Raw genomic sequence first — 56,268 nt, forward strand, 5'->3', positions numbered from 1 at the left:
TCCTTCTCGACGTGCTGCTCGGCTGGACGGTCGCGCTGTTCGAGCGCCGTTATGCGCGCTGGTACTACTACCCGTTCGCTCACTGGTATGACGTGCTCGGCTGCATTCCACTGGCGGGGTTACGCTGGCTGCGGGTACTGCGGGTTGGCAGCCTGCTCATTCGCCTGCAGCGTCTGGGCCTGATCGACATGCGCCGGTGGGCCGTCTATGGGCTGTTCAGCCGTTATTACTACCTGCTGATCGAAGAGCTTTCCGACCGGGTGATGGTGCGCCTGTTCGGCCGTCTGCAGCAGGAGATCGGCGCCAGCGACGACCTCTCGCGGCGTCTTCTGCAGGAGGTGGTGCGACCGCGCAAGCAGCGCGTGCTCAACGACCTGTCGCGGCGCCTGCAAGGCATGCTGGAAACCGGCTACCGCGACAATCGCGGCGCCATCGAAGGCTACGTCAGCCAGCTGATCCACCAGGCGCTGCAGGACAATCCGGAAATGCACAGCCTGCGCCGCCTGCCGCTGGGCAATCGCCTGGCCAGCACCCTCGACGATGCCCTCGGCGATATCGCCGCACGGCTGATGCAGGGCGCCGTGGAGGGCATGCGCGGCCCGCAGTTCCAGGCGTTGGCGGCCAATCTCGCCGACGAGTTCTTCGATGCCTGGGTCTATCAGGACGAGCACACCGATCTGGCATTGGAGGAGCTGCTGGTGGATGTGATCGAGGTGCTCAAGCAACAGGTTCTCGACCGCCGCTGGAGCCGCTTCGTCGGCCCGACACCGCCCGCCACGCCGCCGGGTTGAAGCGGACAACCGTCGCTCAGCCGCCCGCCTCGCCCTCTTCGACCGGCTTGAAGCCGATCGGTGACTTCTCGTCGAGGCGCGCGCCGACGATCATTTCGGTCGCCCAGTTCACCAGGATGGACGTATAGGCCTCCTGGCAGCGCTCACTGCTCAGCGCGTGGTCGGCGCCATCGATGATCCGATGGGTCAGTGAATGAGTGGAATGAAAGGCGGCGCGATAGCTCATGATCGTTTCGTGAGGCACGAAGGTATCGTGCTCGGACTCGACGATCAGCACGTCGCCGCGGAATGCCGCGCAGGCCGCCAGTGCACGGTTTTCCTCGGGCCGCACGCGGCGGCTGCGCAGCTGGTTGAGTACCTCGCGGTCCAGCTGGCGCTTGGGCACCTGCCATTCCTCGTCGCGGTACAGCGCAGGCACGCGCAGCGCCAGCCACTTCACTGGGCGCAAGGAGGTGAGGATTGCTGCCAGGTAACCGCCATAGCTGGTACCCACCACAGCGATCGCCGAAGGGTCGATATGCGGGTGCTGGGCGAGCAGGTCGTAAGCGGCCAGCAGATCGTCGAGGTTCTGCTCGCGGGTCACGGTTTCCTGCTGTGCCCGGGTCTGCGCATGGCCACGCAGGTCGAACGACAGGCAGACGCAACCGAGCCCGGCGATGCCCCGCGCGCGCGTCAGATCGCGCTGCTGACTACCGCCCCAGCCATGCACGAACAGTACGCCGGGCATCTTTTCCGGCGGTGACAGAAAGGTCCCGGCGATGTGCTCGTCGCCCACCAGGATGTTCACCATCTCGCTATGCGTCGCCATAGTCCTCCACCATTACGCATTTGGTGATGAAGCCCACTTCGGCGTCCTCGTCCCGATACAGCACCTGGGCACCGGCCGGCACCTGCTGCTGTTCACCATAGAGTTCGATCGAAGAGGCCTTTACCGCACGCACCCCACTGCCCCGCCTGAATGCTTCGAGCGCGGCGATCTCGGCGCTGCTGGCACCGCCGATGCGCCAGGACTGCTCGAGTACGCCGGAACGTGGTTGGCCACGCCCGTCGATGCCCTGGGCGATGTCGTAATTGCGCCGCGAGGCGAAAAAGTGCCGGTAGCAGCTCGAAGCTGCCTCGTCGTAGACCTGTGCCTGGCTGACTGCCAGGCGCGTGGTTTCCGGAAGGTCCAGTGCCAGCAGCGCCTCGAAATCACCATCGACGACCACGAGATCCGAGCCGCCATAGACCTCGTTGCCGGCATTGTCGCGGGTCAGTCGCTGGGTACCGTAGTAACTGGCCAGACGCCCGCCGACACGTACCTGACCAACGCTGAAGGTGGTGACGCGCTCCAGATGAGCTTCGAGCACGACGCCGTACTGACCCAGCTCCTTCTCGTCGAGGGCGAACAACGCCTGGTCGAGGGCATCGCTGTCGTCAACGCGCAGCTGGCCGCGCCCGCCCGTCGCGCGGACCGGTTTGATCCGCACCGCCCCCTCATGCAACAGCCGTCGCCCCGCGTCCCTGGCATCCTCCAGGCTGAACGCGCTGTAGCCGGCCAGCACGCTGCCTTTGACCTGGGTACCGAAATCGCGCGACCAGCCGACCGGCGCCACGGCGTCCGGACGCACCAGCGGATGGGTGATGGCCTTGGTCTCGACGAAGGGCTGCGGCACGACGCCGCCGAACAGGTCGCCCTCTTCGTTCAGCCCCAGCTCGTGGGCCTCGTGCAGACCGACAACGGTTCCCGACGGCACCAGGTAAGGATGGGCGTCGTAGCGGCGAGTCGGATCGTATTCGCCGCCGTAACTCAGGCCCAGCAACACGGCCAGGCGTTCGGCCAACGCGGCGTGGACAATCTTCTCGTGCTGCGGCTCGCGCGGGCGATTGGGATAGGTCAGCACGACCCTGCGAGACCCCTGCAGCGTTTGCGCATTCATCATCTTCGTGGACAGCTCCATGGACTGCTCGACATGCACGCCAGTGGCAAAGCCGTGGCGTTCGCTTCCACCTGAGCGGTAGCACGGTGTACCGGAGTAGACCGCAGCCAGCACGCAATGATCCTCAGCCGGGACGGGCACTCGCCCTGCCCCCTGTCACCCACGAAGAATCGCCCACGAAAAAGGGGAGCAACCTCAAGGTTGCTCCCCTTTTGTTTGCCGAGCCCCGATCAGGCCGGCGCGGAGGTGCGGATCAGGTGATCGAAGGCACTCAGCGAGGCCTTGGCGCCTTCGCCGACGGCGATCACGATCTGCTTGTACGGCACCGTGGTCACGTCACCGGCGGCGAACACACCGGGGATGCTGGTCTGGCCCTTGGCGTCGACGATGATCTCGCCGAAACGCGACAGCTCCAGGGTGCCCTTGAGCCATTCGCTGTTGGGCAGCAGGCCGATCTGCACGAAGATGCCTTCCAGCTCGACGTTGTGCACCTCGTCGTTGGTGCGGTCCTTGTAGACCAGGCCGGTGACCTTCTGGCCGTCGCCCTTGACCTCGGTGGTCTGCGCCATCTTCAGCACGCGGACGTTGGGCAGGCTGTTGAGCTTGCGCTGCAGCACGGCGTCGGCACGCAGGTCTTCGCCGAATTCCAGCAGGGTCACGTGGGCGACGATGCCGGCCAGGTCGATGGCCGCTTCCACGCCGGAGTTGCCACCGCCGATCACCGCCACGCGCTTGCCCTTGAACAGCGGGCCGTCGCAGTGCGGGCAGTAGGCGACGCCACGGCCGCGGTATTCCTGCTCGCCGGGCACGTTCATCTCGCGCCAGCGCGCGCCAGTGGCGAGGATCAGGGTCTTGGCCTTGAGCTCGCCGCCATTGTCGAACCGGACGCGATGCAAGCCGTCTTCGCCGGCCGGGATCAGCTGGCTGGCGCGCTGCAGGTTCATGATGTCGACCTCGTACTCGCGCACGTGCTCTTCCAGCGCGCGGGCCAGTTTCGGGCCTTCGGTTTCCTTCACCGAGATGAAGTTCTCGATGGCCATGGTGTCCAGCACCTGACCGCCGAAGCGCTCGGCCGCGACGCCGGTGCGGATGCCCTTGCGCGCGGCGTAGATGGCCGCTGCGGCGCCGGCCGGGCCGCCGCCGACCACCAGCACGTCGAAGGCGTCCTTGGCCTTGAGCTTCTCGGCATCACGGGCGCTGGAACCGGTGTCGAGCTTGGCGAGGATCTCTTCCTCGCTCATGCGGCCCTGGGTGAACAGCTCGCCGTTGAGGTAGATGCTCGGCACCGACATGATCTGCCGCGCTTCGACTTCGTCCTGGAACAACGCGCCGTCGATGGCCACGTGCTTGACGTTCGGGTTGAGCACGGCCATCAGGTTCAGCGCCTGGACCACGTCCGGGCAGTTCTGGCAGGACAGCGAGAAGTAGGTTTCGAAGCGGTAGTCGCCGTCGAGCGCCTTGATCTGCTCAATGACTTCCGGTGCGGTCTTCGACGGGTGGCCACCGACCTGCAGCAGGGCCAGCACCAGCGAGGTGAACTCGTGGCCCATGGGGATGCCGGCAAAACGCAGGCTGATGTTGCCGCCGATGCGGTTGAGCGAGAACGACGGCTTGCGCGCATCGTCGCCGTCGGTCTTCAAGGTGATCTTGTCGCTGAGGCCGGCGATGTCCTGCAGCAGGCTCAGCAGCTCCTGGGATTTCTCGCCGTCATCGAGGGACGCGACGATCTCGAAGGGCTGGGTGACCTTCTCCAGGTAGGCTTTCAACTGGGTCTTGAGATTGGTGTCCAACATGAGCAGCGGTACCCCGTACGGAATTCAGGAAATAAAACGCCCGGACGGTTCGCGTCCAGGCGTTGGGTTGCCAGAGGGCTTTGACCAGCCCCCCAGCACGCAGGGCAGATAGGCGAAGCCTTAGATCTTGCCGACCAGGTCCAGCGACGGAGCCAGGGTCTTCTCGCCTTCTTTCCACTTGGCCGGGCAGACTTCGCCCGGGTGAGCGGCGGTGTACTGAGCGGCTTTCAGCTTGCGCAGGGTCTCGGACACGTCACGAGCGATCTCGTTGGAGTGGATCTCGACGGTCTTGATCACGCCTTCCGGGTTGATCAGGAAGGTGCCGCGCAGAGCCAGGCCTTCTTCTTCGATGTGCACACCGAAAGCGCGGGTCAGCTGGTGAGTCGGGTCACCGATCAGCGGGAACTGCGCCTTGCCAACGGCAGGGGAAGTTTCGTGCCAGACCTTGTGCGAGAAGTGGGTATCGGTGGTGACGATGTACACCTCGGTACCGGCCTTCTGGAACTCGGCGTAGCTGTTGGCAGCGTCTTCGATCTCGGTCGGGCAGTTGAAGGTGAAGGCAGCCGGCATGAAGATCAGCACGGACCACTTGCCCTTGAGGGACTCTTCGGTGACTTCGATGAATTTGCCGTTGTGGAAGGCGTTGACTTTGAAAGGCTGGACCTGAGTGTTGATCAAGGACATCTACTAACTCCTTAGCGGGTTAAGAATTTGACGGGGCCTACGATAGCGCAACCAGACGCATAACGTTATTGATTAAGGGAATAGCACCGATTACATATATCTATCAGTGAAACATCCGATCGCGCGTGTATGCGGCGACAGCTACGCCAGTGACCAGCCACGCCGGCCATGGTTCAATCTGGCCAGAAGGATCGGATTGCAGCGACACCCTGAGCACCAACACGCACCGTGTGATCGAGGTCCGCTTCGCCCAGTCCCCCAAGCAGATAAACCGGCTGATTGAACCCTGCCAACAGCGCCGCGACACGCGTCCAACCTAAGGGTGAGCTATCCGGATGGCTGGCAGTGGCTTGCACCGGCGACAACGTGACGAAATCTACTCCCAATGCCGTGGCCAGTTCCAGCTCTCTTGCATCATGGCACGAGGCTGCAAGCCAGCGCTCACCCGCTACAGGGCGAGCAGCGCCATCGAACAGTCGGAGCTGCTCCGCCGTCAGGTGCCAACCGGCATCCGGAAAGTCGCTCGCCCAGTCCAGAGGTCCCTTGAGCATGACCCGCGCACGACCTGCGCATAGGGCAAGCACCCGCTCGGCGAGCGATCGATAGTCGAGCGATGAGAGCGAAGGTGCACGCAGCTGAATCAGCTCGAAACCTGCGTCGAGCGCCTGTGCTAGCCCGTCGAGCAGCCGCTCGGCGGACAGGCCATCCGGTGTGATCAGGTAACGCTGGGGCAGGCGGGCGGCAGCGACGATCGGCCGATTGGCCGCAGGAAAGCGATAAGCAGCGAGTTCATCGGCCGGCACCCACTTCAACGGCTGCCCTTCGACACCATGCGGCTCGCCGATGAATGCAGTAACCTCCCAGACGTCCAGGAGGACATGCTTGTCCGGGTAGTCATGACGCACCTGGATCAGCGGGCGAGCCGCCGTGACCTGAATCGCCAGCTCCTCCAGCAGCTCGCGCGCCAGCGCCGCCTCGACCTGCTCACCTGCCTCGACCTTGCCGCCCGGGAATTCCCAGAGGCCACCCTGATGCTTGTCGAGTGGTCGCTTGGCGATCAGCACCGCGCCTTCAACGCCGCGAATGACCGCTGCAGCGACATGAACTCGCTTCATTCCCGCATCTCCTGTCGGCTAGCTTGCGCCCTGGGCCGGGAGAGCCGGCCACACCTGGCTCATCCTGTCGTCGCACTTTGGCCAATCACCGGCCATCCGCTGCGAGACGCTCGCGCAACGGAGGCTACCAGTCGCCGTCAGGTGCGGTACTCGGCGTTGATCTTCACGTACTCGTGGGACAGGTCGGTGGTCCAGATGGTCTCGCTGCAGCTGCCGCGGCCCAGTTCGATACGGATGGTGATCTCTTCTCGCGCCATCACCGCGGCGCCCTGCTCTTCGGTATAGCTGGGCGAGCGTCCGCCTTGGCTGGCGATGCAGACCTCGCCGAGGAACACGTCGATCTTGCTCACATCCAGTTCCGGCACACCGGCGTAGCCGACGGCGGCGAGGATGCGACCCCAGTTCGGGTCGGAGGCGAACAGTGCGGTCTTGATCAGTGGCGAATGGGCCACGGCGTAGGCGACATCCAGGCATTCCTGATGATTGCCACCCCCGTTGACCTGCACGGTGACGAACTTGGTTGCGCCCTCACCGTCGCGGACGATGGCCTGGGCCACTTCCATGAACACTTCGAGCACCGCCTGCTTGAGCTTGCCGAACAGCTCGCCGGAGGCGGAGGCGATCTCCGGCAGCGCCGCCTGGCCGGTGGCAATCAGCATGCAGCAGTCGTTGGTGGACGTGTCGCCGTCGATGGTGATGCGGTTGAAGGACTTGTTCGCCGCATCGCGCACCAGATCCTGCAGCACGTTGCCGGCGACCTTGGCGTCGGTGGCGATGTAACCGAGCATGGTCGCCATGTTCGGCCGGATCATCCCGGCGCCCTTGCTGATACCGGTGATGGTGACAGTGACGCCGTCGTGCTGGAACTGTCGGCTGGCGCCCTTGGGCAGGGTGTCGGTGGTCATGATGCCGGTCGCGGCCTCGGCCCAATGATCGGGCGAGAGGTCGTCGAGCGCGGCCTGCAGTGCCGACTCGATTTTCTGCACCGGCAGCGGTTCGCCGATCACGCCGGTGGAAAACGGCAGCACGGCAGTCTCGTCGACACCGGTCATTGCCGCCAGCGCGGCGCAGGTGTGACGGGCATCGGCCAGGCCCTGCGGCCCGGTGCCGGCGTTGGCGTTACCGGTGTTGGTCAGCAGGTAGCGCACCGGACCGTGCATGCGTTCGCGGGTGATCAGTACCGGCGCGGCACAGAAGGCGTTGGTGGTGGTCACTCCAGCCACTCGCGAGCCTTCGGCACAGCGCATCACCACCACGTCCTTGCGGCCGGGGCGCTTGATGCCGGCGGAGGCGATGCCCAGCTCGAAGCCGGGAACCGGGTGCAGCGTAGGTAAAGGACCAAGACCGACAGCCATGGGACGCTCCTTCAGACAGTGGTGGCCAACAGGCCAGGTGACGGGGAGAAAAACGCCGCGAGCGGCACAGGCCGGTCGCGGCGCGGATCAACGGGACGAGGTCGCGCTTACTGGACCTGACCGTGGCAATGCTTGTACTTCTTGCCCGAGCCGCACGGGCAGGGCTCGTTGCGTCCGATCTTCGGCTCGGTACTTACCGGAACGGCAGCGACGTCGGGTTGCCCTTCGACTTCCGCGTCCTCCTCCGGCTGGTCCAGAGCCGACACCTCGGCGTGCTGGAACTGCATGCGCTTGGCCAGCTCCTCGGCCTCGCGGCGCAGACGGGCCTCTTCTTCGGCCGGGTCTTCGCGGCGAACCTGCACGTGGGAAAGCACGCGGATGCTGTCGCGCTTGATGGATTCCAGCAGGTCCTGGAACAGTGCGAAGGACTCGCGCTTGTATTCCTGCTTCGGGTTCTTCTGCGCATAGCCACGCAGGTGAATGCCGTGGCGCAGATGGTCCATGGTCGACAGATGTTCTTTCCACAGGTCGTCCAGCACGCGCAGCACGATCTGCTTCTCGAAGGTGCGCAGCGCCTCGGGGCCGGCCAGCTCTTCCTTCTCCTGGTAGTCCGCCAGCAGCGCCTGCATGATTTTCTCGCGCAGGGTCTCTTCGTAGAGCTTCTCGTCCTCGTCGAGCCACTGCTGGACCGGCAGGCGCGTACCGAAGTCGCTGTACAGCACCGCCTCCAGACCGGGGATGTCCCACTGCTCGGGCAGCGACTGCGGCGGGATATGCGCGCTGATGGAGGCGTCCAGCACCTCCTGGCGGAACTCGGCGATGGTCTGGCCGATTTCGTCTGCCGCCAGCAGGCTGTTGCGCATGTGGTAGATCACCTTGCGCTGCTCGTTGGCCACGTCGTCGTATTCGAGCAGCTGCTTGCGCATGTCGAAGTTGCGCCCTTCTACCTTGCGCTGCGCCTTCTCGATGGCATTGGTGACCATGCGGTGCTCGATGGCCTCGCCGGACTCCATACCCAGCGCCTTCATGAAGTTCTTCACCCGGTCGGAGGCGAAGATGCGCATCAGGCTGTCTTCCAGCGACAGGTAGAAACGGCTGGAGCCTGGGTCCCCCTGGCGACCGGCCCGGCCACGCAGCTGGTTGTCGATACGCCGCGACTCGTGACGCTCGGATGCGATCACGTGCAGACCGCCGGCCTCCAGCACCTGCTGGTGGCGCTTCTGCCAGTCGGCCTTGATCTGCGCGACCTGCTCTTCGGTCGGATTCTCCAGTGCCGCGACTTCCACTTCCCAGTTGCCACCGAGCAGGATGTCGGTACCACGACCCGCCATGTTGGTGGCGATGGTCACCGCACCCGGGCGACCGGCCTGGGCGATGATTTCGGCTTCCTTGTCATGGTGCTTGGCGTTGAGCACCTTGTGTTCGATGCCTTCCTTCTCCAGCAGACGCGACACGTACTCGGACGTCTCGATGGTCGCGGTGCCGACCAGCACGGGGCGGCCCTGTTCGCGGCATTCCTTGATATCGGCGATGATCGCGGCGAACTTCTCTTCCTGGGTCAGGTAGACCAAGTCATTGAAGTCCTTGCGCGCCAGCGGCTTGTTGGTCGGGATGACCACCACGGGCAGGTTGTAGATCTGCTGGAATTCGAAGGCTTCGGTATCGGCCGTGCCGGTCATGCCGGCGAGTTTCTTGTAAAGGCGGAAGTAGTTCTGGAAGGTGGTGGAAGCGAGGGTCTGGCTTTCCGGCTGAATCTGCAGCCCTTCCTTGGCTTCGATGGCCTGGTGCAGCCCTTCCGAGAGCCGGCGCCCTGGCATGGTCCGGCCGGTGTGCTCGTCGATCAGCAGCACCTGGTTGTTCTGCACGATGTATTCGACGTTGCGGTGGAACAGCTTGTGGGCACGTAGCCCGGCGTACACGTGGGTCAGCAGGCCGAGATTGTGCGCCGAGTAGAGGCTCTCGCCTTCGGCCAGCAGGCCGGCTGCGGTGAGCAGCTCTTCGATGTACTGATGGCCTTGCTCGTTCAGTTCGACCTGACGGGTCTTCTCGTCGATGCTGAAGTGCCCTTCCTGGGTAACGACGCCTTCTTCTTCCTCGATGTGCTGCTTGAGGCGAGGAATCAGCTGGTTGATCTGCTGATAGAGCTTGGAGCTGTCTTCGGCCTGGCCAGAGATGATCAGCGGGGTACGTGCTTCGTCGATCAGGATGGAGTCGACTTCGTCGATGACCGCGAAGTTGAGTTCGCGCTGGTTCTTTTCCTGGAGGCTGAACGCCATGTTGTCGCGCAGGTAGTCGAAGCCGAACTCGTTGTTGGTGCCGTAAGTGATATCGGCGGCATAGGCGGCGCGCTTTTCTTCCGGCGGCTGGAACGGCGTGACGATACCGACGGTGAGGCCGAGAAACTCATACAGCGGGCGCATCCAGTTGGCGTCGCGGCGGGCCAGGTAGTCGTTGACGGTGACCACGTGTACACCCTTGCCGGCCAGTGCGTTGAGGTACACCGCCAGGGTTGCCACCAGCGTCTTGCCTTCACCGGTGCGCATTTCGGCGATACGCCCTTCGTGCAGGGTCATGCCGCCGATCAGCTGCACGTCGAAGTGGCGCATGCCCATGACGCGCTTGCCGGCTTCACGGCAGACGGCGAATGCTTCGGGGAGGATCTGGTCGAGGGTTTCGCCTTTCTCGAGACGGGCCTTGAACTCTTCGGTCTTGCTGCGCAGTTGCTCGTCGGAGAGCGACAGCATCTGCTCTTCGAGTGCATTGACGGCTTGCACCGCCTTGAGCATGCGTTTGACTTCACGCTCATTCTTGCTTCCAAAGAGTTTCTTCAATAAAGGCGCAAACATATCGACAAAGACGTCCATGCTGGGGATGGAGGCACGTCCGTGAGGTCACGGCAACGTGCAAAGGGGCCATTCTACTCGGAAACGGCACTGAGGAAAGGTGCCTGACTGCGCAGCACGGCGACCCGCCAATGGCGCTGGCAGGCGACCGTTCGCCGCTCAACATGGGGCTCGTGACGCCTCATTTCAACCACACGCCTCCCGTACTGGCCGGCTTCGGCCGTGCGGCCTTCTGTTACCATGAATGCCGTCATCACGGATCTTCCGACCATCATGGCCTTTCGCCCATCACCGGCCCGCGCACCCGCCTCACTGTTGCGCGAAGCAAAGCCGCTCCGAGCCTTGTTTGGGGAGGCCCTGCGACTCGAGCGTCTGCAGCGGTTGCTGGAGAGCCAGCTGCAGCCTGCTGCGCGTGAGCATTGCCGCGTGGCCTCCTGGCGTGAGGGCTGTCTGTTGCTGATCGTCACCGATGGCCACTGGGCCACACGCTTGCGTTACCAGCAGCGCCGCCTGCAACGCCAGCTGGAAGCCATGGAAGAGTTCGCCGGACTGCTTCGTATCCAGTTCAAGGTACAGCCACCGCCGCCACCGAGGCACCAGCCTGCCGCTACACCGCCGCTGTCGAGCAACGCCGCTGACAGCATTCAGGCGGCCGCCCAGGGCATTCGTGATCCGGCGCTACGAGCCGCACTCGAGCGCCTGGCCAGCCGAGGCAAAACCAGCGACTGACATCCTGCTACAAATGCGCGCCCCATCGTTGCGCAGCCTCGCCCGGCACGGGTTAGCATGAGTCGGTCAATGCGGAGGTCTTCCATGTCGCTTAGCCGTTTGTCCGCAGGGGCGCGCTCATGCTGATCGGCGCCCTGCTCATCCTCACCTGGCTGGTACTGCTGGTCCGCTACCCGCTGAGAGCGGTGCCGATCTCGCTGGGGGCCGTGCTCGGTCTGGCACTTGTCGCCGGCTGGGTGCTCTGGCAGGAACATCGCGAGGAGCAGCTGCTGTCGCGCCTCGAGATCCGGCTAACCCACGATCCGCAGCGCTGCCCGGGCGCTCAGCCACTGCATGTGCAACTGGTCAACCACACGGACAGGAAGCTGCAGAGTCTGCAATGGGAGGTGGCCGCCTATTCCCCGGGCTCACGCACCAACCTTGCGCGCCGTGCCTATGACGCTCCCGCCTACCAAGGGCCCGGCGATCTGCAACCGGGCGTGCGCTGGGAGTCCTGCCTGCCGCTGCCGCTGCTGCGTAGCGGATATCGCGCCGCGACTCTGGAGTTTCACGCCGAGCGGCTGCAAGGGCATTTCGCTCACTGACGCAACGGCACGCTACCAATCTTCGCCGCGCCCGCTTATCCTGTACAAATAAACAGTATCAATCTGCCAATGACCGAGGTGGTAAATGGCCGTCGAAGTGGTGTACCGCAGCAGTCGGGACCTGGAGCGTTTGTTCATGGATAAAGCCGAAGCCGATCGTCACGACAAAATGCTTGAGCTGGCCGAGGCGCTAGCGGCCGTACTGCAACAGGCATCGCCCTCGTTGAGTGAGCAGCAGGCCGAAGATATCGGGATCTTCATGGCGCGGCACCGTGAGTTGTTCGCCAAGGCCTTCAAGAGCAGCCCGGAAGCGCTGGCCGAGCTGAGCAGCCAGGCGTAACGCCAAGGAGCATTGCGGCGTTTTGCAGCAGTCAGGACACGCTGCGCCCGGGAAACTTGTCATTGCCTTACCGGGTCCATTGCTGGCAACCCCCTATACAGGTACTTAGGCATGACGAGTCCATTCCAGAAGATCAGTGATGTGTTTCGTCCCCGCTACAACGTCAACTTCAGCATCGAGAAGCCGGACGGCAGCATCCTGCTGACCCTGACCGGCGCCGAAGGCGTCGCGGTGAAGCGCTTCATCAGTGCGGAGCAGTGGCGCGATCAGCAACAGCTGCAACGCCTGATCACCAGCCTGCAGGTCAGCCTCGCCATCGAACGCGGCGAGCAGATGCCGCCACGCGCACTTCACGGAAGTTTGCAGCCCGCCCCGCTGTAGCGGCTTCAGCCTGACTGCCTGCAGGTTGCCGCGTTTCCCCTGATCGTCCTCAAAACAACAACAAGAACTCTCTTCCCGCTGCCGATCAACGTATCCGCAGCGTATCGTTGCGCCTGGCGTCTGACCCAGGCGCAACGGTGTTCCCCGGCATCAGAGCCAGGCAAGCGCCTTGGCCTTGGCCACCGCCTGAGTCCTGCGCGCGACCCCCAGCTTGGTGTTGATCCGCCGCGCATGGGTCTTGACCGTATGCAGCGAGATGAATAACTGCTCAGCTATCTCCTGGTTCGAACAGCCCTGAGCGATCAGGCGCAAGACAGTGAGCTCGCGATTGCTGAGAACGGTTTCCTCCGTCGCGGCCTGAGTAGTCTCCGGTTCGCGCTCGTATCTCAACAGACGCTGCCGCAGCGATTCCCCCTTCACCGCAGGCAGCACCCGCGCCAGCCACTGAGGTTGGCGGTGCGCCAGTTCGTACAGCGGCTTGACCAGATGCTGCCGAGCCGCCTCTCCCAGCGCCAGACGCACCTCGGCCTCCGCTTCCACCGCCTGGCCATCGACGTGCAAGGCCTCAGCCAGGCTGAAACGGCACTCGCACGCAAGTCCGAGGCGCTGCGCAGCGAGGTTCTGCTCGATCTGTTCACGTAACGCGGCAATCGCTTTCGCCGGCTGCCCGTCCAGGATGTCGATCACAGCCAGATAGCGGCGCACCCTCGGCAGCAATTCGTAGAAGCCGGACGGCGACAGATAACCGCGACCTTCGTAGAGTTCCAACACCTGGCAGAGTGCACTGCGAGCCTTGCGCAATTCCCCCTGATGTAGCCAGGCCACTCCGTTTATCAGCGGCAGGATGCCGCGGAAACGTGCCTCAGGGACATGGCGCCACTGTGACAGCCGCTCGGCGTCGCGCAGCCAGTGATAAGCGCAGGCGAACTCCTGATTGCGCGCCGCCAGCTCGGCAAGCCCGACGTAGCCGAAGAAACAGTAGGAGTCGCCGCAGGTTTCGGTCTCGGCCTTGCCCAGCTGGTAGGCCTCCTGAGCAGGGTGGTCGAGCCCCTGATAGGCCAATAGGTGACCCTGCAACAGCTGCAGCCGCCCGATCAACGGGCTGTGTCGAACCGACTCGCGCAGGGCCTGCAGTGCCTCGTTCAGCACCCCGACCGCCCGCTCGAACTCGCCGGTCAGCTCCAGCAACTGGATTCGGTCGACGCTGAGCATTACCTCATAGAGCACACTGCCCTTGAGCCGTGCGAGCTTCATGCCCTCGCTGTTGTAGTGCTGGGCAAGCTCCAGCTCGCCTTCGGCCATGGCTTGCTGCGTCAGAACCTGCAAACAGAGGACGCGTTGCGCCCAGGCGTGGTCGGAGAGCACTTCCAGCGCCTGCAGGCAGTGCTGTCGCGCCTCGGGCTCGCCGCGCAGACGCGCCAGAAAGCCCCGCAGCGCCTGCCACTGCGCCAGCAGCTGCGCCTGCCGGCGCGCGTCGGGCTGAGGGAAGAACTTGGCGAGCTCGGCCAGGCAGTCATCCACCTCGTCGAGTCGTGCCGAGATGATCAACGCCCAGCCCTGTAACACGATCAATCGCGTAGTACTGGCGAACAGGTCTTGGGGTAGCTCGCTTCGCCATTTGAGGAAGCGCGACACGTTGTCGCCGATCAGCAACTGTTCCTGGCCGTACCGCTGTAGGTAATTGGCCGCCACTTCCGGCTGCCCGGCCCACAATGCATGCTCCACTGCTTCGCGCATCTCGCCGCGACTGGCGAACCACTGACAGGCACGCAGATGCGCCTGAGTCGGCGCCGCATTTTCCGCGGAGCGCTGCAGCATCAGGGCCAGGGGCTTCCACAACCTGAACCACTCTCCACAGTTGTCGATCTGCCTGATGAAGAGCTGGCGTGTCTTGAGAACATCGAGGATCTCGCGACCCACACCGTCGAGGACGTGATCGCACAGTTCTGCGGAGAAACGCGGCATGCGCGCCAGGGCCAACAGCGCGCGCCGCACCTCGTCGCTCAGCCCCGCCATCACTTCCCGCTGCACGTAATCCCTGAGCAGCGGCGTGCCGGCCAGCAGCCGCTCGCGCAGGGCCTGTTCGTCGGCATTCAGCAGCATCAGGCAGACGCCGGCTGGCCAGCCCTCCAGGACGCGTTGCAGCTGCTGGAAACTCTCTGGGGAAAGGGCCAAACGATGGACCTTGAGCACCTGTTCAAGCTCATCGGCCGTGAATGCCAGCGCTTCGGCCTCAAGTTCGAACAGGTGCCCCTGCAAGAGCAACCGGGGCAGCTTCCACGCCGGCTGACGCCGACTGGTGACCCACCAGCTGACCGTGGACGGCCCCATGTCCAGCAGAAGATCGAGGCAATCATCGAGTTCGGGACTGGAGTCCCGCGGGTAGTCGTCGAGCATGATCCAGACGGGCTGGCGGATACGACGCAGCAAAGCCAGCAAGTCGTTTTCAGAACCGCCGCCTGAGGGCTCCGCCAAGGCAGCACCGAGCTGCTCATGCAGCGCTTCCACCGTGCAGGCTCGTCCACCAAGGTCCAGCCAGACCAAGCGCGTGTCCGCCGGCACCTGCCGAGCGCACTCGCTCATCAGCACGGTCTTGCCGAATCCTGCCGGAGCGCAGATCAAGCGCAGCCGGCAGTCGCTGTCGAGCAGCGCCTGCGTCAATCGAGGCCGTCGGACGTGCAGAGGAGGCAGACGGGGAATGGACGGGAATTGCCCTGCGGGACTTGCCTCTGCACTGAGCGCATCAGGAATGAAGCGTACGGACATGGCAACGGTTCTCTTGTTCTGATCAATCCATTGAAACACAGCGCAGTGCGTGCCAGGCGTTACGCTCGGTTATCACGGCCGTCAGTCGAAACGCCATCCCTGTCATTGCATGCGGCCGCAACGTTGGCTAGCAGGTCCAGCCGGCGCGATAGCGTTCTGACACTGGAACTCTTTAATCGGAAATTATCATCCGCTGGTTGGAAGCAAAAAAAAGGCGGCCAATCCGGCCGCCTTATTCACAAGCCAAATATCAGACGATCAACGTACCCCGGCATTACGCAGGGCGGCCGGTGTGAAGTCACGGGCAGAGGCACGATAGCCATACTCGTGAGGCTTCTCCTCGTTGCTCATGCCGATCGCGATATAGCGGCCGGAAATGATGTCGTACAGCGCCTCGAATGCGTAGGCCGGAACCTTGTGCTGGTAGTACTGCAGCGAATGGGCTTCACCTACGCGCCAGAGCTGTCCACGGCCGTCGTAGAGCTCAGACTGAACGATGGTCCAGCTGTCCTCGTCGACGAAGAAGCGACGCTTGGCATAGATGTTCCGCTCGCCGCTCTTGAGAGTCGCCTCGATTTCCCAGACACGGTGAAGCTCGTAGCGCGCCAGATCCTGATTGACGTGACCGGCCTTGATGATGTCCTTGTACTTCAGGTCACTGGAGGCGATCTCGTAACTGTTGTAGGGGATGTACAGCTCCTTCTTGCCGATCAGCTTCCAGTCGTAGCGATCCGGTGCGCCACTGAACATGTCGAAGTTGTCGGTGGTGCGCATACCGTCGGATGCGGTACCCGGGCCGTCGTAAGCAACCTGCGGAGCGCGGCGAACCCGACGCTGCCCGGCGTTGTAGATCCAGGCCTGACGCGGCTCCTTCACCTGATCCAGCGAGTCGTGCACCAGCAGCACGTTACCAGCCAGTCGAGAAGGCGCTGTCACACGCTGCTTGAAGAACAGCAAGGCGTTCTTGGCGCGCTCCGGGTCCAGATCCGTCATGCCCAGTGGGAAAGCCACCTCGTCCTCGAAGTGAACCATTGTGTAGCTGCCGTTGGTTTGCGGAGTCGCCTGAACGATGTTGCGTCGCACATTGCCGCCGTGATAGCGGGTGATGTGGTTCCAAATCACCTCCAAGCCGTTCTTCGGAATCGGGAAGGCGTAATAGCGGCTGTCGGTGAAGTTGGCGAGGCCGTTGCCACCCTCGACGAGCTCGGTATTGACTGCGCTTTTCTTCGCGGCCTCGTAGATCTCATCCGGCACAGCGACGGTACGGTGCGTGGGGAACACGCGAATCTTGTAGGTTTCCGGGTAACGCTTGAACATGGCCAGCTGGCCGGCGGTCAGCTTGTCCTTGTGCTGCTCGGCGTTCTGCGCGGTGATCACGAACTTCGGTTGTTCGTCCTTGAACGGGTTGGTCAGGTGACCGTTCTTGAGCGGCGCGGCGTCGGTCTTCAGGCCGCCGGCCCACTCGGGGATGGTGCCGCCTGCGTTACCGGCCTTCTCCGCACCCAGCGGCGTGAGGGACGTTCCGAGTTTGGCCGCTTCTTCGGGGGAAACCGCGGCCATCACACTGCTGGCGAGCAGGGAGAAGGCCAAGACACTCAATAGCTTTCCTGTTTTTTTCATACGATTCCAGTTCCTCTTGATCTTGTTATAGGCCGGAGGCCCATGCCTGTCGCTGATGTCCGGCCGATCATCCTCATCGGCCGGACACTCGGCTGGTCTCCTTAGAAGTTCACGCCCACGCTGAACGCGAGGAAGTCGCGGTCAACCAGCGTGTTGTAGTCGCCGCCGAAGAAATCGGTGTAGGACAGGCTGGCGGTGTACATATTCTGGTACTCGGCATCCAGACCAATGCTGACCGCCTTGGAGCCTTCGTTGAACAGACCGTTGGGGCCGTAGCCGTCGACGTCGTGGGAGAAGGACAGGTTGGGCTTGAGGTTGATGCCGGCGAAGACGTTGTCGTAGTCCGCGATGCCACGCAGGCGGTAGCCCCAGGAGTTGGCGGTGACGAAACCGTGGCGGCCGTAGCGGGCCAAAGCGGCTGGATCATCCGGGGTGCCGTAGATAGGATCACGCCCATAGCGCAGTTCGCTGGTGCTCTCGAGACCGCCGACATGCGTGTAGCCGACCTCGCCCACCACGGTCACCCTACCAGCGCCCAGTACTTGATCGAAGAAGTGAGTGAATGTGGTCTGCAACTGGGTGATTTCCTTGCGGTTGTAGCCGCGATTTTCTGCACCGAAAGTACTTTCAATGGGAGAGGTTCCCGGCGCAAGGGGATTAAGCAAAGCCCGAGTGAGGTCTTGAGTATTCAGCTGAACCGGTGCATTGGGTCGATAGCTGATCTCACCAGACCACGCGGTGCCAGTGGGCAATGTCGTAGAGAAGCTAAGGCCGTAAAGCTGGATATCTTCGGGGTACTCAAGGTAATAGCGGCCGTTGCCAAGCATGACGCTCTGCGCCAAACCAGAGCCAGCACCAGGCACGAGCCCATTAGCTGTACCGATAATGCCAGGCAGCTGCGCTGCGGTAGCCAAGCCAGCAGATCGCGTACTGACGTTTGGCGTCCGACTGTGGTAATTCATGAAATACGCACCATACTCGGTGGCATCACCCAACCAGCGCAATGCAAGACCGAACTGCCCCGAATCACGTGCATCCCGGTCGCCAGCTCGCGGCAAAACCACACCCTCAGGAGTGACTTCGAACCCCTGCCCGAACGCAGCAGCGACGGGTTGAAGAGGAGCGATTGCCGGGCTGCCCACGTGGTAGTTGGCATCACAACCATCCTGAACGACATCTACAGCGAAGAAAGTACCGCAATTATCGGCAACGGTCTGATCCCACTCGAGTTGATAGAACGCCTCCATGCTCAACCGGTCGGTCAGGCTCTGCGAGATGTAGAACATATTGACCGGAATCAGCCCCTCTTTGATCTCAGCACCCGGCCGGCGGAATGCTGCAGCGTCCAAGGGATTGATGGAGTTTATGCTGTTACCGATAAAGGTACTTTCGCCCCAGCTCACTACCTGCTTCCCAAGACGGACGGTCCCGGGCAGATCACCAACGGAATAATTGTGATAGACGAACGCGTCCAGAATTTGCGCGCCGGATGATTGAGCGGCTTCTTTCCGGTTGCTGTCGCTGATGTCCTTGAAAAGACGACTCTCATCCTTCAGCTCGAAGTCATACCAATACTTGCCGCGAACGAAGGCACCGCTATCGCGATAACGAAGCTCGAGATCGTGCACACCCTTGAAAATCTTGGAGAAGGTCTCGCCCTTCTTGAAGTTCAGACGACCATCGTCGCCGGTCTGGGTAAAGCCGGTACCGCCGTTGTTGATGCCGACCAGATCCCTGTCCCTGTCCGCCATGGACCAGCTGGCACCGATGGACATCGCCGAGTCGAATTGCCCTTCGATCTCGCCGATATTGAAGCTCACGGCGTAAGCCGGGGCGGCAGTGCCCAGCGCTACGGCGAGAGCTAGGGACTTCGGCTGGAAGATTCCTTGCCTTGTTGTTTTTGTCATGAGGCGCTCCTGATTGGTTCGAAGTGCGTAAACCCTACCCAGACGTAGAAGGAGGGTTAAGCGCACTAAGGTTTGATTTAGCTTGTAATCCTTTAGTATGAATAGCCTTTCCAGCATTGGCTTTCAGCGTGATTTCGTTCAGCCATGCGTATTTAAGGATGTTCTGAGCTTAGCCGTGAACGCTAGAAGCGCAAAGCCCGCCGCAGAGCCTTTCGTGCGGTTGGAATGGAGAAATGTCGGCTGGTTATCCGAAAGTAGTATTCATCACGCCGATAAGGCAGCCCAATCCGTCTGGATCAAGGCAGCCGGCATTGTGAACCGCGAAAGGCAGCCAGCCCGACAGCGAGCGGATCAGGCGTGGGCACGCCGCCGCTGCGTTACTTTATGAAGCGCAATGGGGCCAATCGAAACGTAACCGCCGCAGCTCCCAGATCGAAGCGCGCATGACTGTCGCCAGGACGGCGAATCGTCGCGGCTACGTCGCTGCGCACCCATTGCGGGCGCGCATGACAATGAGCTCCGCCGAGACGCTTACATGCCCTTTACGGCGTAGATACCAGGGGCGTTGCGCCAGTAGCCCTTGTAGTCCATCCCGTAACCAAAGATATAGCGGTCGATGCAGCTGAGCCCAACATAGTCCGCTTTCAGATCCGGGCGCGCCTTGCGCTGGTGGTCCTTGTCGATCAGCACGGCGGTATGCACGGCGGCAGCCCCGGCATGACGGCAGAAATCGATGATTGCGCCCAGCGTGTGCCCCTCATCCAGGATGTCATCGATGATCAGCACGTCGCGATCGATGAAGGAAATCTCGGGCTTGGCCTTCCAGAACAACTCACCTCCGCTGGTCTCGTTGCGGTAACGGGTCGCATGCAGGTAGGACAGCTCGAGAGGGAAGTTCAGCTTCGGCACCAGCTTGCCGGAGAAGATCAGCCCACCGTTCATGACGCAGAACACCACCGGGTTGCGCTCGGCCAGTTCAGCGTTGATGGTTTCGGCAACCTTGGCGATAGCCGCTTCGACTTGTTCCTCGGTGTACAGGCAGTCTGCCTCGGCCATGACTTGGCGAATATGTGCGAGATCGACGGACATGAAGCGATTCCCCCAGAGAGTTTAGTTGGGAGCACCAGCCGGGGCTGGCAGCTCGTGCGGTTGAATCGCCGTATTGCCAGGCGAACCCGGACAGCGAAAAACCTGACCGAACAGCCGGTTTTCGGCCGTTCGCGAAAGGCCGGGGAAGATACCCACCCTCGCCGTGCGCAGCAAGTCTGCCGGCCGGATGACACGCGAATAGCCGCTGACCCGGCGATGCTTTAATCTAAGCCGGTTTATTTGCCCGCCGGAGCCCACAATGCCCATTCGAGAGATCCGCCACCCGCTGATCCGCCACAAGCTCGGTCTGATGCGCCGTGCAGACATCAGCACCAAGAACTTCCGTGAACTGGCGCAGGAAGTGGGATCGATCCTCACTTATGAAGCGACCTCGGACCTGCCGCTGGAACACTACAGCATCGATGGCTGGTGCGGCCCCGTTCAGGTGGAAAAGATCTCCGGCAAGAAGATTACCGTAGTACCGATTCTGCGTGCCGGCATCGGCATGCTCGATGGCGTCCTCAGCCTGATTCCCGGCGCCAAGGTCAGCGCGGTCGGCATTGCCCGCAACGAAGAAACGTTGCAGGCGCAGACCTATCTGGAAAGGTTGGTCCCGGAAATCGAACAGCGCCTGGCGATCATCATCGATCCAATGCTCGCTACCGGCGGTTCGATGGTTGCGACCATCGACATGCTGAAAAAGGCGGGCTGCAAGGAGATTCGCGCCCTGGTCCTGGTCGCCGCACCGGAAGGCATCGCCGCCGTGGAGAACGCGCACCCTGATGTGCTGATCTTCACCGCCTCCATCGATCAGCGCCTGGATGAGCATGGCTACATCGTTCCGGGCCTGGGCGATGCCGGTGACAAGATTTTCGGCACCAAGCAGAAGGACATCTGAGCATGTCGCATCCCGAGGAGCCGGTAGGCCGGCAGGTATTGGCCGGCGCGCAGATGCTGTTCGTCGCCTTCGGCGCACTGGTGCTGATGCCGCTGATCACCGGCATGGACCCCAACGTCGCTCTGTTCACCGCCGGTCTCGGCACGCTCCTGTTCCAGCTGATCACCAAGCGCCAGGTACCGGTGTTCCTTGCATCGAGCTTCGCCTTCATCGCCCCGATCATCGCCGCCAAGGGTGAGTTCGGGCTGCCGGCCGTAATGGGTGGCGTGGTGGCGGCCGGGCTGGTGTACATGGTGCTGGGCTTCGCCGTGCGCCTGAAAGGACCGGGTTTCATCGACCGCTTGCTGCCGCCGGTGGTCATCGCTCCGGTGATCATTTCCATCGGCCTGGCGCTGTCGCCAGTGGCTGTGAACATGGCCATGGGCAAGGCCGGCGACGGCAGTGCTCAACTCATCCCGTACCACACGGCGATGTTCATCTCCATGCCGGCGCTGATCACCACGCTGCTGGTAGCGGTATTGGGCAAGGGTCTGTTCCGTCTGGTGCCGATTCTCGCTGGCGTCGCTGTGGGCTACGGCCTGTCCTTTGCCTTCGGCGTGGTCGACACCAGCGGCATCGCCGCGGCGCCCTGGCTGGCGATGCCCAACTTCATCACGCCGGAGTTCAACATCGGCGCCATTCTGTTCATGGTCCCCGTAGCCCTGGCTCCGGCGATCGAGCACATCGGCGGCGTGGTCGCCATCGGCAGCGTGACCGGCAACAACTATGTGAAGAAGCCGGGCCTGCATCGCACGCTGCTCGGTGACGGCGTGGCGACGTCCGCGGCCGGCCTGTTCGGTGGGCCGCCGAACACGACCTACGCCGAAGTGACGGGCGCGGTGATGCTGACCAAGAACTACAACCCGAAGATCATGACCTGGGCGGCGATATTCGCCATCGCGCTGGCCTTCATCGGCAAGTTCGGCGCCGGCTTGCTGAGCATTCCGGTACCGGTCATGGGCGGCATTCTCTGCCTGCTGTTCGGCTCGATCGCGGTGGTCGGCCTGAGCACACTGATCCGCCATCAGGTCGACCTGTCCGAAGCACGCAACCTGATCATCGTCTCGGTGACGCTGGTGTTCGGCATCGGCGGCATGGCGATCGGCTACGGCGAGTTCACCCTGTCCGGCATCTCGCTGTGCGCGATCATCGCGCTACTGCTCAACCTGGTGCTGCCCGGTGGCGAGGGGTGGCGCAACAAGCAGCTGAACGAAGAAGTCTGAAACAAACGGCCCCAGCGTCCGCTGGGGCCGCCCCCTTTCCCGCCTGAGTCGCGCACATCGGCTAGACTGCCGCCATGACCGACGCGACCATTGCCCACCGACAACTCGAAGACCCCGTCAGCTGCTCCACCTGCGCGGCGTGCTGCTGCCGTCTCGAAGTCATGCTGTTCGGCGATACCGGCGTACCGCCGCGATTCATCGACAGAGACAGCTGGGGCGGCGAAGTAATGCGTAGGCTGGATGACGGCTGGTGCGCGGCGCTCGACCGGGACAGCATGCGCTGCACCATCTACGCGCAGCGGCCGCTGATCTGCCGGGAGTTCGAACTGGGTTCGCAGGATTGCCGCGAAGAGCGCAAGGGCAGCGCCACGACGTATGACTGAGCAGGCGCACTACAGGGCCGGCGAAAGCCCTGCAGGAGGGTGCGCTATCGCTTAGAAGGCCATCCGGTAATGCAGGGCATAGCTCTCGACGCCGTCGTTCGGATCCTTGATACCGGCGTTGGAGTAATGGATCGCGCGTACGCCGACCTCATGGCCACCGGCGAAGCGCAGACCCGCACCGATACGGTCCTCGAACTGGAATGACGACCCCAGACCATTGTCCTCGACCTCGGTGTTTTCGAATGCCGCCACGCCGATGCCGGCCTCGACATAAGGCTTGACCGACTGGCCGGCGAACTCGTAGACGAAGACCGGAGCCAGCGAAATGCTGTGATTGCTGGTGGACTCGTCGCCCTCCCAGTAGGTGTAACCCGCATCCCAATAGCCGGTCAGTCGCCCGACACTGGTCTGGAACCAGCTCCTGTTGAAGTCGAATTGCGCACCCAGGCGATAGGTCATGGTCGACTCGTCGGTCTGGCCGACCGCAACGGTGAAGTCCACCGCTTGAACAGCCGCCATCTGCCCCGCCGAGAGTGCCGCTACCGCAGCCAGGGTAAACAGTTTTTTCATGGGTACTTCCTCTTTATAAAACACTGCGTTTGTTTGGTTAATTATCGCCAGCATCAAACTGAGAAACTCCGCCGCGGCGGGAGTTCCTACCGGAGAACAACTCGACCTCTGCATGTTCTCCCCAAAGTGTAGGCAACACGCCGGACATTCGCTGCGGATCGCCGCTGCAATAAAACCGCTGACTGGCCTCGCCGCTGCTCAGAAGATGGCGTTCGGCCAGCAGTTCGTGCAAGTGTCGCGCGACGGCCGCCCCGGTATCAATCAGACGGACGTCGCCGGGCAGCAACTGCGCCAACAGTGGTCGAATGAACGGGTAATGGGTGCATCCCAGGATCAGGGTATCGCAGCCCTGCGCCAGTAATGGCCCGACCCATCCTTCGAGCATGGCCCGTGTGTTGGCGCTGGCGAGGTCGCCTGCCTCGATACGCTCGACAAGCCCCGGGCAGGGCTGAGTGATAACGCGCACGTCGCCGGCGAAGCGATCTAGCAACGCAGCGAACCTGGCGCTTTTCAGCGTACCGGTGGTGGCCAGCACGCCTACCACTCCACTGCGGGTGGCCGCGGCGGCGGGCTTTACCGCCGGCTCCATGCCGATGATGGGCAAATCCGGGTACAGCTCGCGCAGCTCGGTCACACCGGCCGCCGTCGCGGTGTTGCAGGCCAGCACCAGCGCCTTCGCGCCCTGCTCGACGAAAAATGCCGCGATGATGCGGCAGCGCTCGCGGATGTACTCCGGACTCTTCTCGCCATAGGGCACATGAGCGCTGTCGGCCAGATACAGCAGCGATTCGTGCGGAAGGCGCCGGCGAATCTCACGCAGCACCGAAAGCCCGCCGACGCCGGAATCGAATACGCCGACGGGGGCGTTGCAATCACTCATCGGTCGAGCCACACACCGCGCAATGCGGATCGCGCTTGACGCGCAACTCGCGAAAACGGCTGGACAGCGCATCGATCAACAGCAGACGGCCGATCAACGGCTCGCCGAATCCGGCCAGCAACTTGAGCGCCTCCAGCGCCTGCAGGCTGCCGACCATGCCCACCAGCGGACCGACCACGCCCGCCTCGCTGCAGGTCAGCTCAGCCTCGCTGCCATGCCCGTATAGGCAGTGATAGCAGGGGCTGGCTTCCAGCCGCGGATCGAACACGGAGAGCTGTCCCTCGAGACGAATCGCCGCACCGCTGACCAGGGGCTTTCGGGCCTTCACGCAGGCTGCATTGACCGCCTCGCGGATGGCGAAATTGTCCGTGCAGTCGAGCACCAGATCGACCTCGGCAACCGCCGCCCCCAGGGAGTCGGCATCCAGCCCGCTGCGATGAGGAACCAGGCGCACATGCGGGTTCAATGCTTCCAGCCGGGCCATGGCGGAGTCGACCTTGTGCAGGCCAAGCGATGGTGTGTCGTGAACGATCTGACGCTGCAGGTTGGTCAGGTCCAGCGTATCGAAGTCCGCCAGATGCAGTTCGCCGACGCCCGCGGCCACCAGATACAGCGCTACCGGCGAGCCGAGCCCACCGAGACCGACAATCAGCACGCGACTCTGCTTGAGCCGTAGCTGCCCCTCGATATCGACCTGCTTGAGCAGGATCTGCCGGCTGTAACGCAGCAGTTCTTTGTCACTCAGCATCGAGCACCTCGCGTAACGGGAAATTCATGCGAGCCGGCCAAGACTGACGCGCTCGTGACCGCCCAGGTCGCATCGACTTTCGCACGCCTCGAAGCCGTGCGCGGCGAGCAGCGCACGTACCGCTCCAGCCTGATCATAGCCGTGCTCCAGCAGCAGCCAGCCGCCTGAGGTCAGATGTCCAGGCGCCTGGGCGATGATCGTACGAATGTCGTCCAGCCCATCCACCCCGGCCACCAGCGCACTCTGCGGTTCGAAGCGCACGTCGCCCTGCTGCAGATGCGGATCGCTGGCAGGAATGTAGGGTGGATTGCTGACGATCAGCTGGAAGCGCTCGCCGGACAGCTCGGAAAACCAGTCGCTTCGCGTGAAGCTGACGTTGCCTAGCCCGAGGCGCAGGCGGTTGCGCTCGGCGAGCGCCACTGCAGCGTCGATACGGTCAACGCCGCGGACCTGCCACATGGGCCGCTCGGCCGCCAGCGCCAGCGCGATCGCTCCGGTTCCGGTGCCCAGGTCGAGCACCCGAGCCGGCGTCGCCGGAAGCAGCTGCAGCGCGGTTTCCACCAGCAGCTCGGTGTCCGGACGCGGGATCAGGGTCTCCGCCGCGACCTCCAGCTCCAGGCTCCAGAAGCCCTGGCGACCGAGGATATAGGCGACCGGCTCGCCGCGCCGACGTCGCGCCAGATCCGCCGCGAAGCGCTCGGCCAGATCAGCCGGCACCTCTCGCTCGGGCCAGGTGCGCAGATAGCTGGTGGATTTGCCCAGCGCGGCGGCGAGCAACCATTCGGCATCCAGCCTGGCGCTCGGCGAATCCGGCAGATCGGCACTGTGCAGCAGGGACTCGATGGTAGGCATGGGATGCTCGTGGAAACGCCGCAAGGCGGCAAGGATCAGTCGCCCAGCGCGGCCAGCTGGTCGGCCTGGTATTCCTGCAGCAGCGGCTCGATGACCTGCTCCACGGCGCCGCCGATCACTTCGTTGAGCGAATACAGTGTCAGGTTGACCCGATGGTCGGTGACGCGACCCTGGGGGAAATTGTAGGTACGGATGCGCTCGGAACGATCACCGGACCCGACCAGCAGCTTGCGCGTCTCGGATATTTCCTTGTGCGCCGCGGCATCCTGGCGGTCCTGCAACTTGGCCGCCAGCCAGGCCAAGGCCTTGGCGCGGTTCTTGTGCTGGGAACGCTCTTCCTGACACTCGACAACGATCCCGGTCGGCAGGTGAGTGATGCGAATCGCCGAATCGGTCTTGTTGACGTGCTGGCCGCCGGCGCCCGAGGAGCGGTAGGTGTCGATGCGCAGGTCGGCCGGATTGATTTCCACGGCCGCCTGCTCGTCCGGCTCCGGCAGGACCGCCACGGTGCACGCCGAGGTATGGATACGCCCTTGCGACTCAGTTTCCGGCACGCGCTGCACACGATGCGCGCCGGACTCGAACTTGAGCTTGGCGTAGACGTTGTCGCCCTCGACGCGGGAAATCACTTCCTTGTAACCGCCGTGCTCGCCCTCGCTCTCGGAAAGGATCTCCACGCGCCAGCCCTGTTTCTCGGCGTAGCGCGAATACATGCGGAACAGGTCGCCGGCGAAGATCGCCGCCTCGTCGCCGCCGGTACCTGCGCGGATTTCCAGGAACACGTTGCGCCCGTCGTTCGGGTCTTTGGGCAGCAACATGCGTTGCAGATTGGCTTCCAGGGTTTCGAGCTGCGCCTTGGCCTCGGCCACTTCCTCCTCGGCCATCTCGCGCATGTCGGGATCGCTGTCCTTGAGCAGCGCCTGGGCGCCTTCGAGGTCCTGCTGGACCTTGCACAGCTGGCGATAGGCGACGATCACCGGCTCGACCTCGGCGTATTCGCGCGAATAGGCGCGGAAGCGGTTCTGGTCACTGATGACCTCGGCATCGCCGAGCAGCGCGGTGAGCTCTTCGAAACGGTCCTGCAGGATGTCCAGCTTGTTCAGCAGCGAAGCTTTCATGTCTTTTCCGTGCCCTCGTGCAGGGCGAAGAGTTCCTGGGCCATGCTCAGCGCCTCGACGCGGCCCTCGGCGGAGAGTTTTTTCAGCTGCACGCTGGGGGCATGCAGCAGCTTGTTGGTCAGCCCCCGGGCGAGCTGAGCGAGGACGTCCTCGGCGCTGGCGCCATTGGCCAGCAGACGCTGGGCCTTGCTCAGCTCATCGTCGCGAATCCGCTCGGCATGCTGCCGATAGGCCTTGAGCACATCCACTGCGGCCAGCTCGCGCAGGCGCTGCATGAAATCCTCGGTCCCGGCGGCGACCAGCTCCTCGGCGGCCTGGGCAGCACCCTGACGGCTCTTGAGGTTTTCCGCGACCACCTCGTGCAGGTCGTCGACAGTGTAGAGATAGACATCATCCAGCTCGCCGACCTGTGGCTCGATGTCCCGCGGCACGGCAATATCGACCATGAACATCGGCTTGTGCTTGCGCCGCTTCAGCGCCTGCTCCACCGCACCCTTGCCGAGGATCGGCAGCTGGCTGGCGGTGGAGCTGATGACGATGTCGCTGTTGTGCAGCTCTTCCGGGATGTCGGCGAGCAGGATCGCCTGCGCTCCCAGCTCCGCCGCCAGGGCACTGGCGCGCTCGAGGGTACGGTTGGCGACGACGATCTTCTTCACGCCCTGCTCGTGCAGGTGGCGCGCCACCAGCGTGATGGTTTCGCCGGCGCCGATCAGCAGCGCCTGGCTGCGCTGCAGGTTGCTGAAGATTTGCCGTGCCAGACTGACCGCGGCGAAGGCCACGGACACCGGGTTCTCGCCGATGGCCGTGTCGGTCCGCACGGTCTTGGCCGTGCTGAAGGTGGCCTGGAACAGTCGCCCGAGCAGCGGGCCGATACTGCCGGCCTCGCGGGCGACTGCGTAGGCAGACTTCATCTGCCCGAGAATCTGCGGCTCGCCCAGCACCAGCGAGTCGAGCCCGGAGGCGACGCGCATCATGTGACGCACGGCCTGGTCGTCGACGTGCACATAGGCGCAGGCCTTGAGTTCGTCGAGGCTGAGGCGGTGATAGTTGGCCAGCCAGGCCAATACCGCGTCGGCTTCCAGCTGATCCTGCTGCAGATAGAGCTCGCTGCGATTGCAGGTCGAAAGAATCGCGGCCTCGCGGGTGGGCGTGACGCGACACAGCTGGCGCAAGGCCTCGACCATCTGATCCGGCGTGAAGGCTACGCGCTCGCGGACGTCCACCGAAGCGGTCTTGTGATTGATACCAAGCGCGAGGAAAGCCATGCAGAACCGCTGATTGGAAAACGGAGCGCGCAATTCTCCTACTTCGTCTGATGGAGAACAACCATTGCCCTTGATTGTCCGATTCGATGACCATGCCCGTCACCTGGCACCATTCTGGCGGCCATGGGCTTGCCCGGCGGCTTGTGTCATCATGCCGCGACCGCACACCAGCCGTACATTTCCTCTATGAATAGACTTGCCGCATTCGCCGCCCTGCTGTTACTCGGCGGCTGTCAGACCTTCCTGCAGCAGGCGCCGGAAAGCGCCCCGCCGGTCGAGGATGCAGCGCCATCGAGTGCGCCGGTTGCCGAGCCGGCGCAGGGCTCGTTCAGCCGCGAATCGCTCTATGCACTGCTGGTCGCGGAACTGGCAGGACAGCGAAATCGCTTCGACATCGCCCTGGGCAACTATGTACAGCAGGCGCATGCGACCCAGGATGCCGGTGTCGCCGAGCGCGGCTTTCGCATCGCCGAATACCTCGGCGCCGACCAGGCCGCACTGGATACGGCACTGATCTGGGCACGCAATGCGCCGGAGAATCTCGACGCCCAGCGCGCTGCCGCCGTGCAGCTCGCCCGTGCCGGGCGCTACGAAGAATCGCTGGAGTTCATGGAGAAAGTCCTGCAGGGCCAGGGCGACACGCATTTCGACTTCCTCGCGCTGTCTGCTTCAGAAACCGACCCCGATACCCGCGCCGGCCTGCTGCAGAGCTTCGACAAGCTGCTGGCCAGGCACCCGGACAATCCGCAGCTGTCCTTTGGCAAGGCCGTACTTCTGCAACAGGACGATCGCAGCGAGGAAGCGCTCGCCCTGCTGCAGAAGCAGCCGGCCAAGCAGCGGCAGATCCCCTCCATCCTGCTCGAGGCGCGCCTGCTGCACAGCCTGCAACGCAGCGACGAGGCCCTCACACTGCTGGAGAAAAGCCTGCGGCAGCATCCCGAGGACAAGCGCCTGCGCCTGACCTATGCGCGTCTGCTGGTCGAACAGGAACGCCTGGAAGACGCCATGGGCGAGTTCGCCACCCTGGTTCAGCAGTACCCCGCCGACGATGACCTGCGCTTCTCCATGGCCCTGGTCTGCATGGAGGCCGAAGCCTGGCGCGAAGCCACCGTCTACCTCGAGGAGCTGGTCGAGCGCGGCAGCCATGTCGATGCTGCCCACTTCAACCTCGGCCGCGCCTATCAGGCCATGGGGCGGAATGCCAAGGCACTGTCCGCACTGGCGCAGGTCGGCCCAGGCAACGAGTTCCTCCCGGCGAAGCTGCTGCAGAGCCAACTGCTGTATTCCGCCAACCGCGACGAAGAAGCCTCCGCGGTGCTGGCCGACGCCCGTCAGCAGCAACCCGACTATGCCATCCAGCTGTATCTCATCGAGATCGAAGCCCTCTCCGAGCACAACCGCACCGAGCAGGCCTGGAGCCTGGTCGAGCAGGCGCTCGACGAATTTCCCGACGACCTCAACCTGCTGTATACCCGCGCCATGCTTGCCGAGAAGCGCGGCGACCTGGGCCAACTGGAACGTGACCTGCGCTTCATCATCGAGCGTGAGCCGGACAATGCCATGGCGCTCAATGCCCTCGGCTACACCCTCGCCGACCGCACCGATCGCCATCAGGAAGCACTGCAGCTGATCGAACAGGCCTACCAGCTCAACCCCGATGACCCGGCGATTCTCGACAGCCTCGGCTGGGTCAATTTCCGTCTGGGCAACCTCAGCGAAGCCGAGGCCCTGCTGCGCAAGGCCCTGCAGCGCTTCCCCGACCACGAAGTGGCGGCGCACCTGGGCGAGGTACTCTGGACCAAGGGTGAACGCAGCGAGGCCCGCGCGGTCTGGTCGAAGGCACTCAAACTACAACCCGACAGCCAGATCCTGCGCGAAACGCTCAAGCGGCTGACCGGATCGGAGAAGCCCTGAGCCATGACCCTGCTGAAAAAACTCGTCGCCCCCTGTCTGGCCCTGCTGCTCGCCGGCTGTGCCGGCATGGGCCCGCGCGAATCGGTCGAAGGCCCCGGCAACGCGGCGGCCTGGAAGGAGCACCGCAGCCAGGTCGAGACCCTCGACGGCTGGCAGATCAGCGGTAAGATCGGCATCCGAGCGCCGCAGGAATCCGGCAGCGGCACGCTGTTCTGGCTGCAGCGCCAGGAGTATTTCGACATACGCCTTTCCGGCCCGCTTGGCCGCGGCGCCACCCGACTGACCGGCCGACCGGACGCCGTTTCACTGGAAGTGGCCGGCCAAGGCCGCTTCGAAGCGGATTCGCCGGAAGCGCTGGTAGAGGCTCAGCTCGGTTGGCAATTACCGGTATCGCACCTGCTGTGGTGGGTTCGCGGCCTGCCCGCACCGGACAGCCGCAGCCGCCTGAGCCTGGACAGCGACAGCCGCCTGGCGCGCCTGGAGCAGGACGGCTGGCAGGTGAACTACCTGGCCTATGCCGAGCACAACGGCTTCACCCTGCCCGAGCGCATCCGCCTGGAAGGCCATGACCTGCAGATCACCCTGGTGGTCAAAGACTGGCAGCCGCGCCAGCTGGGCCGCTGAATGCAGATGCTGACCCTGCCGGCGCCGGCCAAGCTCAATCTGATGCTGCACATCACAGGGCGTCGTGCCGATGGCTATCACGAGCTGCAGACCCTGTTCCAGTTCCTCGATTACGGTGACGAACTGGTCTTGCGTCCGCGAGAGGACGGGCAGATTCGCCTGCTCACCGAATTGCCAGGCGTCGACCACGACAGCAACCTGATCGTCCGTGCCGCACGCCTGCTGCAGCGCGAAAGCGGCTGTGCGCTGGGCGCCGACATCCAGCTGACCAAGCGCCTGCCCATGGGCGGCGGAATCGGCGGCGGCAGCTCGGATGCCGCCACCACCCTGGTCGGCCTCGACCATCTGTGGAATACCAGACTTGGCGAAGATCGCCTGGCCGAACTGGGCCTGAACCTCGGGGCCGATGTACCGGTGTTCGTTCGCGGTCGCGCGGCCTTCGCCGAAGGGGTCGGAGAGCGCCTGCAACCGGTCGATCTACCCGAGCCCTGGTTCCTCGTCATAGCGCCGCAAGTCTCTGTTAGTACAGCGGAAATATTTGCCGACCCGGAGTTGACACGTAATACCCCGGCCATTACAGTTCGCAGCCTTCTTGCAGGGGGCGGTCATAACGACTGTCAGCCGGTGGTCGAGAAGCGTTATCCCGAAGTTCGTAACGCTTTGAGCTTGTTGAACAAATTCGTTCAGGCAAGGATGACCGGCACTGGAGCTTGTGTGTTTGGGAGCTTCCCAAACGAGGGCGAGGCTGATAAAGTCCGCCGCCAACTTCCAGCCACTTTGCCGAGTTTCGTGGCCCGCGGCCGCAACGTCTCGATGTTGCACCGAAGCCTGGAACGGATGGCACAGGAAGCGAGTGCGTAGCACAAGGTTGTACGATACAGGGGCGTCGCCAAGCGGTAAGGCACCAGGTTTTGATCCTGGCATGCGTTGGTTCGAATCCAGCCGCCCCTGCCATAACCTTCCAAGGTTCGTACGATCAGCGCACTAGAAGTTGACCCTACAGGGGCGTCGCCAAGCGGTAAGGCACCAGGTTTTGATCCTGGCATGCGTTGGTTCGAATCCAGCCGCCCCTGCCATACACTTGAAGCTGTTCAAGAGCTCGCCTTTTGAACAGCTTTTTATTCATCGGACCCACCCTCAGGCAGGTACTGCGCGTGTCCAAGATGATGGTCTTCACGGGGAACGCCAACCCCGATCTGGCCCGGCGTGTCGTACGTCAGCTGCATATCCCCCTCGGTGATGCCTACGTCGGAAAGTTTTCCGACGGTGAAATCAGTGTCGAGATCAACGAGAACGTTCGCGGCAAGGACGTCTTTCTGATTCAGCCGACCTGCGCGCCGACCAACGACAACCTGATGGAACTGGTGGTGCTGGCCGATGCCTTCCGCCGCTCCTCGGCTTCGCGCATCACCGCCGTGATCCCCTACTTCGGCTATGCCCGTCAGGATCGCCGTCCGCGTTCGGCCCGTGTGCCGATCAGCGCCAAGGTCGTGGCCGACATGCTCGACGTCGTCGGCGTCAACCGCGTCCTGACGGTCGACCTGCACGCCGACCAGATCCAGGGTTTCTTCGACATGCCGGTGGACAACATCTACGGCTCGCCGGTCCTGGTCGACGACATCCAGGCCCAGCGCTTCGAGAACCTGATGATCGTCTCCCCCGACATCGGTGGCGTGGTGCGTGCCCGTGCCGTGGCCAAGTCCCTCGGCGTCGACCTGGCGATCATCGACAAGCGTCGCCCGAAGGCCAACCAGTCCGAAGTGATGCACATCATCGGTGACATCGAAGGCCGTACCTGCATCCTGGTCGACGACATGGTCGACACCGCCGGTACCCTCTGCCATGCCGCCAAGGCGCTGAAAGACCATGGCGCTGCCAAGGTCTACGCCTACTGCACGCACCCGATCCTGTCCGGTCGCGCCATCGAGAACATCGAAGGCTCCGTGCTCGACGAGCTGGTGGTGACCAACACCATTCCGCTGTCGGCCGCCGCCCAGTCTTGCACCCGAATTCGCCAGCTGGACATCGCGCCAGTGGTGGCTGAAGCGGTACGCCGCATCAGCAATGCCGAATCGATCAGCGCGATGTTCCGCTAAGCGAACGCTTGGCACACCGCACTGAACGTAATGTGCCCCGCCTCGCGCGGGGCTTTTTGCCCAACAGCCCGAGCGCTGGTCGCAAGCGCGACGGGTAATGTTGTTACTGGAGAAACGAAATGACCGATTTCACCCTGAATGCCCAAGTGCGTTCCGACCTGGGGAAAGGTGCGAGCCGCCGCCTGCGTCGTAACGCCGCCCTGGTTCCGGCCGTCATCTATGGTGGCGACAAGGCCCCGCAGTCCATCAGCATCCTGGCCAAAGATCTGGCCAAGCTGCTGGAAAACGAAGCCTCCTTCAGCCACGTGCTGAGCATGAACGTCGACGGCCAGACCGAATCCGTTCTGATCAAGGCCCTGCAGCGCCATCCGGCCAAGAGCTTCGTCCTGCACGCCGACTTCGTTCGCGTCGTTGCCGGCCACAAGCTGACCGCTACCGTACCCCTGCACTTCATCAACCAGGAAACCTCGGTTGGCGTGAAGCAGCAAGGCGGCGAAATCCTGCACAACCTCAACGAAGTCGAAGTTTCCTGCCTGCCGCAAGACCTGCCGGAATTCATCGAAGTCGACATGGCCAACGTCGAAGTCGGCCAGGTTCTGCACATGACCGACATCAAGCTGCCGAAAGGCGTTGAGCTGGTTTCCCTGGCCCACGGCAGCGACCTGCCGGTTGCCAACGTTCACGCTCCGCGCGTGAGCAAGGAAGACGCTCCGAAAGAAGAAGGCGCTGCCGAGTAATCCACTCGCCTAGCCGAAGAAGGGGCCCCCGTCGTGACTGCCGTAAAACTGATCGTCGGCCTGGGAAATCCAGGCCCTGAATACGACCAGACCCGGCATAACGCGGGGGCCCTTTTCGTTGAGCGTCTGGCTGCCCGCGAGGGCGTCTCGCTCAGCAACGATCGCAAGTACTTCGGCCTGGTCGGCAAGTTCAGCCATCAGGGCGAAGACATCCGCCTGCTCATCCCCACCACCTACATGAACCGCAGCGGTCAGGCGGTGGCGGCACTGGCCGGCTTTTTCCGAATTCCTCCCGAGTCCATCCTGGTCGCCCACGATGAACTCGACATGCCCCCCGGCGTCGCCAAGCTCAAGCAGGGCGGCGGTCATGGCGGGCACAACGGGCTGCGCGACATCATCGCCAAGCTCGGCAACCAGAACAGCTTTCATCGCCTGCGCCTGGGTATCGGCCATCCGGGCCACGCCAGCCTGGTCAGTGGCTACGTGCTGGGGCGGGCGCCGCAGGCCGAGCGCGAGAAGCTCGACGCCAGCATCGACTTCGCACTGGATGTCGTGCCGGAAATCCTGGCCGGCGACTGGACGCGCGCCATGCAGCGCCTGCACAGCCAGAAGGCCTGAACCTAACTCCGAGGCAAGATCACCATGGGATTCAACTGCGGCATCGTCGGTCTGCCCAATGTCGGCAAGTCCACCCTGTTCAACGCCCTGACCAAGTCCGGCATCGCGGCGGAGAACTTCCCCTTCTGCACCATCGAGCCGAACAGCGGCATCGTGCCGATGCCCGATCCGCGTCTCGACGCGCTGGCGGCCATCGTCAAGCCGGAGCGGGTGATCCCGACCACCATGGAGTTCGTCGACATCGCCGGCCTGGTCGCCGGCGCGTCCAAGGGTGAAGGCCTGGGCAACAAGTTCCTCGCCAATATCCGCGAGACGGATGCGATTGCACATGTGGTGCGCTGCTTCGAAGACGAGAACGTCATTCACGTCGCAAACAGCGTCGATCCCAAGCGCGATATCGAGATCATCGACCTCGAGCTGATCATGGCCGACCTCGACAGCTGCGAAAAGCAGCTGCAGCGCGTCGCCCGTACCGCCAAGGGCGGTGACAAGGAAGCGGTTGCGCAAAAGGCGCTGCTGGAGAAACTGATTCCCCACCTCACCGAAGGCAAGCCGGCCCGCTCCCTGCTGAAGAATTTCAGCGACGAGGAAAAGCGTCTGGCCAAGACCTTCCACCTGCTGACCACCAAGCCGGTGATGTACATCGCCAACGTCGCAGAGGATGGCTTCGAGAACAATCCGCACCTGGACGTGGTCAACGCCATCGCCGAGGAAGAAGGCGCCATCGTCGTGCCGGTCTGCAACAAGATCGAGGCCGAGATCGCCGAGCTGGACGATCTGGAAGAGATGCAGATGTTCCTCGAGACCATGGGCATGGACGAGCCGGGTCTGAACCGCGTGATCCGCGCCGGCTACGAACTGCTCAATCTGCAGACCTACTTCACCGCCGGGGTGAAGGAAGTTCGCGCCTGGACCGTCAAGGTCGGCGCCACGGCGCCGCAGGCCGCCGCCGTGATCCATACCGACTTCGAGAAGGGCTTCATCCGCGCCGAAGTCATCGCCTACGACGACTTCATCCAGTACAAGGGCGAAGCCGGCGCCAAGGAAGCCGGCAAGTGGCGCCTGGAAGGCAAGGAATACATCGTCAAGGACGGCGACGTGATGCACTTCCGCTTCAACGTCTGAGCACGCTCGACGCTCGCCTGAAGGCCCCGACTCGTCGGGGCCTTTTCGTTTCCGCCTGAGCCGGTTACAGCGGCCCTGGGTCGGGAACTGGCTCTGGTGGTGGCGCGACTTTCTCCAGCTGTTCGAGGACTTCTTCCGGCAGCTCGTCCGGGGCATCCAGCTCGGTGTCGCTTTCGGCATCGTCCAGATCGTTGAGCGGCGATTCGTCGGCGCGCCAGGGCCAGGCGCGATGGGGATGGGGATGGGTCAAGTGTTCGCGGGCAAGCATGGTCGTGTCTCCCGGTGAGGCCTGGAAGATTAGGCAGGCATCCACGCGCAGGGTTCGCGGCAGCTGCATCGCCAGGCGGCGCGCCGCTGCCGCGTGCGTATCTCGCTACTTGAAGTTGCGCTTCACCAGCCGCTCCAGCCAGCCGACGATGCCGGAGCGGAACAGCAGCACGCAGAGCACGAAGATCACGCCGAGAATCACGTGCACCCATTCGCCCAGCGGTCCGTTGGACAGGTAGCTCTGCAGCGTCACCACCACCGTGGCGCCCACCAGCGGGCCGAGGATGGTGCCGACCCCGCCGAGCAGGGTCATCAGGATCACCTCGCCCGACATGTGCCAGTGGGCGTCGGTCAGCGAAGCCAGCTGGAACACCACGGTCTTGGTCGAACCGGCCAGCCCGGCCAGCGCCGCCGAGATGACGAAGGCCAGCAGCTTGTGCCGATCAACGTTGTAGCCCAGCGACACGGCGCGCGGCTCGTTCTCGCGGATGGCCTTGAGCACCTGACCGTACGGGGAGTGGATGGTGCGCTGGATGATGGCGAAGCCGAGCACGAACACCGCCAGCACGAAGTAGTACATCGCCATGTTGTTCTTCATGTCGACAAGGCCGAACAGGTGCCCGCGCGGCACGCCCTGCAGGCCGTTCTCGCCGCCGGTGAACGGCGCCTGGACGAAGACGAAGAACACCAGCTGCGCCAGAGCCAGCGTGATCATGGCGAAGTAGATGCCCTGCCTGCGGATCGCCAGCATGCCGAACAGCGCGCCGAGCACCGTCGAGGCCAGGGTGCCGGCGAGGATGCCCAGCTCGGTGCTGAGTCCGCTGTAGCTGCTCAGCATGTAGCCTGTGATGTAGCCGCCGGTGGCAAAGAACGCCGCATGGCCGAAGGACAGCAGGCCCGCGTAGCCCAGCAGCAGGTTGAAGGCGCAGGCGAACAGCGCGAAGCACAGCAGCTTCATCAGGAACACCGGGTACACCGCGAGCGGCGCCAGCAGCGCGATCACCAGCAGCACCGCATAGAAGATCTTCTGCCGCCGCGCCGCCGCATGCCGGCGCTCGCGCACCACGCTGGCCTGCAGCACCGAGGCCGCCTGGGTATTGGCCGTATTCGTCATGCTCATGCCTCCTTCCCGAAGAGTCCCGCAGGACGAATCAACAACACCGCCACCATGACCAGAAACACCACGGTATTGGCCGCTTCCGGATAGAAGACCTTGGTCAGCCCTTCGATCAGGCCCATGGCCACGCCTGTGACGATGGCGCCGAGGATCGAGCCCATGCCACCGATCACCACAACGGCGAACACCACAATCAACAGGTTCGAACCCATGCCCGGCGTCACCGCGTAGATCGGTGCCGCCAGCACGCCGGCGAAGGCCGCCAGGGCGACGCCATAGCCGTAGGTCAGGGTCACCAGCAGCGGTACGTTGATGCCGAAGCCCTGCATCAGCTTGGGGTTCTCCGTACCGGCACGCAGATACGAGCCCAGGCGGGTGCGTTCGATGACGTACCAGGTCGCCAGGCACACCACCAGCGCGGCGACGATCACCCAGGCGCGGTAGGTCGGCAGGAACATGAAGCCGAGGTTGAAGCCGCCGCGCAGCAGTTCCGGCATCGGGTAGGACGAGCCGGACACCCCGAACAGCTTGACGAAGCTGCCCTCGACGATCAGCGCCAGACCGAAAGTCAGCAGCAGCCCGTAGAGATGGTCCTCATTGGCGATGCGCCGCAGCAGCCCTCGCTCGATGGCCATGCCGAGGCAGCCCACCAGCAGCGGCGACAGCACCAGCGCGACCCAGTAGCTCACGCCCAGGTAGTTCAGCCCGAGGAAGGCGACGAAGGCGCCCAGCATGTACTGCGCGCCGTGGGCGAAGTTGATGATGCGCAGCAGGCCAAAGATGATCGCCAGGCCCAGGCTCAGCAGCGCGTAGAACGCCCCGTTGATGAGGCCGAGCAGCAGCTGCCCGAGCAGCACGCTCAGAGGAACGCCGAATACGAGAGTCATGGTTCACCACCCAAAGGAAGTCCGTGGCACCCGGCCGCCGCCGGCCGGGTGATGGCGCGGATCAGCCGGTCAGTCCTTGGCGACCAGCTTGGAGCACTGGCTTTCGGCCAACGGCCGGTAGGCCTGATCGCCGGGGATGGTGCTGACGATCTTGTACAGGTCCCATTCGCCCTTGGACTCGGCCGGTGTCTTGACCTGCACCAGGTACATGTCGTGCACCATGCGGCCGTCCTCGCGAATCTGACCACCCTTGGCGAACATGTCGTTGACCGGGGTCTTGGCCATCTGTGCACGCACCGCCACGGTTTCGTCGGTGCCGGCGGCCTTCACCGCGTTCAGGTAGTGAGTCGTCGCCGAGTAGATGCCGGCATGCACCATGGTCGGCATGCGCTTGGTGCGCTCGTAGTAGCGCTGGGCCCAGGCGCGGGTCTCCTCGTTCATGTCCCAGTACCAGCCGGTGGTGAGCATCAGGCCCTGGGTCACTTCCAGGCCCATGGCGTGGATGTCGTTGAGGAACACCACCATGCCGGCGAGCTTCTGCCCGGACTGGGTGACGCCGAACTCGCTGGCGGTCTTCAGCGAGTTGACGGTATCGGCGCCGGCGTTGGCCAGGGCGATCACCTCTGCGCCGGAGCCCTGGGCCTGCAGCATGTAGGAGGAGAAATCGCTGCTGGGGAACGGATGGCGAACCTTGCCGACGATGCTGCCGCCATCACCTTCCACCACCTTGGTGATGTCGGCTTCCATGGCGTGGCCGAAGGCATAGTCGGCAGTGAGGATGTACCAGCTCTTGCCGCCATCGGCGAGCACCGCCTTCGCCGTGCCGTTGGCCAGCGCGTAGGTGTCGTAGGTCCAGTGGATATGGTTCGGTGAGCAGAACTCGTTGGTGATGCTGGAGGCCGCCGCGCCGGAGATCAGCGCCAGTTTGCCGCCCTGCTCCACCACCTTGCTCGCCGCCAGCACCACGGAGCTGGCGACCATGCCGGTCACCATGTCGACGTTGCGCTCGTCGATCCACTGGCGCACGGTGTTGGCGCCGACGTCCGGCTTGTTCAGGTCATCGGCATGGAAGACGACGATCTTCTTGCCGTCGACCGTGCCGCCGAAATCCTCCACCGCCATCTTCAGCGCCTCCAGGCCGCCGGGGCCGGAGAGGTCGCGGTAGGTACCGGACATGTCGGCCAGATAGCCGATACGGATTTCGTCGTTGCTGATCTCGGCCTGGGCGGCCGTGGCGATCAGGGAAGCAGCCAGAATGGCGCTTGCGCGCTTGCGGAAAAAGCTCATGTAGTCACCACTCTCGATTGTTTTTGTTGTGGTTCGGGCCGGCATCCACTGCGGCCGGTTTTCAGCTTCCTGAGGCTCACACCCCGAGACAGGAATTGAGGAACTCCTTTTTCGAATCCAGGTCGGCCGCCTCGATCTCTTCGATGATGCGGCCGTGCTCCATCACGTAATGACGGTCGGCCAATGGCGCGGCGAAACGGAAGTTCTGCTCGACCAGGACGATGGTCAGGCCGCGCTGCTTGAGCTTGATCAGCACCTCACCGAGCTTCTGCACGATGACCGGCGCCAGGCCTTCGGTGATCTCGTCGAGCAGCAGCAGGTTGGCGCCGGTGCGCAGGATGCGCGCCATGGCCAGCATCTGCTGCTCGCCGCCGGAGAGCCGCGTGCCCTGGCTGAAACGACGCTCATACAGGTTGGGAAACATTTCGTAGAGCTCGTCCAGGCTCATGCCGCCGCTGCGCACCGTGGGCGGCAGCAGCAGGTTCTCCTCGACGCTCAGGCTGGCGAAGATGCCCCGCTCTTCCGGGCAATAGCCGACGCCCAGCCGTGGAATCTGGTGGGCCGGCATGCCGATGGTCTCGTTGCCGTTGACCACGATGGAGCCGGTGCGGCGCCCGACCATGTTCATGATCGCCCGCAGCGTGGTGGTGCGCCCGGCGCCGTTGCGCCCGAGCAGCGTCACCAGCTCGCCGCGGCCAACCACCAGATCGACACCATGCAGGATGTGCGACTCGCCGTAAAAGGCATGCAGGTCGCTGATGCGCAGCTGATCGCGATCCATGGGTGGGTTCATGCGTGGGCCTCCTCGAGCGTGGCGGCTTCGCTGCCCAGATAGGCTTCGCGAACCTGCGGGTTGGCCGACACGCTGTCGTAGTCGCCTTCGGCAAGCACCGAGCCGCGCGCCAGCACGGTGATGCGATCGCACAGCCGGCTGACCACGCTGAGGTTGTGCTCGACCATCAGCACCGTGCGATTGGCGGCGGCCTTGCGCACCAGCTCGACGACCATGTCGACATCCTCACCACCCATGCCCTGGGTCGGTTCGTCGAGCAGCAGCACGATGGGGTCCAGCGCCAGGGTGGTGGCCAGCTCCAGCGCACGCTTGCGGCCGTAGGGCAGCTCGACGGCCAGGGTCTGGGCGAAGGCCTGCAGGTCGACCTCGGCGAGCAGCTGCATCACCTGATCGTCCAGCTCGCGCAGGCTGCGTTCGGACTTCCAGAAGTGGAAGGAGGTGCCCATCTTCTGCTGCAGCGCGACGCGCACGTTCTCCAGCACGCTCATGTGGCCGAACACGGCGGATATCTGGAACGAGCGCACCAGGCCGAGCCGGGCGATCTCGTTGGCCTTCATCGAGGTGATGTTCTTGCCGCGATAGAGGATCTCGCCACGGGTGGGCGTGAGGAATTTGGTGAGCAGATTGAATACGGTGGTCTTGCCGGCGCCGTTGGGGCCGATAAGCGCATGGATGTGGCCCTGACGGACTTTCAGATCGACGGAATCCACGGCGGTGAAGCCGCGAAATTCCTTGGTCAGGCCGCGCGTTTCCAGCACGAACTCTGGTTCCATGGGGTGCCCTCTAACCTTGATTGTTGTTGGTTATGGCGCAGGTCGCTGCATGACCTTTACGTAAACGACGGTTTCCGCAAACGGCAAGTGGCTTTTTTTTCAAACAGGTGATTGAGCGATAAAAGCGTGCAGTTTGCAGGCAAATAGCCAGCATCGCACCACATCGTGAGCAATTACCCCTAGGCGCCCATTTTCCTGTTCGCCCCGTTCGCGTAGCACCGGAAAGCCGAAGGCAGCGTCTCCAATCACGCGAAAAAGCCGGGCCTGTGCGGCCCGGAAATTCCAACGAGGAGGTTCACTGCGGCGTTGCGGTTACCATAACGGCAGGCTGTAGCTGACGATGACGCGGCTTTCGTCCATGTCGCTCTGGAAGTTGCTGCGGGTGGTGGCATTGCGCAGCTTGAGGCCGAGGTTCTTCAGCGGGCCGCTCTGGAACACGTAAGCGAGGTCGGTATTGCGTTCCCAGGTCTTGCCTTCACTGGCGCCGGGGCCGCGGTCGACGTTGTCGCCGGAGAGGTAGCGGGTCATCAGGCTCAGGCCGGGATGCCCATGGCGGCGAAGTCGTAGTCGTAGCGGACCTGCCAGGAGCGTTCATCCTCATTGCCGAAGTCGTTGATCTGCACCAGGTTGACCAGCGCGTTGTCGCTACCGGCGATGTAGGCGAAGCCGGTATCGCCATTGAGCTGCTGATAGCCGGCGCCGAAGGCGTGGCCGCCGAGCTTGTAGGTGAACATGGCGCCGAAGGCATCGGCGTCTACGTTGCTGCCGCCGTCGTCGGTCTGGTGCACGTAGCGCAGGTCGGTCTTGAAGCTCTGCTTGTCGCCGAGCGGCAGCACATGGACCAGGCCGAAGTTGTGCTCTTTGTAGATGCCGTCCAGCGCGCCGTAGAAGTAGCTGGTGCTGAGCTCGGGCGACCAGGCGTAGCGTGCGCCGGCGAAGAAGAATTCGTCGCTGCTGGTCTGGCTGCCGAACTGGATGTTGCGGCGGCCGCCGTTGAAGGCGGTCATTTCCTCGTTATCCGAGGAGTTGCGCTGGTTGACGCGGTCGAGCTTGCCGAGGTCCAGGGTCAGGCCGTCGATCTCCTTGCTTTGCAGCCAGGCGCCGCGATAGGTCTGTGGCAGCAGGCGGCTGTCGTTGCGCATCACCACCGGCAGGATGGATTGCAGGGTGCCAACGTGCAGGGTGGTGGCGGACAGTTTGGCCTTGGCCGTCACACCGGCGGAGCCGTAGTCGTCCTGGGCACGGTTGGGGGCGTCGCGGTCGCTTTGCAGGATGCCGGTGCCACCGCGACCGGAGCCGGAGTCGAGTTTGACGCCGAGCAGGCCGATGGCATCCAGACCGAAGCCGACCGGCCCTTCGGTGTAGCCGGATTCCATCTTCAGCATGAAGCCCTGGGCCCACTCCTCGGCCTTGGACTGAGCGGCGCCAGATTGCCGGAAGTCGCGGTTCATGTAGAAGTTGCGCAGGTCGATGCTGGCCTTGCTGTCTTCGATGAAGGCGGCCGAAGCCGTGTTGGACATGCCCAGGATGGCTGCAGCCAGGCTGGTAAGCAGGAAGGTCCGGCTTGCTGGTTTCAAGTTGCATAGCTTTCTCTCTTGTTGTTGTGATCGTTGATGCAGCTGTTGAGCCCGACTGCGAACTGCCCGGGCTCGGATTACCACCTCATGCGGTAATGCGGTGTCGCGCTCAGCGCGCGGTGATTCTGGGCATACGGCCCAGCAGATAGAACTCGTCGTTGGGCGGGGTGCGCGCCATGGACACCAGGCGGTTGGAGAGGCCGAACAGTCCGGCAATGGCGCCGATGTCCCAGATGTCATCGAGGCTGAAACCCTGGGCCTCCAGGCGTCCCTGCCAGGCGTCGTTCAGCACGCCGCGGCCGGCGGCCAGGTGCAGGGCGAAGTCGAGCATGGTGCGCTGCCGTTCGGAGAGCGGCGCGGTGCGGTAATTGACGGCGATCTGGTCCGCCAGCTGCGCGTCCTTGGCGAGGATGCGCAGGATCGCGCCATGGGCGACCACGCAATACAGGCAGCCGTGGTCGGCGCTGACCGCGACCACGATCATCTCCTTCTCGGCCTGGGTCAGGCTGTCCGCTTCGCGCTCCATCAGCGCATCGTGATAGGCGAAGAAGGCACGAAACTCCGCCGGCCGATGGGCGAGCATGAGAAACACGTTGGGAATGAAACCGGCCTTTTCCTGCACGGCAAGAATCCGCTCGCGTAGGTCGGAGGGCAGTGTGTCGAGGCTGTCGGGCAGCGGAAAACGGCTGATCGACTGAGTAGTAGGCAGCGCCATGGAAAGCTCCATTTCGGATGAGCGAATGGCCGGCCGGGCGAACCCGGCCGGTGCCGGTCAGTGCTGTTCGCTGATGCCCAGCTCGACCACGCTGATCTCGCGCATGCGGAACTTCTGGACCTTGCCGCTGATGGTCATCGGGAAGTCGTCGACGAACTTGATGTGCCGCGGCGTCTTGAAGTGGGCAATGCGGCCCTTGCAGAACTCGCGCAGCGCCTCGGCCTCGACCTGATGGCCCGGGTGCAGCTTGACCCAGGCGACGATCTCCTCGCCGAACTTGCTGTCCGGCACGCCGATCACCTGCACGTCGGCCACCGCCGGGTGGGTGAAGAGGAATTCCTCGATCTCGCGCGGGTACACGTTTTCGCCGCCGCGGATGATCATGTCCTTGTTGCGGCCGACGATCTTGATGTAACCCTCGTCGTCCATCACCGCGAGGTCACCGGTGTGCATCCAGCGCGCGCCGTCGATGGCCTCGCGGGTGGCATCCGGGTTGTTCCAGTAGCCGAGCATCACGCTGTAGCCGCGGGTGCAGAGTTCGCCGATCTGCCCGCGCGGCACAACCGCGCCGTGCTCGTCGACGATCTTGCTTTCCAGGTGCGGCTGGGTGCGGCCGACGCTGGTGACGCGGCGTTCCAGGTCGTCATCGGCGCTGGTCTGGGTGGAGACCGGGCTGGTTTCGGTCATGCCGTAGGCGATCTGCATTTCGGCCAGGTGCATGTCGTCGATGACGCGCTTCATCACCTCGATCGGGCAGGTGGAGCCGGCCATGATGCCGGTGCGCAGGCTGCTCAGGTCCAGCGACTGGCGCTCCGGATGGTCGAGCATGGCGATGAACATGGTCGGCACGCCGTACATGCCGGTGGCCTTTTCCTCGGCCGCAGCCTGCAACGCGGCCAGCGGCTCGAAGGCGGCGCTCGGGTAGATCATGGTGGTGCCGTGGGTGACGCAGCCGAGGTTGCCCATGACCATGCCGAAGCAGTGGTACAGCGGCACCGGGATCACCAGGCGGTCGTGCTCGGTCAGCCTGAGGCTCTCGCCGACCATGTAGCCGTTGTTGAGGATGTTGTAGTGGCTGAGCGTGGCGCCCTTGGGGAAGCCCGTGGTGCCGGAGGTGTACTGGATGTTGATGGGGTCGTCGAACTGGAGGCGCTCGCCGCACTGGCGCAACTGCTCGGGGCCGACCTGCTCGGCCATCTCCATCAGCGCCTGCCACTGCAGCATGCCGTCCACCGGCTTGTCGCACAGGCTGATCACCCCGCGCAGCTCGGGCAGCATATGGCTCTGCAGGGCCCCGACGGCGGCGCTTTCCAGCTCCGGCAGCAGCTCGTGGAGCATGGCGTGGTAATCGGACGTCTTGAAGGCATCGGCGCAGATCAGCCAGCGGCAGCCGGACTGCTTCAAGGCGTACTCGAGTTCGCTGAGGCGGTAGGCGGGATTGATGTTGACCAGCACCACGCCGATCTTCGCGGTGGCGAACTGGGTGATGCACCACTGGGCATTGTTCGGCGACCAGATGCCCACTCGTTCGCCAGCTTGCAGTCCGAGGGCCAGCAGGCCACGCGCGCAACGGTCCACCGCCTCTGCCAGTTCCGCCCAGGTGTAACGCAGCTGCTGATGGCGCACCACCAGGGCCTCACGCTGGGGGAAGCGCTCCACGGTACGGTCGAACGCCGCGCCGATGGTCATGGGCAACAGGGGTTTGCTCTGCGGTCCGCAGGTATAGCTCGGAAGACTCATGACGATTTCCTCAGTCTTATGTTTGTTATGAGGCGTACTCGCAAGGGCGCTGGCGCTGCTGACAGTCACCCTAGGCCACGATTACGTTAACGTAAAGGTAACTAAGTGACAACATGTCGCGGAGTAGGCGAAAGTCGAGGGCGCGAGGAGGCAAATAGCCAGTATCCAGCGGTGTGGCGCGGGATCCCTGCGGGTCAGATCAGACGGCCATGGCATGCCTGGATGCAGGCAATCGCGGCACGGATTCAGGTGCTTCGCAATGATGCCGCGCGCTCCCCCATCAGGCGCATTCGCACTGGTACTCGTGATGGAAGTCCAGCGCAGCGAGGTTCTTGTCCTTGGCTTCGAGCATGATGTCGAAGCGGTCCAGAAACTGAAACGCATAGCGATTCGTCCAGCGGTTCCACATGCGCTTGCTGTGCGCATAGAGGTCGCGCTTGCTGACCTGCTCCAGCAACTCGGGGATTTCCAGCTTCCGCTCCGGCGCGAAGCCCAGCTCCATCAGGCGCTCCGGCGGCTGCGAGTAGTGCATGGTGGGCCGCACGCCGCGCCAGCTTTCCAGAACACGCTCGATGCGCGGGTCGTCCGGCTCGATGTAGCGGCCCTCGTGAATCCAGCAGTGATGGATGTCCAGCACCACCGGCGCGAGGTCCGCGAGGCTCAGGCAGTCGTCCAGGCCATAGGTCTTCTCGTCGTTCTCGAAGGTGATGCACTGGCGCGCCTCGCTCGACAGGCGCGGCCACACGGCACGCACACCCTCGGCGCCGAGCCGCCCGGCGATATGCAGGTTGCACTTGAAGTCCTGAAAGCGTCGGCCATAACCCATCATGCGGATCATGTCGGCGTGGTACTCGAATTCCGCCAGGCTGTTCTCCACCACTTGCGGCTTGTCCGACCCCAGCACGCAGTACTGGCCGGGATGCATCGACAGGCGGATGTCGTGGGCCCGCGCCAGTTCGCCGATCGCGGCGAAACCCGCCTCGAGGCGGCTCTGCATTTCGGCGCGGCGGTAGAACGGCGCGATCTCGGCATGGCTGTAGAACGGCAGCAGGTCGCTGGACAGCCGCAACATGCGCAGCATCGGCGGCAACGTGGCGACGTATTCGAGCAACACCCGCTGGGCGTTCAGGTTGTGCTCGACGATCTCCTCGAGCTTCGCTTCGGCCGCCTCGCGCCCCGCCGAGGCCATCCAGCGCAGCGTGGTGCTGCGCGGGTTGAAGGTGCGCTCGATGCGCTCCAGCTCCTTCAGCGAGAGGCTCTGTTGCGGATGGCGATACATGCAGGCGAAGCCGATACGGGGCATGGATTCCTCGTCGATGACAGGCCGGCGCTCCGACCATTGCCTGTTTAGTCCCGCCCGCGTCGAGCCGAGTGCCCGACCGCCGACGAAACACCACCCGCGGCATCCATGGCCGGCGGCACCGCCCTTGCCGTGCACCTATGCTTGCAGAACGCCGCCCGCTGGCATGTTGACAGACCGCCGGCGGACCTTTACGTTAACGTAAAGCAGCGAGCAGCCACTTCCCGAAGGCGCTCAGGCTGCGACCGGAGCGCCGGCCGGAACCCGCCGGATGCACGAATTCTCTGAACACAGAACAATTACAAGACCAGCAGGTGGCCCCATGAACTACTCCAGCCTCAATTTCGCCCTCGGTGAAACCATCGACATGCTGCGCGAGCAGGTCCAGGCCTTCGTCGCCGCCGAGCTGGCGCCGCGCGCCGAGGCCATCGACCAGGACAACCTGTTCCCGGCCGACATGTGGAAGAAATTCGGCGAGATGGGTCTGCTCGGCGTAACCGTCTCCGAGGAATACGGCGGCGCCGGCCTTGGCTACCTGGCCCACGTGGTGGCGATGGAAGAGATCAGCCGCGGCTCGGCCTCGGTAGCCCTTTCCTACGGCGCCCACTCCAACCTGTGCGTCAACCAGATCAACCGCAACGGCAACCCCGAGCAGAAGGCCCGCTACCTGCCCAAACTGATCAGCGGCGAACACGTCGGCGCGCTGGCCATGAGCGAGCCGAATGCCGGCTCCGACGTGGTCTCCATGAAGCTGCGCGCCGAAAAGCGCGGCGACCGCTACGTGCTCAACGGCAGCAAGACCTGGATCACCAACGGCCCGGACGCCAACACCTACGTAATCTACGCCAAGACCGACCTGGACAAGGGTCCGCACGGCATCACCGCGTTCATCGTCGAGCGCGACTGGAAAGGTTTCTCCCGCGGCAACAAGTTCGACAAGCTCGGCATGCGTGGCTCCAACACCTGCGAGCTGTTCTTCGATGACGTCGAGGTGCCGCAAGAGAACGTGCTGGGCGTCGAGAACGGCGGCGTCAAGGTGCTGATGAGCGGCCTGGATTACGAGCGCGTGGTACTGGCCGGCGGCCCGACCGGGATCATGCAGGCCTGCCTCGACGTGGTGGTGCCCTACATCCACGACCGCAAGCAGTTCGGTCAGAGCATCGGCGAGTTCCAGTTCATTCAGGGCAAGGTGGCGGACATGTACACCCAGCTCAACGCCAGCCGTGCCTATCTCTACGCCGTCGCCCAGGCCTGCGACCGTGGCGAGACCACCCGCAAGGACGCCGCCGGGGTGATTCTCTATACCGCCGAAAACGCCACGCAGATGGCCCTGCAGGCGATCCAGATCCTCGGTGGCAACGGCTATATCAACGAATTCCCCACCGGCCGCCTGCTGCGTGACGCCAAGCTCTACGAGATTGGCGCCGGCACCAGCGAGATCCGCCGGATGCTGATCGGACGCGAGCTGTTCAACGAATCCAGGTGAGCTGCGGGCGGAACAACGCCCAACCCTCGTAGGGTGGAAAACCGCGAAGCGTTTTTCCACCGCAGTCGGTGGATGGCAGAGCCATCCATGATGGAACTGAACGGAGCCAACCATGGCCATCCTGCACACCCAGATCAATACCCGTTCGCCGGAGTTCGCCGCCAACAGCGCGGCGATGCTCGAACAGGTGAACAACCTGCGCGCCCTGCTCGGCCGTGTCAGCGAAGGCGGCGGCGCCACCGCCCAGCAGCGCCACGTCTCGCGCGGCAAGCTGCTGGTGCGCGAGCGCATCGACACCTTGCTCGACGCCGGCTCGGCCTTTCTCGAACTCGCGCCGCTGGCCGCCCATGAGGTCTATGGCGAAGATGTCGCCGCTGCCGGCGTAGTGGCCGGGATCGGCCGCGTCGAAGGCGTCGAGTGCATGATCATCGCCAACGACGCCACCGTGAAAGGCGGCACCTATTACCCGTTGACGGTGAAGAAGCACCTGCGCGCGCAGACCGTCGCCCGCGAGAACCGCCTGCCCTGCATCTACCTGGTGGACTCCGGCGGCGCCAACCTGCCGCGACAGGACGAGGTGTTCCCGGACCGCGAGCACTTCGGCCGCATCTTCTTCAACCAGGCCAACATGAGCGCCATGGGCATCCCGCAGATCGCTGTGGTGATGGGTTCCTGCACTGCCGGCGGCGCCTACGTGCCAGCGATGGCCGACGAGACCATCATGGTGCGCAACCAGGCGACCATCTTTCTCGCCGGCCCGCCGCTGGTGAAGGCTGCCACCGGCGAAGTGGTAACCGCCGAGGAACTGGGCGGCGCCGACGTGCACTGCAAGACCTCGGGCGTCGCCGACCACTACGCCGAGAACGACGAGCACGCGCTTTCCATCGCCCGCCGCTGCGTGGCCAACCTCAACTGGCGCAAGCTCGGCCAGCTGCAGACCCGCGAACCGCGCGCACCGCTGTATGCCGCCGACGAGCTGTACGGCGTGATCCCGGCGCAGGCCAAGCAGCCCTATGATGTCCGCGAGGTGATCGCGCGGCTGGTGGACGGCAGTGAGTTCGATGAATTCAAGGCGCTGTTCGGCACCACCCTCGTCTGCGGCTTCGCCCATCTGCACGGCTACCCGATCGCCATCCTCGCCAACAACGGCATCCTCTTCGCCGAGGCGGCGCAGAAAGGCGCGCACTTCATCGAGCTGGCCTGCCAGCGGGGCATTCCGCTGCTGTTCCTGCAGAACATCACCGGTTTCATGGTCGGGCAGAAATACGAGGCCGGTGGCATCGCCAAGCACGGCGCCAAGCTGGTCACTGCGGTGGCCTGCGCCCAGGTGCCGAAGTTCACCGTGCTCATCGGCGGCAGCTTCGGTGCCGGCAACTACGGCATGTGCGGCCGCGCCTACGACCCGCGCTTCCTCTGGATGTGGCCCAACGCGCGCATCGCCGTGATGGGTGGCGAACAGGCCGCCGGGGTGCTCGCCCAGGTCAAGCAGGAACAGAGCGAGCGCGCCGGCAAGAGCCTCGGCGACGATGAGGTGGCGGCCATCAAGCAGCCGATCCTCGAACAGTACGAGCGCCAGGGCCATCCCTATTACTCCAGCGCGCGGCTGTGGGACGACGGCGTGATCGACCCGGCGCAGACCCGCGAGGTGCTGGGGCTGGCGCTGTCCGCCGCGTTGAACGCGCCGATCGAGCCGACCCGCTTCGGCGTGTTCCGCATGTAATCCGTGCCGCCGGCAGCCGAGCGCGCCGGCGCCTGCAGTCGCATCGAGGATGCCGAGATGACCGATTTCCAGACCATCGAACTGAACAAAGACGCGCGCGGCGTGGCCACCCTCTGGCTCAACCGCGCGGACAAGAACAATGCCTTCGACGCCCAGGTGATCGGCGAACTGAACGCAGCGCTGGCCCAGGTGCAGGACGATGCGGGCATCCGCTTCCTCATCCTACGCGGGCGCGGCAAGCATTTCTCTGCTGGCGCGGATCTGGGCTGGATGCGCGAGTCCGCCAAACTCGACTACCAGGCGAACCTGGCTGACGCCCACGAACTCGGCGAGCTGATGCAGCGCCTTTACCAGCTGCCGCAGCCGACCCTGGCCGTGGTACAGGGCGCGGCCTTTGGCGGCGCGCTGGGGCTGATTGCCTGCTGCGACATGGCCATCGGCGCCCGCGACGCACTGTTCTGCCTGTCGGAAGTCCGCATCGGCCTGGCGCCGGCGGTGATCAGCCCGTACGTGGTCAAGGCCATCGGCGAGCGCGCTACCCGCCGCTACGCGCTGACCGCCGAACGTTTCGACGGCACACGTGCCCGCGAACTCGGCCTGCTCGCAGAAACCTACCCGGCCAGTGAGCTGGACGCCGCGCTGGAGCAATGGGTCGCCAACCTGCTGCTCAACAGCCCGCAGGCGCTCAAGGCCTGCAAGGACCTGCTGCTGGAAGTGGGCGATGGCGATTTCAGCGCCGACCTGCGCCAGACCACCGAACAGGCCATCGCACGCTTGCGCACCAGCCCGGAAGGTCAGGAAGGCCTGAGCGCCTTTCTGGAAAAACGCACGCCCGCCTGGCAGGAGAAGAAGTGATGAATCGCCATATCGATACCCTGCTGGTCGCCAACCGCGGCGAGATCGCCTGCCGCGTGATGCGCACCGCCAAGGCCATGGGCCTGACCACCGTTGCGGTGCACAGCGCCATCGACGCCAGCGCGCGCCATGCCCGCGAAGCCGATATCCGCATCGACCTGGGCGGCGCCAAGCCGGCCGAGAGCTACCTGCGCATCGACAAGCTGATCGAGGCGGCCAAGGCCAGCGGCGCCCAGGCGATCCACCCGGGCTACGGCTTCCTCTCGGAGAACGCCGAGTTCGCCCGCGCCATCGAACAGGCCGGGCTGATCTTCCTCGGCCCGCCCGCCTCCGCCATCGACGCCATGGGCAGCAAGTCCGCCGCCAAGGCGCTGATGGAAGAAGCCGGCGTGCCGCTGGTACCGGGCTACCACGGCGAAGCGCAGGACGTGGAAACCTTCCGTGCTGCCGCGGAAAAGATCGGCTACCCGGTGCTGCTCAAGGCCACCGCCGGTGGCGGCGGCAAGGGCATGAAGGTGGTCGAGCGCGAGGCGGACCTGGCCGAGGCGCTGGCGTCCGCGCAGCGCGAGGCGCAGTCGTCGTTCGGTGACTCGCGCATGCTGGTCGAGAAATACGTGCTCAAGCCGCGCCATGTGGAAATCCAGGTCTTCGCCGACCAGCACGGCAACTGCCTGTACCTGAACGAGCGCGACTGCTCGATCCAGCGCCGCCATCAGAAGGTAGTCGAAGAGGCCCCTGCCCCCGGCCTGTCCCCCGAGCTGCGCCGTGCCATGGGCGAAGCCGCGGTGAAGGCGGCCAAGGCCATCGGCTACGTCGGCGCCGGCACCGTGGAATTCCTGCTGGATGCCCGTGGCGAATTCTTCTTCATGGAAATGAACACCCGTCTGCAGGTCGAGCACCCGGTCACGGAGGCCATCACCGGCCTCGACCTGGTCGCCTGGCAGATTCGCGTCGCCCGCGGCGAGCCGCTGCCGATCAGCCAGGAGCAGGTGCCGCTGATCGGCCATGCCATCGAGGTACGGCTGTACGCCGAGGACCCGGACAACGATTTCCTTCCCGCCACCGGCACCCTCGAGCTCTACCGTGAAGCCGCGGATGGTCCGGGCCGTCGCGTCGACAGCGGCGTCGCCGAGGGCGATACGGTGTCGCCGTTCTACGATCCGATGCTCGGCAAGCTGATCGCCTGGGGCGAGAACCGCGAGGAAGCACGTCTGCGCCTCTTGGCCATGCTCGACGAGACCGCTGTCGGCGGCGTGCGCACCAACCTCGCGTTTCTGCGCCGCGTCGTCGGCCATCGCGCCTTTGCCGAGGCCGAGCTGGATACCGGCTTTATCCCGCGTCACGAAAGCGAACTGCTGCGTCCGGCCGGCGAGCTATCTGATGCCTTCTGGCAGCAGGCTGCGGAGTGCTTCGCGCAGACCGAACCGACCAAGGTACGCGGCGACGATACCCATTCGCCGTGGTCCAAACGCGACGGATTGCGCTTCGGCATGCCGGCGCAGATCAGCCTGCACCTGCAGTGCAATGGCGAGAGCCGCCGGCTGAAGGTCGATCCGGCAGCGCCGCAGCCAAACGTCCGCACGCCCAAGGCGATCCGCCAGGGCGATGCGCTGTACCTGCAGTGGAACGGCGAATGGCTGGCCGTGCGCGCCTTCGACCCCATCGCCGAAGCCGAGGCCAGCCACCAGCATCACGGCGGCCTAACCGCGCCAATGAACGGCAGTATCGTGCGTGTACTGGTGGAGGCCGGTCAGCATGTCGAAGCCGGCACCGCGCTGATCGTGCTGGAAGCGATGAAGATGGAACACAGCATCCGCAGCGCCCAGGCTGGCGTAGTCAAGAGCCTGTTCTGCAGCGAAGGCGAGATGGTCAGCGAAGGCGCGGTGCTGCTGGAAATGGAAGAGGCGTGACGGCCGCCAAGGTGGCAAGGCTTCGCTGATGTCCACCCGGCCCACGCAAAGGCCGTAGGGTGGAAAACGCCGCAGGCTTTGCCACCGGTATCCGGACGCCTCGGATGACACACATGAACCGGTGAGCCGACCAATCGCGCTCACCCCTGGAGGACATATGAGCCTGCCCAAACAGGTCCGCCTGGTGGAAGTCGGCCCGCGTGACGGTCTGCAAAACGAGCAGCAGCCGATCAGCGTGGCGGACAAAGTGCGCCTGGTGGACGACCTGAGCGCCGCCGGCCTCGCCTATATCGAAGTCGGCAGCTTCGTCTCGCCCAAGTGGGTGCCGCAGATGGCGGGCTCCGCCGAGGTCTTCGCGCAGATCCAACGCAAGGCCGGGGTCACCTACGCCGCGCTGACGCCGAACATGAAGGGCCTGGAGGCGGCCATCGAGGCCGGCGTGAAGGAAGTCGCGGTGTTCGGTGCGGCCTCCGAAGCCTTCTCGCAGAAGAACATCAACTGCTCCATCGCCGAGAGCCTGGCACGCTTCGCGCCGTTGATGGAGGCTGCCCGCGAGCACGACATTCGCGTGCGTGGCTACGTTTCCTGCGTGCTCGGCTGCCCCTACGAAGGTGAAGTGGCGCCAGCCAAGGTCGCCGAAGTCGCCCGCGAGCTGTATGCCATGGGCTGCTACGAGGTTTCCCTGGGCGACACCATCGGCACCGGCACACCGGGCAAGACCCGCACGCTGTTCGATACCGTGGCTCGCGAGGTGCCGCACGAACGGCTCGCCGGGCATTTCCACGACACCTACGGCCAGGCGCTGGCGAATATCTATGCCAGCCTGCTGGAGGGCATCGCGGTGTTCGACAGCTCGGTCGCCGGCCTCGGCGGCTGCCCGTACGCCAAAGGCGCCAGCGGCAATGTCGCCAGCGAAGACGTGCTGTACATGTTCAACGGGCTGGACATAGCCACCGGCATCGACCTCGACGCACTGATCGCCGCCGGGCAGCGCATCAGCCAGCTGCTGGGGCGCGCCAACGGTTCGCGGGTCGCCCGCGCCAGACTGGCTGGTTAGCGGCACCGTTCTTGCTAAACCCTATTCGTCGGGCGCCCATTCAGGTAGCGCCCGGCACGGACAGAACAACAAGTAGAGGTAATTCATGAACAAGATTTACCCCAACGCCGCCCACGCCCTGGAAGGGTTGGTTCAGGACGGCATGACCATCGCCGTCGGCGGCTTCGGCCTGTGCGGCATCCCCGAGCAGCTGATCGGCGCGCTGCGCGACAGCGGCAAGAAGAACCTGACTGCCATCAGCAACAACGCTGGTGTCGACGGTTTCGGCCTCGGCCTGCTGCTGGAGACGCGGCAGATCAGCAAGATGATTTCCTCCTACGTGGGTGAGAACAAGGAGTTCGAGCGCCAGTACCTGGCCGGCGAGCTGGCCCTGGAGTTCACCCCGCAGGGCACCCTGGCGGAGAAGCTGCGTGCCGGCGGCGCGGGCATCCCGGCGTTCTACACCAGGACCGGCTACGGCACGCTGGTGGCCGAAGGCAAGGAAACCCGCCAGTTCAACGGCGAGTGGTACGTGATGGAAGAATCGCTGACCGCGGACCTGGCCCTGGTCAAGGCATGGAAGGCCGACAAGGCCGGCAACCTGCTGTTTCGCAAGACCGCGCGCAACTTCAACCCGCTGGCAGCGATGGCCGGCGAGGTCTGCGTCGTCGAGGTGGAGGAGATCGTCGAAACCGGCGAGCTGGACCCGGACCAGATTCACCTGCCGGGTATCTACGTGCATCGCATCGTGCACAACCCGAACCCGGAAAAACGCATCGAAAAACGCACGGTGAGGAGCTGAGACCATGGCCTGGACACGTGAACAGATGGCGCAACGCGCCGCCCAGGAGCTGCAGGACGGCTTCTACGTCAACCTCGGTATCGGCCTGCCTACCCTGGTCGCCAACTACATTCCCGAAGGCATGGACGTCTGGCTGCAGAGCGAAAACGGCCTGCTCGGCATCGGCCCCTTCCCCAGCGAGGAAGAGATCGACCCGGACCTGATCAACGCCGGCAAGCAGACCGTCACCGCCCTGCCCGGCTCGAGCTTCTTCGACAACGCGCAGAGCTTCGCCATGATCCGCGGCGGTCACATCAACCTGGCCATCCTCGGCGCCATGCAGGTGTCCGAGAAGGGCGACCTGGCCAACTGGATGATCCCCGGCAAGATGGTCAAGGGCATGGGCGGCGCGATGGACCTAGTGGCCGGCGTCAAGCGCGTCGTGGTGCTGATGGAGCACACCGCCAAGGGCGGCGCGCACAAGATCCTGCCGGCCTGCGACCTGCCGCTCACCGGCCTCGGCGTGGTCGACCGGATCATCACCGACCTCGGCGTGCTGGACGTCACCGAGCAAGGCCTGAAGCTGGTGGAGCTGGCCGAAGGCGTCAGCTTCGAGGAGCTGCAAGAGGCCACCGGCTGCCCGATCCAGCGCTGAAGCCTGGGTGCGGGAAGCACGCCGGAGCACCCCTTGCCCGCTGCGTCTTCCCGCCTGCCCCGAACGCCCCGAGCCGGCGGCGCGCCAGCACTGGCCAGTCACCCAGGCGCCCGTATACTGCGGCATCGACCGGTCTGCCAGCGCGCTGACCAACGGCTTGCCCCCTGTCGTTCGAGGGCACCCTTTCCCGGAGCCAGGCCGCGTGCCTGGTCCTCGCGTTACGCCCCGGCGTAGCGCTTTTTTATTCGGAGTCCGTCATGCAAGACGTCGTCATCGTAGCTGCAACCCGCACCGCCATCGGCAGTTTCCAGGGCTCGCTGGCCAATGTGCCGGCAGTCGAACTGGGCGCCACCGTGATCCGCGCCCTGCTGGAAAAGACCGGCATCGACCCGACTCAGGTCGATGAAGTCATCCTCGGCCATGTGCTCACCGCCGGCGCCGGGCAGAACACCGCGCGCCAGGCCTCGATCAAGGCCGGCCTGCCCCACGCCGTACCGTCCATGACGCTGAACAAGGTATGCGGCTCGGGCCTCAAGGCCGTGCATCTGGCCGTGCAGGCGATCCGCTGCGGCGATGCCGAAGTGGTCATCGCCGGCGGCATGGAGAACATGAGCCTGGCGCCCTACGTTCTGCCCGGCGCACGCACCGGCCTGCGCATGGGCCACGCGCAGATCGTCGATACCATGATCACCGACGGCCTGTGGGACGCCTTCAACGACTACCACATGGGCATCACCGCGGAGAACCTGGCCGACAAGTACGGCATCGACCGCGCCCAGCAGGACGCCTTCGCCGCACAGTCGCAGCAGCGTGCCGCGGCGGCCATCGAAAGCGGCCGCTTCGATGCCGAGATCACCCCGGTCATGATTCCCCAGCGCAAGGGCGACCCGGTCGCCTTCGCCCGTGACGAGCAGCCGCGCGCCGGCACCACGGCCGAATCCCTCGGCGGCCTGCGTGCAGCCTTCAAGAAGGACGGCTGCGTCACCGCCGGCAACGCCTCGACCCTCAACGACGGCGCCGCCGCGGTGGTGCTGATGAGCGCCAGCAAGGCCGAGGCCCTCGGCCTGCCGGTGCTGGCCAAGATCGCCGGCTACGCCAACGCCGGCGTCGACCCGGCGATCATGGGTATCGGTCCGGTCACCGCCACCCGCCGCTGCCTGGAAAAGGCCGGCTGGACGCTGGCCGAGCTGGACCTGATCGAAGCCAACGAAGCCTTCGCCGTGCAGGCGCTGTCGGTGGGTAAGGAATTGGGCTGGGATGCCGATAAGGTCAACGTGAACGGCGGCGCCATCGCCCTCGGCCACCCGATCGGCGCCTCGGGCTGCCGTATCCTGGTGACCCTGCTGCACGAGATGCAGCGCCGCGACGTTCGCAAGGGCCTGGCAACACTGTGCATCGGTGGTGGCCAGGGAGTAGCCTTGGCAGTCGAACGCTCCTGAACGCGCCATCGCGGCAGGGCATGCTGGCAGACACGCGCCCGGATCACCGGGCGCGACAGAGGATGATCGGAAGGAATCATGGCGAAACAGACCTACAGCATTTCCGACCTGGCCAACGAGCTGGACATCACCACCCGCGCCATCCGCTTCTATGAAGAACAGGGCATGCTCACGCCGACCCGCCGCGGCCAGGAGCGCATCTATTCGCCCAAGGATCGCGTCGCGCTGAAGCTCATCCTGCGCGGCAAGCGCATCGGCTTCTCGCTGGCCGAATGCAAGACGCTGATCGAGCTCTACGATCCCAAGGCCGGCAACCAGAAGCAGCTGAACATCATGCTGCAGATGATCGCCGAGCGGCGCCAGCAGCTGGAGCAGCAGCTGCTCGACATCCAGCAGATGCAGCTGGAGCTGGACACCGCCGAGGAGCGCTGCCGCACCGCACTGGAAAGCACGCTGGCCAAGCAAGCCGCCAGCTGATCCGACGCCCTTCTCGCCTGCCTCTCATCCGGCGTTGCGCCCTGCGCACGCCGGATTCGTTTGTCCGCCCGTTCGTTATCGCGCCGTCCAAAGAAATGGACATGTTCCAGAATTTCGGACACTGCCGCATATCCACCCGGGCAGTGTCTGCCGCAGCGGACACCGCCATCGTCCTGCAATCACTCCAATAGCGCTGCAGCGCGCGCCTTTCCTCGTTCGCGGGCGATAGGCACAGAACCTGCAATCCACCCCACGACGCCAGAACAAACCAAAGAACAAGACTGGCGCCGGATCGGCAGCATCGGCTCGGCCTCTGTTCTTGTTCTGGCCTGTTAACGCCCTCGTCCCACGGGCGGTTACGCGTCCGCCCTCGGGCACAGAACAACAACAAGAAGGAAATCTGCATGTCGACCAAGAACAAGCTTTCCCGTATCGCCTGCGCCATCG

At 64.1% G+C, this 56,268-nt stretch carries 51 protein-coding genes, 2 tRNA genes and 1 pseudogene (2 of these 54 cut by a window edge); 27 read left to right on the plus strand and 27 right to left on the minus strand.

Features of this window, described 5'->3' with window-relative positions:
- A protein-coding gene (locus VF716_RS19050) for a hypothetical protein (protein WP_026012565.1) crosses the window boundary here: on the plus strand, positions 1-791 show its 3' portion. 238 nt of this gene lie to the left of the window's left edge; 791 of the gene's 1,029 nt are visible here — the last part of the coding sequence; its start codon lies beyond the left edge, outside the window; it ends in the stop codon at positions 789-791.
- A 16-nt stretch (positions 792-807) separates the two neighbouring features.
- Here the strand turns inward: VF716_RS19050 and VF716_RS19055 are convergent, their stop codons facing one another.
- From VF716_RS19055 to secA, 7 genes are all read right to left on the minus strand, one after another.
- Positions 808-1,599 carry an alpha/beta hydrolase family protein gene (locus VF716_RS19055; protein WP_013983743.1) on the minus strand — a complete coding sequence of 264 codons (792 nt, stop codon included), beginning with the start codon at positions 1,597-1,599 and terminating at the stop codon, positions 808-810.
- A complete protein-coding gene (locus tag VF716_RS19060) occupies positions 1,586-2,713 on the minus strand; it encodes a DUF3182 family protein (RefSeq protein WP_026012564.1) in 1,128 nt (375 codons plus the stop codon). The genes VF716_RS19055 and VF716_RS19060 overlap by 14 nt, the downstream gene beginning before the upstream one ends.
- 227 nt (positions 2,714-2,940) lie before the next feature.
- Complete coding sequence (gene ahpF, locus VF716_RS19065) at positions 2,941-4,503, minus strand: alkyl hydroperoxide reductase subunit F (RefSeq protein ID WP_264885136.1); 1,563 nt, start codon at positions 4,501-4,503, stop codon at positions 2,941-2,943.
- A 120-nt stretch (positions 4,504-4,623) separates the two neighbouring features.
- Positions 4,624-5,187, minus strand: coding sequence for an alkyl hydroperoxide reductase subunit C (gene ahpC / locus VF716_RS19070; RefSeq protein WP_003284760.1), 564 nt, complete (start codon positions 5,185-5,187; stop codon positions 4,624-4,626).
- A 173-nt stretch (positions 5,188-5,360) separates the two neighbouring features.
- Positions 5,361-6,302, minus strand: coding sequence for a Nudix family hydrolase (locus VF716_RS19075; protein ID WP_017246099.1), 942 nt, complete (start codon positions 6,300-6,302; stop codon positions 5,361-5,363).
- 137 nt (positions 6,303-6,439) lie between these two features.
- Positions 6,440-7,657, minus strand: coding sequence for a bifunctional glutamate N-acetyltransferase/amino-acid acetyltransferase ArgJ (gene argJ / locus VF716_RS19080; protein ID WP_279645038.1), 1,218 nt, complete (start codon positions 7,655-7,657; stop codon positions 6,440-6,442).
- Positions 7,658-7,764: 107 nt separating this feature from the next.
- On the minus strand, positions 7,765-10,503 hold the full coding sequence (secA, locus tag VF716_RS19085; protein WP_440552851.1) for a preprotein translocase subunit SecA: 2,739 nt from the start codon (positions 10,501-10,503) through the stop codon (positions 7,765-7,767).
- 270 nt (positions 10,504-10,773) lie between these two features.
- Here secA and VF716_RS19090 point away from each other — a divergent pair, with 270 nt between their 5' ends.
- From VF716_RS19090 to VF716_RS19105, 4 genes are all read left to right on the plus strand, one after another.
- Positions 10,774-11,229, plus strand: coding sequence for a DciA family protein (locus VF716_RS19090; RefSeq protein ID WP_014597491.1), 456 nt, complete (start codon positions 10,774-10,776; stop codon positions 11,227-11,229).
- A 119-nt stretch (positions 11,230-11,348) separates the two neighbouring features.
- Positions 11,349-11,813, plus strand: coding sequence for a multidrug transporter (locus tag VF716_RS19095; protein WP_125460519.1), 465 nt, complete (start codon positions 11,349-11,351; stop codon positions 11,811-11,813).
- An 85-nt stretch (positions 11,814-11,898) separates the two neighbouring features.
- Positions 11,899-12,153: a YebG family protein gene (locus VF716_RS19100; RefSeq protein WP_014597493.1), complete on the plus strand. Its 255-nt coding sequence runs from the start codon at positions 11,899-11,901 to the stop codon at positions 12,151-12,153.
- A gap of 111 nt (positions 12,154-12,264) precedes the next feature.
- Positions 12,265-12,534, plus strand: a complete 270-nt coding sequence (locus VF716_RS19105) for a DUF3509 domain-containing protein (protein WP_125460518.1) — start codon at positions 12,265-12,267, stop codon at positions 12,532-12,534.
- A 150-nt stretch (positions 12,535-12,684) separates the two neighbouring features.
- On the opposite strand, the gene VF716_RS19110 is transcribed toward VF716_RS19105, so the two are convergent.
- From VF716_RS19110 to VF716_RS19125, 4 genes are all read right to left on the minus strand, one after another.
- On the minus strand, positions 12,685-15,300 hold the full coding sequence (locus VF716_RS19110; protein WP_256045567.1) for a LuxR C-terminal-related transcriptional regulator: 2,616 nt from the start codon (positions 15,298-15,300) through the stop codon (positions 12,685-12,687).
- A 258-nt stretch (positions 15,301-15,558) separates the two neighbouring features.
- Entirely contained in the window at positions 15,559-16,920 is a 1,362-nt protein-coding gene (locus tag VF716_RS19115; protein ID WP_440552852.1) for a DUF1329 domain-containing protein, read from the minus strand.
- Between the two features lie 101 nt (positions 16,921-17,021).
- The gene (locus VF716_RS19120) at positions 17,022-18,827 is read right to left on the minus strand and encodes a DUF1302 domain-containing protein (RefSeq protein ID WP_020308396.1); all 1,806 of its coding nucleotides are present in this window, start codon (positions 18,825-18,827) and stop codon (positions 17,022-17,024) included.
- A gap of 531 nt (positions 18,828-19,358) precedes the next feature.
- Positions 19,359-19,916, minus strand: coding sequence for a hypoxanthine-guanine phosphoribosyltransferase (locus VF716_RS19125; protein ID WP_102839748.1), 558 nt, complete (start codon positions 19,914-19,916; stop codon positions 19,359-19,361).
- A gap of 259 nt (positions 19,917-20,175) precedes the next feature.
- Here VF716_RS19125 and upp point away from each other — a divergent pair, with 259 nt between their 5' ends.
- From upp to VF716_RS19140, 3 genes are all read left to right on the plus strand, one after another.
- Positions 20,176-20,814, plus strand: a complete 639-nt coding sequence (gene upp / locus VF716_RS19130) for a uracil phosphoribosyltransferase (RefSeq protein ID WP_020308401.1) — start codon at positions 20,176-20,178, stop codon at positions 20,812-20,814.
- A gap of 2 nt (positions 20,815-20,816) precedes the next feature.
- A complete protein-coding gene (locus VF716_RS19135) occupies positions 20,817-22,076 on the plus strand; it encodes a uracil-xanthine permease family protein (protein WP_020308402.1) in 1,260 nt (419 codons plus the stop codon).
- Between the two features lie 74 nt (positions 22,077-22,150).
- Entirely contained in the window at positions 22,151-22,459 is a 309-nt protein-coding gene (locus tag VF716_RS19140; protein WP_020308403.1) for a YkgJ family cysteine cluster protein, read from the plus strand.
- 51 nt (positions 22,460-22,510) lie between these two features.
- On the opposite strand, the gene VF716_RS19145 is transcribed toward VF716_RS19140, so the two are convergent.
- From VF716_RS19145 to hemA, 6 genes are read right to left on the minus strand one after another with little or no spacing between them, the layout of a single operon-like run.
- Positions 22,511-23,029, minus strand: coding sequence for an acyloxyacyl hydrolase (locus VF716_RS19145; protein ID WP_020308404.1), 519 nt, complete (start codon positions 23,027-23,029; stop codon positions 22,511-22,513).
- A 37-nt stretch (positions 23,030-23,066) separates the two neighbouring features.
- Positions 23,067-23,909, minus strand: coding sequence for a glutamate racemase (gene murI / locus VF716_RS19150; RefSeq protein ID WP_440552853.1), 843 nt, complete (start codon positions 23,907-23,909; stop codon positions 23,067-23,069).
- Positions 23,902-24,657 (minus strand): molybdopterin-synthase adenylyltransferase MoeB, encoded by a 756-nt coding sequence (locus VF716_RS19155; RefSeq protein ID WP_079329206.1) that lies wholly within the window; start codon positions 24,655-24,657, stop codon positions 23,902-23,904. Before VF716_RS19155 ends, murI begins: the two co-directional genes overlap by 8 nt.
- Before the next feature lie 24 nt (positions 24,658-24,681).
- Entirely contained in the window at positions 24,682-25,509 is an 828-nt protein-coding gene (gene prmC, locus VF716_RS19160) for a peptide chain release factor N(5)-glutamine methyltransferase (RefSeq protein ID WP_440552854.1), read from the minus strand.
- 35 nt (positions 25,510-25,544) lie between these two features.
- Entirely contained in the window at positions 25,545-26,627 is a 1,083-nt protein-coding gene (prfA, locus tag VF716_RS19165) for a peptide chain release factor 1 (protein WP_014597505.1), read from the minus strand.
- A complete protein-coding gene (gene hemA / locus VF716_RS19170; RefSeq protein WP_013983768.1) occupies positions 26,624-27,892 on the minus strand; it encodes a glutamyl-tRNA reductase in 1,269 nt (422 codons plus the stop codon). Before hemA ends, prfA begins: the two co-directional genes overlap by 4 nt.
- A 186-nt stretch (positions 27,893-28,078) precedes the next feature.
- Between hemA and VF716_RS19175 the strand changes: the two genes are divergently transcribed.
- From VF716_RS19175 to ychF, 9 genes are all read left to right on the plus strand, one after another.
- Positions 28,079-29,806, plus strand: a complete 1,728-nt coding sequence (locus VF716_RS19175) for a tetratricopeptide repeat protein (protein ID WP_125460510.1) — start codon at positions 28,079-28,081, stop codon at positions 29,804-29,806.
- Positions 29,807-29,809: 3 nt separating this feature from the next.
- Positions 29,810-30,430 (plus strand): lipoprotein insertase outer membrane protein LolB, encoded by a 621-nt coding sequence (gene lolB / locus VF716_RS19180; protein ID WP_013983771.1) that lies wholly within the window; start codon positions 29,810-29,812, stop codon positions 30,428-30,430.
- Complete coding sequence (ispE, locus tag VF716_RS19185; RefSeq protein ID WP_049338980.1) at positions 30,431-31,291, plus strand: 4-(cytidine 5'-diphospho)-2-C-methyl-D-erythritol kinase; 861 nt, start codon at positions 30,431-30,433, stop codon at positions 31,289-31,291. It begins immediately after the preceding gene.
- 18 nt (positions 31,292-31,309) lie between these two features.
- Positions 31,310-31,384: transfer RNA gene (locus tag VF716_RS19190), tRNA-Gln, on the plus strand.
- Between the two features lie 47 nt (positions 31,385-31,431).
- Positions 31,432-31,506 (plus strand) — tRNA-Gln (locus VF716_RS19195).
- 78 nt (positions 31,507-31,584) lie between these two features.
- Positions 31,585-32,526 (plus strand): ribose-phosphate pyrophosphokinase, encoded by a 942-nt coding sequence (locus VF716_RS19200; protein ID WP_003294564.1) that lies wholly within the window; start codon positions 31,585-31,587, stop codon positions 32,524-32,526.
- Positions 32,527-32,645: 119 nt separating this feature from the next.
- The gene (locus VF716_RS19205) at positions 32,646-33,263 is read left to right on the plus strand and encodes a 50S ribosomal protein L25/general stress protein Ctc (RefSeq protein WP_014597510.1); all 618 of its coding nucleotides are present in this window, start codon (positions 32,646-32,648) and stop codon (positions 33,261-33,263) included.
- A 33-nt stretch (positions 33,264-33,296) separates the two neighbouring features.
- Positions 33,297-33,881, plus strand: coding sequence for an aminoacyl-tRNA hydrolase (pth, locus tag VF716_RS19210; RefSeq protein WP_014597511.1), 585 nt, complete (start codon positions 33,297-33,299; stop codon positions 33,879-33,881).
- Between the two features lie 24 nt (positions 33,882-33,905).
- On the plus strand, positions 33,906-35,006 hold the full coding sequence (ychF, locus tag VF716_RS19215) for a redox-regulated ATPase YchF (RefSeq protein ID WP_019406794.1): 1,101 nt from the start codon (positions 33,906-33,908) through the stop codon (positions 35,004-35,006).
- A gap of 64 nt (positions 35,007-35,070) precedes the next feature.
- Here ychF and VF716_RS19220 read toward each other — a convergent pair whose 3' ends face one another.
- The 10 genes and pseudogenes from VF716_RS19220 to VF716_RS19265 form a co-directional block, all read right to left on the minus strand.
- On the minus strand, positions 35,071-35,274 hold the full coding sequence (locus VF716_RS19220) for a hypothetical protein (RefSeq protein WP_020308415.1): 204 nt from the start codon (positions 35,272-35,274) through the stop codon (positions 35,071-35,073).
- A 105-nt stretch (positions 35,275-35,379) separates the two neighbouring features.
- Positions 35,380-36,387, minus strand: coding sequence for a branched-chain amino acid ABC transporter permease (locus tag VF716_RS19225; RefSeq protein WP_020308416.1), 1,008 nt, complete (start codon positions 36,385-36,387; stop codon positions 35,380-35,382).
- Positions 36,388-36,389: 2 nt separating this feature from the next.
- Positions 36,390-37,277: a branched-chain amino acid ABC transporter permease gene (locus VF716_RS19230; RefSeq protein ID WP_013983778.1), complete on the minus strand. Its 888-nt coding sequence runs from the start codon at positions 37,275-37,277 to the stop codon at positions 36,390-36,392.
- Positions 37,278-37,346: 69 nt separating this feature from the next.
- Complete coding sequence (locus VF716_RS19235) at positions 37,347-38,564, minus strand: ABC transporter substrate-binding protein (protein ID WP_084904250.1); 1,218 nt, start codon at positions 38,562-38,564, stop codon at positions 37,347-37,349.
- Positions 38,565-38,640: 76 nt separating this feature from the next.
- A complete protein-coding gene (locus VF716_RS19240) occupies positions 38,641-39,357 on the minus strand; it encodes an ABC transporter ATP-binding protein (protein ID WP_013983780.1) in 717 nt (238 codons plus the stop codon).
- The gene (locus VF716_RS19245; protein ID WP_020308424.1) at positions 39,354-40,130 is read right to left on the minus strand and encodes an ABC transporter ATP-binding protein; all 777 of its coding nucleotides are present in this window, start codon (positions 40,128-40,130) and stop codon (positions 39,354-39,356) included. The genes VF716_RS19240 and VF716_RS19245 overlap by 4 nt, the downstream gene beginning before the upstream one ends.
- A gap of 312 nt (positions 40,131-40,442) precedes the next feature.
- Positions 40,443-41,650 (minus strand): annotated as a pseudogene (locus VF716_RS19250) (OprD family porin).
- 166 nt (positions 41,651-41,816) lie between these two features.
- The gene (locus tag VF716_RS19255; protein ID WP_020308425.1) at positions 41,817-42,422 is read right to left on the minus strand and encodes a peroxidase-related enzyme; all 606 of its coding nucleotides are present in this window, start codon (positions 42,420-42,422) and stop codon (positions 41,817-41,819) included.
- 57 nt (positions 42,423-42,479) lie between these two features.
- Complete coding sequence (locus tag VF716_RS19260; protein WP_013983784.1) at positions 42,480-44,162, minus strand: AMP-binding protein; 1,683 nt, start codon at positions 44,160-44,162, stop codon at positions 42,480-42,482.
- A 280-nt stretch (positions 44,163-44,442) separates the two neighbouring features.
- Complete coding sequence (locus VF716_RS19265) at positions 44,443-45,465, minus strand: UV damage endonuclease UvsE (RefSeq protein ID WP_125851440.1); 1,023 nt, start codon at positions 45,463-45,465, stop codon at positions 44,443-44,445.
- A gap of 319 nt (positions 45,466-45,784) precedes the next feature.
- Here VF716_RS19265 and VF716_RS19270 point away from each other — a divergent pair, with 319 nt between their 5' ends.
- The 10 genes from VF716_RS19270 to VF716_RS19315 all read left to right on the plus strand — a co-directional run.
- Positions 45,785-46,948 carry an isovaleryl-CoA dehydrogenase gene (locus VF716_RS19270; RefSeq protein ID WP_011914286.1) on the plus strand — a complete coding sequence of 388 codons (1,164 nt, stop codon included), beginning with the start codon at positions 45,785-45,787 and terminating at the stop codon, positions 46,946-46,948.
- Between the two features lie 112 nt (positions 46,949-47,060).
- Entirely contained in the window at positions 47,061-48,668 is a 1,608-nt protein-coding gene (locus VF716_RS19275; RefSeq protein WP_011914287.1) for a carboxyl transferase domain-containing protein, read from the plus strand.
- A gap of 57 nt (positions 48,669-48,725) precedes the next feature.
- The gene (locus VF716_RS19280) at positions 48,726-49,523 is read left to right on the plus strand and encodes a gamma-carboxygeranoyl-CoA hydratase (protein ID WP_020308427.1); all 798 of its coding nucleotides are present in this window, start codon (positions 48,726-48,728) and stop codon (positions 49,521-49,523) included.
- Positions 49,523-51,433: an acetyl/propionyl/methylcrotonyl-CoA carboxylase subunit alpha gene (locus tag VF716_RS19285; protein ID WP_440552855.1), complete on the plus strand. Its 1,911-nt coding sequence runs from the start codon at positions 49,523-49,525 to the stop codon at positions 51,431-51,433. Before VF716_RS19280 ends, VF716_RS19285 begins: the two co-directional genes overlap by 1 nt.
- A gap of 157 nt (positions 51,434-51,590) precedes the next feature.
- Positions 51,591-52,490: a hydroxymethylglutaryl-CoA lyase gene (locus VF716_RS19290; RefSeq protein ID WP_440552856.1), complete on the plus strand. Its 900-nt coding sequence runs from the start codon at positions 51,591-51,593 to the stop codon at positions 52,488-52,490.
- A gap of 85 nt (positions 52,491-52,575) precedes the next feature.
- Positions 52,576-53,271, plus strand: a complete 696-nt coding sequence (locus VF716_RS19295; RefSeq protein WP_095461046.1) for a CoA transferase subunit A — start codon at positions 52,576-52,578, stop codon at positions 53,269-53,271.
- A 4-nt stretch (positions 53,272-53,275) separates the two neighbouring features.
- Positions 53,276-53,905, plus strand: a complete 630-nt coding sequence (locus VF716_RS19300; protein WP_014597528.1) for a CoA transferase subunit B — start codon at positions 53,276-53,278, stop codon at positions 53,903-53,905.
- 257 nt (positions 53,906-54,162) lie between these two features.
- Entirely contained in the window at positions 54,163-55,344 is a 1,182-nt protein-coding gene (locus VF716_RS19305; RefSeq protein WP_125873095.1) for an acetyl-CoA C-acetyltransferase, read from the plus strand.
- 78 nt (positions 55,345-55,422) lie between these two features.
- The gene (locus VF716_RS19310; protein ID WP_011914294.1) at positions 55,423-55,821 is read left to right on the plus strand and encodes a MerR family transcriptional regulator; all 399 of its coding nucleotides are present in this window, start codon (positions 55,423-55,425) and stop codon (positions 55,819-55,821) included.
- Positions 55,822-56,225: 404 nt separating this feature from the next.
- A protein-coding gene (locus tag VF716_RS19315) for a TRAP transporter substrate-binding protein (protein WP_125884165.1) crosses the window boundary here: on the plus strand, positions 56,226-56,268 show its beginning. Its footprint extends 1,043 nt past the window's final position; only the first 43 of its 1,086 coding nucleotides appear in the window; the start codon lies at positions 56,226-56,228; its stop codon lies beyond the right edge, outside the window.

The organism is Stutzerimonas sp. Brlt_14 (assembly GCF_051948915.1).
Taxonomy (GTDB): Bacteria; Pseudomonadota; Gammaproteobacteria; order Pseudomonadales; family Pseudomonadaceae; genus Stutzerimonas; species Stutzerimonas stutzeri.

What these genes read in the sequence shown, in the direction of transcription:
- VF716_RS19305 (WP_125873095.1), top strand. Translation starts at nt 54,163, where the DNA reads ATGCAAGACGTCGTCATCGTAGCTGCAACCCGCACCGCCATCGGCAGT.
- VF716_RS19220 (WP_020308415.1), bottom strand. Translation starts at nt 35,274, where the DNA reads ATGCTTGCCCGCGAACACTTGACCCATCCCCATCCCCATCGCGCCTGG.
- VF716_RS19110 (WP_256045567.1), bottom strand. Translation starts at nt 15,300, where the DNA reads ATGTCCGTACGCTTCATTCCTGATGCGCTCAGTGCAGAGGCAAGTCCC.
- prmC (WP_440552854.1), bottom strand. Translation starts at nt 25,509, where the DNA reads ATGCCTACCATCGAGTCCCTGCTGCACAGTGCCGATCTGCCGGATTCG.
- VF716_RS19090 (WP_014597491.1), top strand. Translation starts at nt 10,774, where the DNA reads ATGGCCTTTCGCCCATCACCGGCCCGCGCACCCGCCTCACTGTTGCGC.
- VF716_RS19240 (WP_013983780.1), bottom strand. Translation starts at nt 39,357, where the DNA reads ATGAACCCACCCATGGATCGCGATCAGCTGCGCATCAGCGACCTGCAT.
- murI (WP_440552853.1), bottom strand. Translation starts at nt 23,909, where the DNA reads ATGAGTGATTGCAACGCCCCCGTCGGCGTATTCGATTCCGGCGTCGGC.
- VF716_RS19235 (WP_084904250.1), bottom strand. Translation starts at nt 38,564, where the DNA reads ATGAGCTTTTTCCGCAAGCGCGCAAGCGCCATTCTGGCTGCTTCCCTG.
- VF716_RS19120 (WP_020308396.1), bottom strand. Translation starts at nt 18,827, where the DNA reads ATGACAAAAACAACAAGGCAAGGAATCTTCCAGCCGAAGTCCCTAGCT.
- VF716_RS19140 (WP_020308403.1), top strand. Translation starts at nt 22,151, where the DNA reads ATGACCGACGCGACCATTGCCCACCGACAACTCGAAGACCCCGTCAGC.
- VF716_RS19275 (WP_011914287.1), top strand. Translation starts at nt 47,061, where the DNA reads ATGGCCATCCTGCACACCCAGATCAATACCCGTTCGCCGGAGTTCGCC.
- VF716_RS19135 (WP_020308402.1), top strand. Translation starts at nt 20,817, where the DNA reads ATGTCGCATCCCGAGGAGCCGGTAGGCCGGCAGGTATTGGCCGGCGCG.
- lolB (WP_013983771.1), top strand. Translation starts at nt 29,810, where the DNA reads ATGACCCTGCTGAAAAAACTCGTCGCCCCCTGTCTGGCCCTGCTGCTC.
- VF716_RS19290 (WP_440552856.1), top strand. Translation starts at nt 51,591, where the DNA reads ATGAGCCTGCCCAAACAGGTCCGCCTGGTGGAAGTCGGCCCGCGTGAC.
- VF716_RS19175 (WP_125460510.1), top strand. Translation starts at nt 28,079, where the DNA reads ATGAATAGACTTGCCGCATTCGCCGCCCTGCTGTTACTCGGCGGCTGT.
- VF716_RS19265 (WP_125851440.1), bottom strand. Translation starts at nt 45,465, where the DNA reads ATGCCCCGTATCGGCTTCGCCTGCATGTATCGCCATCCGCAACAGAGC.
- VF716_RS19280 (WP_020308427.1), top strand. Translation starts at nt 48,726, where the DNA reads ATGACCGATTTCCAGACCATCGAACTGAACAAAGACGCGCGCGGCGTG.
- VF716_RS19145 (WP_020308404.1), bottom strand. Translation starts at nt 23,029, where the DNA reads ATGAAAAAACTGTTTACCCTGGCTGCGGTAGCGGCACTCTCGGCGGGG.
- VF716_RS19230 (WP_013983778.1), bottom strand. Translation starts at nt 37,277, where the DNA reads ATGACTCTCGTATTCGGCGTTCCTCTGAGCGTGCTGCTCGGGCAGCTG.
- ahpF (WP_264885136.1), bottom strand. Translation starts at nt 4,503, where the DNA reads ATGTTGGACACCAATCTCAAGACCCAGTTGAAAGCCTACCTGGAGAAG.
- ahpC (WP_003284760.1), bottom strand. Translation starts at nt 5,187, where the DNA reads ATGTCCTTGATCAACACTCAGGTCCAGCCTTTCAAAGTCAACGCCTTC.
- VF716_RS19105 (WP_125460518.1), top strand. Translation starts at nt 12,265, where the DNA reads ATGACGAGTCCATTCCAGAAGATCAGTGATGTGTTTCGTCCCCGCTAC.
- VF716_RS19155 (WP_079329206.1), bottom strand. Translation starts at nt 24,657, where the DNA reads ATGCTGAGTGACAAAGAACTGCTGCGTTACAGCCGGCAGATCCTGCTC.
- VF716_RS19245 (WP_020308424.1), bottom strand. Translation starts at nt 40,130, where the DNA reads ATGGAACCAGAGTTCGTGCTGGAAACGCGCGGCCTGACCAAGGAATTT.
- VF716_RS19205 (WP_014597510.1), top strand. Translation starts at nt 32,646, where the DNA reads ATGACCGATTTCACCCTGAATGCCCAAGTGCGTTCCGACCTGGGGAAA.
- secA (WP_440552851.1), bottom strand. Translation starts at nt 10,503, where the DNA reads ATGTTTGCGCCTTTATTGAAGAAACTCTTTGGAAGCAAGAATGAGCGT.
- VF716_RS19125 (WP_102839748.1), bottom strand. Translation starts at nt 19,916, where the DNA reads ATGTCCGTCGATCTCGCACATATTCGCCAAGTCATGGCCGAGGCAGAC.
- VF716_RS19270 (WP_011914286.1), top strand. Translation starts at nt 45,785, where the DNA reads ATGAACTACTCCAGCCTCAATTTCGCCCTCGGTGAAACCATCGACATG.
- ychF (WP_019406794.1), top strand. Translation starts at nt 33,906, where the DNA reads ATGGGATTCAACTGCGGCATCGTCGGTCTGCCCAATGTCGGCAAGTCC.
- VF716_RS19300 (WP_014597528.1), top strand. Translation starts at nt 53,276, where the DNA reads ATGGCCTGGACACGTGAACAGATGGCGCAACGCGCCGCCCAGGAGCTG.
- argJ (WP_279645038.1), bottom strand. Translation starts at nt 7,657, where the DNA reads ATGGCTGTCGGTCTTGGTCCTTTACCTACGCTGCACCCGGTTCCCGGC.
- VF716_RS19060 (WP_026012564.1), bottom strand. Translation starts at nt 2,713, where the DNA reads ATGATGAATGCGCAAACGCTGCAGGGGTCTCGCAGGGTCGTGCTGACC.
- hemA (WP_013983768.1), bottom strand. Translation starts at nt 27,892, where the DNA reads ATGGCTTTCCTCGCGCTTGGTATCAATCACAAGACCGCTTCGGTGGAC.
- VF716_RS19285 (WP_440552855.1), top strand. Translation starts at nt 49,523, where the DNA reads ATGAATCGCCATATCGATACCCTGCTGGTCGCCAACCGCGGCGAGATC.
- VF716_RS19095 (WP_125460519.1), top strand. Translation starts at nt 11,349, where the DNA reads ATGCTGATCGGCGCCCTGCTCATCCTCACCTGGCTGGTACTGCTGGTC.
- VF716_RS19255 (WP_020308425.1), bottom strand. Translation starts at nt 42,422, where the DNA reads ATGGCGCTGCCTACTACTCAGTCGATCAGCCGTTTTCCGCTGCCCGAC.
- VF716_RS19115 (WP_440552852.1), bottom strand. Translation starts at nt 16,920, where the DNA reads ATGAAAAAAACAGGAAAGCTATTGAGTGTCTTGGCCTTCTCCCTGCTC.
- VF716_RS19295 (WP_095461046.1), top strand. Translation starts at nt 52,576, where the DNA reads ATGAACAAGATTTACCCCAACGCCGCCCACGCCCTGGAAGGGTTGGTT.
- VF716_RS19075 (WP_017246099.1), bottom strand. Translation starts at nt 6,302, where the DNA reads ATGAAGCGAGTTCATGTCGCTGCAGCGGTCATTCGCGGCGTTGAAGGC.
- prfA (WP_014597505.1), bottom strand. Translation starts at nt 26,627, where the DNA reads ATGAAAGCTTCGCTGCTGAACAAGCTGGACATCCTGCAGGACCGTTTC.
- VF716_RS19100 (WP_014597493.1), top strand. Translation starts at nt 11,899, where the DNA reads ATGGCCGTCGAAGTGGTGTACCGCAGCAGTCGGGACCTGGAGCGTTTG.
- VF716_RS19310 (WP_011914294.1), top strand. Translation starts at nt 55,423, where the DNA reads ATGGCGAAACAGACCTACAGCATTTCCGACCTGGCCAACGAGCTGGAC.
- VF716_RS19055 (WP_013983743.1), bottom strand. Translation starts at nt 1,599, where the DNA reads ATGGCGACGCATAGCGAGATGGTGAACATCCTGGTGGGCGACGAGCAC.
- ispE (WP_049338980.1), top strand. Translation starts at nt 30,431, where the DNA reads ATGCAGATGCTGACCCTGCCGGCGCCGGCCAAGCTCAATCTGATGCTG.
- VF716_RS19260 (WP_013983784.1), bottom strand. Translation starts at nt 44,162, where the DNA reads ATGAGTCTTCCGAGCTATACCTGCGGACCGCAGAGCAAACCCCTGTTG.
- VF716_RS19225 (WP_020308416.1), bottom strand. Translation starts at nt 36,387, where the DNA reads ATGACGAATACGGCCAATACCCAGGCGGCCTCGGTGCTGCAGGCCAGC.
- upp (WP_020308401.1), top strand. Translation starts at nt 20,176, where the DNA reads ATGCCCATTCGAGAGATCCGCCACCCGCTGATCCGCCACAAGCTCGGT.